General features: G+C 64.1%; 51 protein-coding genes and 1 riboswitch (1 of these 52 cut by a window edge). Of the genes, 23 read left to right on the top strand and 28 right to left on the bottom strand.

The features are described 5' to 3' along the window. Nucleotides 1–143: 143 nt before the first annotated feature. The 4 genes from PI87_RS25280 to PI87_RS25295 all read right to left on the bottom strand — a co-directional run bounded on the left by PI87_RS25280 (nt 144) and on the right by PI87_RS25295 (nt 4428). Entirely contained in the window at nt 144–1466 is a 1323-nt protein-coding gene (locus PI87_RS25280) for an MFS transporter (protein ID WP_039600500.1), read from the bottom strand. A gap of 169 nt (nt 1467–1635) precedes the next feature. Then, complete coding sequence (locus PI87_RS25285) at nt 1636–2982, bottom strand: amidase (protein WP_039600501.1); 1347 nt, start codon at nt 2980–2982, stop codon at nt 1636–1638. Nucleotides 2983–3010: 28 nt separating this feature from the next. Further along, nucleotides 3011–3688: a DUF2848 domain-containing protein gene (locus tag PI87_RS25290; protein WP_039600502.1), complete on the bottom strand. Its 678-nt coding sequence runs from the start codon at nt 3686–3688 to the stop codon at nt 3011–3013. Between the two features lie 32 nt (nt 3689–3720). Next, complete coding sequence (locus tag PI87_RS25295; RefSeq protein WP_039600503.1) at nt 3721–4428, bottom strand: GntR family transcriptional regulator; 708 nt, start codon at nt 4426–4428, stop codon at nt 3721–3723. Between the two features lie 164 nt (nt 4429–4592). Here PI87_RS25295 and PI87_RS25300 point away from each other — a divergent pair, with 164 nt between their 5' ends. From PI87_RS25300 to PI87_RS25310, 3 genes are all read left to right on the top strand, one after another. Next, complete coding sequence (locus PI87_RS25300) at nt 4593–5870, top strand: flavin-dependent oxidoreductase (protein ID WP_039600504.1); 1278 nt, start codon at nt 4593–4595, stop codon at nt 5868–5870. A gap of 44 nt (nt 5871–5914) precedes the next feature. Next, nucleotides 5915–7072, top strand: a complete 1158-nt coding sequence (locus PI87_RS25305; RefSeq protein ID WP_039600505.1) for an ABC transporter substrate-binding protein — start codon at nt 5915–5917, stop codon at nt 7070–7072. 73 nt (nt 7073–7145) lie between these two features. Then, nucleotides 7146–7658, top strand: a complete 513-nt coding sequence (locus tag PI87_RS25310) for a MarR family winged helix-turn-helix transcriptional regulator (RefSeq protein ID WP_039600561.1) — start codon at nt 7146–7148, stop codon at nt 7656–7658. Nucleotides 7659–7713: 55 nt separating this feature from the next. Here the strand turns inward: PI87_RS25310 and PI87_RS25315 are convergent, their stop codons facing one another. Further along, complete coding sequence (locus PI87_RS25315; protein WP_039600506.1) at nt 7714–8055, bottom strand: hypothetical protein; 342 nt, start codon at nt 8053–8055, stop codon at nt 7714–7716. A 340-nt stretch (nt 8056–8395) separates the two neighbouring features. Between PI87_RS25315 and PI87_RS25320 the strand changes: the two genes are divergently transcribed. The 4 genes from PI87_RS25320 to PI87_RS25335 all read left to right on the top strand — a co-directional run bounded on the left by PI87_RS25320 (nt 8396) and on the right by PI87_RS25335 (nt 13610). Next, nucleotides 8396–9616 carry an HD-GYP domain-containing protein gene (locus PI87_RS25320; protein WP_039600507.1) on the top strand — a complete coding sequence of 407 codons (1221 nt, stop codon included), beginning with the start codon at nt 8396–8398 and terminating at the stop codon, nt 9614–9616. Between the two features lie 213 nt (nt 9617–9829). After that, a complete protein-coding gene (locus PI87_RS25325) occupies nt 9830–10816 on the top strand; it encodes a DUF6685 family protein (protein ID WP_039600508.1) in 987 nt (328 codons plus the stop codon). A gap of 167 nt (nt 10817–10983) precedes the next feature. Continuing rightward, entirely contained in the window at nt 10984–11325 is a 342-nt protein-coding gene (locus PI87_RS25330; protein WP_442965522.1) for a hypothetical protein, read from the top strand. Nucleotides 11326–11402: 77 nt separating this feature from the next. Beyond that, nucleotides 11403–13610 (top strand): TonB-dependent receptor, encoded by a 2208-nt coding sequence (locus PI87_RS25335; protein WP_039600510.1) that lies wholly within the window; start codon nt 11403–11405, stop codon nt 13608–13610. A gap of 49 nt (nt 13611–13659) precedes the next feature. Here PI87_RS25335 and PI87_RS25340 read toward each other — a convergent pair whose 3' ends face one another. Together PI87_RS25340 and PI87_RS25345 are read right to left on the bottom strand one after the other, a co-directional pair. Then, the gene (locus PI87_RS25340; protein ID WP_039600511.1) at nt 13660–14307 is read right to left on the bottom strand and encodes a hypothetical protein; all 648 of its coding nucleotides are present in this window, start codon (nt 14305–14307) and stop codon (nt 13660–13662) included. A gap of 109 nt (nt 14308–14416) precedes the next feature. Next, nucleotides 14417–14611 (bottom strand): hypothetical protein, encoded by a 195-nt coding sequence (locus PI87_RS25345; protein ID WP_039600512.1) that lies wholly within the window; start codon nt 14609–14611, stop codon nt 14417–14419. A gap of 156 nt (nt 14612–14767) precedes the next feature. Here PI87_RS25345 and PI87_RS25350 point away from each other — a divergent pair, with 156 nt between their 5' ends. After that, nucleotides 14768–14977 (top strand): hypothetical protein, encoded by a 210-nt coding sequence (locus PI87_RS25350; protein ID WP_039600513.1) that lies wholly within the window; start codon nt 14768–14770, stop codon nt 14975–14977. Here PI87_RS25350 and PI87_RS25355 read toward each other — a convergent pair. Further along, the gene (locus PI87_RS25355) at nt 14974–15342 is read right to left on the bottom strand and encodes a hypothetical protein (RefSeq protein ID WP_039600514.1); all 369 of its coding nucleotides are present in this window, start codon (nt 15340–15342) and stop codon (nt 14974–14976) included. The genes PI87_RS25350 and PI87_RS25355 overlap by 4 nt on opposite strands. 194 nt (nt 15343–15536) lie before the next feature. Here PI87_RS25355 and PI87_RS25360 point away from each other — a divergent pair, with 194 nt between their 5' ends. Further along, nucleotides 15537–17000 (top strand): aminotransferase-like domain-containing protein, encoded by a 1464-nt coding sequence (locus PI87_RS25360; RefSeq protein WP_039600515.1) that lies wholly within the window; start codon nt 15537–15539, stop codon nt 16998–17000. Between the two features lie 11 nt (nt 17001–17011). Here the strand turns inward: PI87_RS25360 and PI87_RS25365 are convergent, their stop codons facing one another. The 6 genes from PI87_RS25365 to PI87_RS25390 form a co-directional block, all read right to left on the bottom strand. Continuing rightward, nucleotides 17012–17668, bottom strand: coding sequence for a PqiC family protein (locus PI87_RS25365; RefSeq protein ID WP_039600516.1), 657 nt, complete (start codon nt 17666–17668; stop codon nt 17012–17014). Continuing rightward, entirely contained in the window at nt 17665–19308 is a 1644-nt protein-coding gene (locus PI87_RS25370; protein WP_039600517.1) for a PqiB family protein, read from the bottom strand. The genes PI87_RS25365 and PI87_RS25370 overlap by 4 nt, the downstream gene beginning before the upstream one ends. Next, nucleotides 19305–20021: a paraquat-inducible protein A gene (locus PI87_RS25375; protein WP_039600518.1), complete on the bottom strand. Its 717-nt coding sequence runs from the start codon at nt 20019–20021 to the stop codon at nt 19305–19307. Before PI87_RS25375 ends, PI87_RS25370 begins: the two co-directional genes overlap by 4 nt. Beyond that, the gene (locus tag PI87_RS25380; RefSeq protein WP_039600519.1) at nt 20018–20842 is read right to left on the bottom strand and encodes a paraquat-inducible protein A; all 825 of its coding nucleotides are present in this window, start codon (nt 20840–20842) and stop codon (nt 20018–20020) included. The genes PI87_RS25375 and PI87_RS25380 overlap by 4 nt, the downstream gene beginning before the upstream one ends. A gap of 194 nt (nt 20843–21036) precedes the next feature. After that, nucleotides 21037–21909, bottom strand: a complete 873-nt coding sequence (gene fghA, locus PI87_RS25385) for an S-formylglutathione hydrolase (RefSeq protein ID WP_039600520.1) — start codon at nt 21907–21909, stop codon at nt 21037–21039. 25 nt (nt 21910–21934) lie between these two features. Further along, a complete protein-coding gene (locus PI87_RS25390; protein ID WP_039600521.1) occupies nt 21935–23041 on the bottom strand; it encodes an S-(hydroxymethyl)glutathione dehydrogenase/class III alcohol dehydrogenase in 1107 nt (368 codons plus the stop codon). 239 nt (nt 23042–23280) lie between these two features. Between PI87_RS25390 and PI87_RS25395 the strand changes: the two genes are divergently transcribed. Beyond that, on the top strand, nt 23281–25083 hold the full coding sequence (locus PI87_RS25395) for a methyl-accepting chemotaxis protein (RefSeq protein WP_039600562.1): 1803 nt from the start codon (nt 23281–23283) through the stop codon (nt 25081–25083). A gap of 7 nt (nt 25084–25090) precedes the next feature. Here the strand turns inward: PI87_RS25395 and PI87_RS25400 are convergent, their stop codons facing one another. Then, nucleotides 25091–25759, bottom strand: a complete 669-nt coding sequence (locus PI87_RS25400) for a glutathione S-transferase family protein (protein WP_039600522.1) — start codon at nt 25757–25759, stop codon at nt 25091–25093. A gap of 127 nt (nt 25760–25886) precedes the next feature. On the opposite strand from PI87_RS25400, the gene PI87_RS25405 reads away from it, so the two are divergent. Continuing rightward, the gene (locus tag PI87_RS25405; protein ID WP_039600563.1) at nt 25887–26699 is read left to right on the top strand and encodes a DUF6597 domain-containing transcriptional factor; all 813 of its coding nucleotides are present in this window, start codon (nt 25887–25889) and stop codon (nt 26697–26699) included. Nucleotides 26700–26712: 13 nt separating this feature from the next. Here PI87_RS25405 and PI87_RS25410 read toward each other — a convergent pair whose 3' ends face one another. Further along, nucleotides 26713–28470 carry a GGDEF domain-containing protein gene (locus tag PI87_RS25410; protein WP_039600564.1) on the bottom strand — a complete coding sequence of 586 codons (1758 nt, stop codon included), beginning with the start codon at nt 28468–28470 and terminating at the stop codon, nt 26713–26715. 268 nt (nt 28471–28738) lie between these two features. Between PI87_RS25410 and PI87_RS25415 the strand changes: the two genes are divergently transcribed. Beyond that, entirely contained in the window at nt 28739–29590 is an 852-nt protein-coding gene (locus PI87_RS25415) for a GntR family transcriptional regulator (protein ID WP_052321763.1), read from the top strand. On the opposite strand, the gene PI87_RS25420 is transcribed toward PI87_RS25415, so the two are convergent. Both PI87_RS25420 and PI87_RS25425 read right to left on the bottom strand, forming a co-directional pair. Beyond that, a complete protein-coding gene (locus tag PI87_RS25420) occupies nt 29587–30822 on the bottom strand; it encodes a serine hydrolase domain-containing protein (RefSeq protein WP_039600523.1) in 1236 nt (411 codons plus the stop codon). The two genes, PI87_RS25415 and PI87_RS25420, sit on opposite strands and share 4 nt — an antisense overlap. Nucleotides 30823–30977: 155 nt before the next feature. After that, on the bottom strand, nt 30978–32507 hold the full coding sequence (locus PI87_RS25425; RefSeq protein ID WP_198139628.1) for a tannase/feruloyl esterase family alpha/beta hydrolase: 1530 nt from the start codon (nt 32505–32507) through the stop codon (nt 30978–30980). 215 nt (nt 32508–32722) lie between these two features. Between PI87_RS25425 and PI87_RS25430 the strand changes: the two genes are divergently transcribed. After that, the gene (locus tag PI87_RS25430; protein ID WP_039600525.1) at nt 32723–33601 is read left to right on the top strand and encodes a LysR family transcriptional regulator; all 879 of its coding nucleotides are present in this window, start codon (nt 32723–32725) and stop codon (nt 33599–33601) included. A gap of 21 nt (nt 33602–33622) precedes the next feature. On the opposite strand, the gene PI87_RS25435 is transcribed toward PI87_RS25430, so the two are convergent. Continuing rightward, a complete protein-coding gene (locus tag PI87_RS25435; protein ID WP_039600526.1) occupies nt 33623–34693 on the bottom strand; it encodes an MBL fold metallo-hydrolase in 1071 nt (356 codons plus the stop codon). 173 nt (nt 34694–34866) lie between these two features. On the opposite strand from PI87_RS25435, the gene PI87_RS25440 reads away from it, so the two are divergent. The 3 genes from PI87_RS25440 (at nt 34867) to PI87_RS25450 (ending at nt 38166) form a co-directional block, all read left to right on the top strand. Next, a complete protein-coding gene (locus tag PI87_RS25440; protein ID WP_039600527.1) occupies nt 34867–35451 on the top strand; it encodes a TetR/AcrR family transcriptional regulator in 585 nt (194 codons plus the stop codon). 138 nt (nt 35452–35589) lie between these two features. Continuing rightward, nucleotides 35590–36642 carry an AI-2E family transporter gene (locus PI87_RS25445; RefSeq protein ID WP_039600528.1) on the top strand — a complete coding sequence of 351 codons (1053 nt, stop codon included), beginning with the start codon at nt 35590–35592 and terminating at the stop codon, nt 36640–36642. 63 nt (nt 36643–36705) lie between these two features. Next, nucleotides 36706–36779, top strand: a riboswitch (Fluoride riboswitch). Between the two features lie 76 nt (nt 36780–36855). Then, the gene (locus PI87_RS25450; protein WP_052321764.1) at nt 36856–38166 is read left to right on the top strand and encodes a voltage-gated chloride channel family protein; all 1311 of its coding nucleotides are present in this window, start codon (nt 36856–36858) and stop codon (nt 38164–38166) included. A 2-nt stretch (nt 38167–38168) separates the two neighbouring features. Here PI87_RS25450 and PI87_RS25455 read toward each other — a convergent pair whose 3' ends face one another. Beyond that, nucleotides 38169–38810 carry a GntR family transcriptional regulator gene (locus PI87_RS25455; RefSeq protein ID WP_039600567.1) on the bottom strand — a complete coding sequence of 214 codons (642 nt, stop codon included), beginning with the start codon at nt 38808–38810 and terminating at the stop codon, nt 38169–38171. Nucleotides 38811–38957: 147 nt separating this feature from the next. On the opposite strand from PI87_RS25455, the gene PI87_RS25460 reads away from it, so the two are divergent. Then, nucleotides 38958–39434 carry an OsmC family protein gene (locus tag PI87_RS25460; RefSeq protein WP_039600529.1) on the top strand — a complete coding sequence of 159 codons (477 nt, stop codon included), beginning with the start codon at nt 38958–38960 and terminating at the stop codon, nt 39432–39434. A gap of 24 nt (nt 39435–39458) precedes the next feature. Here the strand turns inward: PI87_RS25460 and PI87_RS25465 are convergent, their stop codons facing one another. Both PI87_RS25465 and PI87_RS25470 read right to left on the bottom strand, forming a co-directional pair. Further along, nucleotides 39459–40703 (bottom strand): saccharopine dehydrogenase family protein, encoded by a 1245-nt coding sequence (locus tag PI87_RS25465; RefSeq protein ID WP_039600530.1) that lies wholly within the window; start codon nt 40701–40703, stop codon nt 39459–39461. A 52-nt stretch (nt 40704–40755) separates the two neighbouring features. Continuing rightward, complete coding sequence (locus PI87_RS25470; protein ID WP_039600568.1) at nt 40756–41667, bottom strand: acetoacetate decarboxylase; 912 nt, start codon at nt 41665–41667, stop codon at nt 40756–40758. A gap of 208 nt (nt 41668–41875) precedes the next feature. On the opposite strand from PI87_RS25470, the gene PI87_RS25475 reads away from it, so the two are divergent. Then, nucleotides 41876–42808: an SDR family oxidoreductase gene (locus PI87_RS25475; protein ID WP_039600531.1), complete on the top strand. Its 933-nt coding sequence runs from the start codon at nt 41876–41878 to the stop codon at nt 42806–42808. Nucleotides 42809–43058: 250 nt separating this feature from the next. Further along, nucleotides 43059–43979, top strand: a complete 921-nt coding sequence (locus PI87_RS25480) for a recombination-associated protein RdgC (protein ID WP_039600532.1) — start codon at nt 43059–43061, stop codon at nt 43977–43979. A gap of 303 nt (nt 43980–44282) precedes the next feature. On the opposite strand, the gene PI87_RS29285 is transcribed toward PI87_RS25480, so the two are convergent. Then, nucleotides 44283–44423: a hypothetical protein gene (locus PI87_RS29285; RefSeq protein WP_157003243.1), complete on the bottom strand. Its 141-nt coding sequence runs from the start codon at nt 44421–44423 to the stop codon at nt 44283–44285. Nucleotides 44424–44727: 304 nt separating this feature from the next. Between PI87_RS29285 and PI87_RS25485 the strand changes: the two genes are divergently transcribed. Further along, nucleotides 44728–45036 carry a DUF485 domain-containing protein gene (locus tag PI87_RS25485; RefSeq protein WP_039600533.1) on the top strand — a complete coding sequence of 103 codons (309 nt, stop codon included), beginning with the start codon at nt 44728–44730 and terminating at the stop codon, nt 45034–45036. Next, entirely contained in the window at nt 45033–46763 is a 1731-nt protein-coding gene (locus PI87_RS25490; protein WP_039600534.1) for a cation acetate symporter, read from the top strand. Before PI87_RS25485 ends, PI87_RS25490 begins: the two co-directional genes overlap by 4 nt. 323 nt (nt 46764–47086) lie before the next feature. Here PI87_RS25490 and PI87_RS25495 read toward each other — a convergent pair whose 3' ends face one another. The 4 genes from PI87_RS25495 to PI87_RS25510 all read right to left on the bottom strand — a co-directional run bounded on the left by PI87_RS25495 (nt 47087) and on the right by PI87_RS25510 (nt 51440). Next, a complete protein-coding gene (locus tag PI87_RS25495) occupies nt 47087–47473 on the bottom strand; it encodes a RidA family protein (protein WP_039600535.1) in 387 nt (128 codons plus the stop codon). 31 nt (nt 47474–47504) lie between these two features. Next, complete coding sequence (locus PI87_RS25500; protein WP_039600536.1) at nt 47505–48776, bottom strand: FAD-dependent oxidoreductase; 1272 nt, start codon at nt 48774–48776, stop codon at nt 47505–47507. Nucleotides 48777–48866: 90 nt separating this feature from the next. After that, a complete protein-coding gene (locus PI87_RS25505) occupies nt 48867–50327 on the bottom strand; it encodes a M81 family metallopeptidase (protein WP_039600537.1) in 1461 nt (486 codons plus the stop codon). 120 nt (nt 50328–50447) lie between these two features. Next, nucleotides 50448–51440: an ATP-binding protein gene (locus PI87_RS25510; RefSeq protein WP_039600538.1), complete on the bottom strand. Its 993-nt coding sequence runs from the start codon at nt 51438–51440 to the stop codon at nt 50448–50450. 353 nt (nt 51441–51793) lie between these two features. On the opposite strand from PI87_RS25510, the gene PI87_RS25515 reads away from it, so the two are divergent. Together PI87_RS25515 and PI87_RS25520 are read left to right on the top strand one after the other, a co-directional pair. Beyond that, nucleotides 51794–54085, top strand: a complete 2292-nt coding sequence (locus tag PI87_RS25515) for a TonB-dependent receptor (protein WP_442965524.1) — start codon at nt 51794–51796, stop codon at nt 54083–54085. Nucleotides 54086–54100: 15 nt separating this feature from the next. Next, nucleotides 54101–55732 (top strand): serine hydrolase domain-containing protein, encoded by a 1632-nt coding sequence (locus PI87_RS25520; protein ID WP_039600539.1) that lies wholly within the window; start codon nt 54101–54103, stop codon nt 55730–55732. A gap of 55 nt (nt 55733–55787) precedes the next feature. On the opposite strand, the gene PI87_RS25525 is transcribed toward PI87_RS25520, so the two are convergent. Continuing rightward, nucleotides 55788–57169: the 3' portion of a serine hydrolase domain-containing protein gene (locus tag PI87_RS25525; protein WP_052321766.1), read on the bottom strand. It continues 295 nt past the right edge of the window; the window shows 1382 of its 1677 coding nt (coding positions 296–1677); its start codon lies beyond the right edge, outside the window — the gene reads right to left on this strand; it ends in the stop codon at nt 55788–55790.

Consider the following 57169-nt stretch of genomic DNA (forward strand, 5'->3'; position numbering starts at 1 on the left):
GGAGACGGGGAAAACTCGCTTCGCTCAGACAGTTCCCCGTCTTTTTTCCGCCCGCTTACAAAAATTCAAGGCGCCATCTAGGGCAGGAACGGCCAAACCATCGTGGCGCATGTGTTTGCGCCACGATGGTTTCTACCGACGGTTTAGTGCTTGCGTGTGCCGAGGATGACCAGCACTGCCGCACCCAGCTCCAGCACTGCCACGAAATACAGGCCGGCCGACAGGTGGCCCGTGCTCGTCTTCAGCCAGCCGATCATGTACGGCGCCACGAAGCCGGCCAGGTTGCCGATCGAGTTGATGAGTGCAATGCCGCCTGCGGCTGCGGTGCCGGCCAGGAACACGGCGGGAATCGACCAGAACACCGGGAACGCGGCCAGGATGCCGATGGCCGCCACGGTCAGTGCAACCAGTGCCAGCACTGGGGTGCCCAGCGTTGCACCCGTTGCCACCAGACCTGCACTGGCGATGATGGCGGCGATGGCGCAGTGCATGCGGCGCTCGCCGGTGCGATCGGAATGCGCGCCGTTCCACACCATCGCGATCGTGCCGGCGATGAACGGAATGGCCGAGATCAAGCCGATGTGGAAGTTGCCCTGGATGCCCAACTCTTTGATGATCGACGGTGTCCAGAACGCAATGGTGGCGTTGCCGCTGACCACGCAGAAATAGATCAGCGCGCAGATCCACACGCGGGCATTGGACAGCGCTGCGCCAAACGACGCGTGCTTGGCCGGGTCGCGGTTTTCCGCATCGATGGAGCGGACGACGGCATCCTGCTCGGCGGCGGAGAGCCACTTGGCCTGGCGCGGCGTCTCAGGCAGCCAGGCCAGCACGGCAAAGCCGGCCAGTACCGAGGGAATGCCCTCCAGCAGGAACAGCCACTGCCAGTTGGCGAGGTGGCCTACGCCTTCCATGCTGCTCATGATGAAGCCCGCTACCGGGCCGCCCACCACGCCTGCAATCGCAAACGATGTCATGAACAGGCCGTTGATGCGTGCGCGGTAGGCCGACGGAAACCAGTACGTCAGATACAGCACCACGCCCGGGAAGAAGCCTGCTTCAAAAATACCCAGCAGGAAGCGCAGCGCATAGAACGAGGCGGGCGTCTTCACATAGATCATCGCCATCGAGGCCAGGCCCCAGAGGATGGTGATGCGCGCCAGCGTCTTGCGTGCGCCGATCTTCTCCAGCAGCAGGTTGCTCGGCACTTCGAAGAGGAAGTAACCGATGAAGAAGATGCCCGCGCCCAGGCCGTACACCGCCTCGCTGAACTGCAGGTCTTGCAGCATCGACAGCTTGGCAAAGCCGACGTTGACGCGGTCGATCCACGCGAGGATGAACAGGAAGACGAGGAACGGCACCAGACGCCATGTGATGCGGCGATAGGTGGCGTCCAGCGCGGCGCCTTGGGGTGGGCTGCTGGCCGGGTCCGTCGGGTTAGCCGGCAGGGCTTGGGTTTGCGACATGGTTTCCTCCAATAGCGGGTGAGGGCGCCTGCGCTTCGTTGTGCCGCTTTGTTGCACAAAACGCAGGCGTGAGTTGGGCCCGGCGCGTCTGAAGCGCGCCTTTTTAAAGCGTGACTAAGAGAACCGCAGGGGTGGCCCGGACGCCTGCGGCGAAGTTCTGGTTAGGCGATCAACGCAGCGCAGCCTCCACCGCCCGGCTGACGCGCAGGATGCGCGCATCGTCATTGGCGAGACCGCACAGCGACAGGCCGACCGGCAGCTCACCGGTGGCGTGGACGGGCAGCGTCAGTGCGCAGCCGTCCAGGAAATTGATGACGCTCGGGTTGCGCAGCGTCAGTGCGTTGGTGCGGAAGAACTGCGCGTCGTCGGCTTCGAGCGGCGCCACTTCCGGCGGCACGATGGCCACCGTGGGCATCAACCACGCGTCGAAGTTGCCCAGGCGTTTGCGTGCGACGGCGATCATGCGCGCGCGCGCGTCCAGCACGTCGATGTAGGCGGCGGCACCCATCTGTTCACCACGGCGGATGCGCGCGGCAACGCGCTGGTCGTACTGCGCCTCCGCACGTGCCAGCACCGGACGGTGCCATGCCCACGCTTCGGCCGCTGTGAGGCCGCCACCGCCGTTGATTTCGGGCAGTTGCAGCAACTCGGGAAAGTCGAAGCGCACGATATGCGCACCGGCACGTTCGAGCCGTTCCACGGCACGGCTGAAGGCCTTGGCGACGGTGTCGTCGAGGTCCGCACCCACATAGTCCTGCGTGATGCCGAAGCGCAGGCCGGCCAGCGGCACGGCGTCCGTGTCGAGCGTCTCGCCGCTCAGGATGGCATCGACGATGGCGCAGCAATCCACCGAGTTGGCCAGCGGCCCACCCGAATCGAGCGAGGTGGACAGCGGCACGCCGCCCGTCATCGGTACGCGGCGCGCGGTGGGTTTGAAGCCGGTTAGATTGCAGAAGGCCGACGGAATGCGGATCGAGCCGCCCGTGTCGGTGCCCAGCGCCGCGACTGCCATGCCGCCCGCCACCGTGACTGCGCCACCCGAGGTGGAGCCGCCCGCTGCGCGCGTGCCATCTGCTGGCGTGCGCGGCGTGCCATAGTGCGGGTTCAGGCCCAGGCCGGAGAATGCGAATTCGCTCATGTTGGTGCGGCCGAGCAGCACCGCGCCGGCTGCGCGCAGGCGTGCCACCGCAGCGGCATCGGCAGTGGCGGGCGGCTGATGCGCCAGCGCGCGCGAGCCCGCGGCCGTCACCTGGCCCGCCACGTCAAACAGATCCTTGATCGATACCGGCAGACCCGCCAGCAGCGACGGCATGTTGCCCGCCGCGCGTGCAGCATCGGCGGCGCGTGCCATGGTGAGCGCGGCCTGCGCGTCGATGCTCACATAGGCGGCGCCACCAGCCGCGCGATGCGCTTCAGCGTGCTCCAGGGCGGTTTCCGTCAGCGCAACGCTGGTGGTGCGGCCGCTGGCCAGTTCAGCAGCCAGGGCGCGGATCATGTTCGGGCGGGGCATCATCATGCAGAGGGTCTCCGGTTGGTCGTGCGCTTCAGCCCTCAACGGGCAGCGTGTCGACAGCATACTGATGGCGCAGCTCGGTGCCCGATACCGGGTCGATGAGGGCCATGTCGAAGGCTTCACCAAAACCGAGTTCGCCGATGATGGGCTGCGTGCCGCAGAACATGGCGGTGCCCACCGGTAGCGTATCGGCGCCGGTGTAGCGGCGGATCAGGTCGCGCGGGTCGAGCATGCGCGTGACGCCGCCTTCCTGATACAGCGCGGTCTGGCCGTCGCGGGTGCGCCAGGTTTTCATCTGCAGGCTGTCCCAGTGGTCGGCCAGTGCCTCGAAGCGCCACACGTCGCGGCTCACGGGCTTGGCACACATCTGCTTGGAGACGGTCACGCCATAGGCTTCGACCTTGCGATCGGTGTGGTCCGAGCCGATGCCGACCAGCAGGCCCATCGGCGTGGAATACAGCACGAACTCGGCTTCGCCCGACGAATCGGCGCCGGGAATCTCCACGCGCGCATCCGTGGTCAGCAGCGCGTGCGATACGCGGTAGAAGCACGGCACACGCGCCGGGCGCGCCACGCCAATCGCTTCGAGTTCAGCGATGTGATGTTCGACGGCTTCGGCATCGCGGCCGGTCCAGCCGGCAATGACAAGGTGGTCCACGGTTACGTCGATGGGGCCGTGGCCGATCAGGTTCAGGTGCAGCGTGGTCATGCGGAATCCGGGAAGAACGAATGAAGGGGGGATCAGAGCGTGCGGATGATCGTGCGGCGGAACTCGTCGATATGCTCGCGGATGGCTTCGCGCGCGGCGGGTACGTCGCGCCGTTCCAGCGCATCCAGCACGGCGAGGTGTTCGTCGTACACGTTCTGCAGGTGTTGCGGCTCCGACAGCGAGAGGAACCAGAAGCGCGCCTGCTTTTCGTGCAGGCCGCGCAGCAGCTCGGCTAGCACGCGGTTGCGCGAGGCGGCCGAGATGGCGAGGTGGAACTTGAGATCCAGCGCGGCCAGCGCGGCGATGTCACGGTGCTCGATCAACGCGGGCGACGCATCGACGATGGCACGCATGGCTTCAAAGTCGGCCGGGTGAGCGCGCTCGGCAGCGAGCGTCACGCACAGGATCTCGTTGGTGGCGCGCACCTCGATCATGTCGAGCACGTCGTTGAGCGACAGCGGCGTCACCAGCACGCCCTTGCGTGGCAGGATCTGCACGAGCCCTTCGACCTCCAGGCGATGCAACGCCTGATGGATCGGCGTGCGGCCAAGGCCCAGCAGGGAGGTGAGCTGCGCCTCGTTGAGCGGCTCGCCGGGGCGGAATTCACACGCCATGATGCGGCGCTTGATCTCGCCGTAGGCGAGTTCACGCAGGGCGGCGCCCTTGGGGGCATGCGCGGCGGGTTCGGCGGCGAATGGTGCGGGCACTTCAGCGGTAACGAGCTTGATCGGGCGCGACATGCGGCGGTCTCGGATTTCGTAAAAGTCGAGTGATGGTATTGTGATATATCACTGAGCGTCAAGGCATCTGCACGCCACATTGGCCTAGGGATTGCCCTGATCTGGCATGCTCTGGTTGGCTTCGAAATTTGTTATAGACTGCAACAAATTTTACGGAGACAGCCATGAAGATCGCCATCATCGGCGCGGGCATCGGCGGGCTGACGCTCGCATTGATGGCGGAGCGTCAGGGCTTCGAGGTCGAGGTGTGGGAGGCGGTGCAGACACTGCGTCCGCTGGGCGTGGGTATCAACCTGCTGCCGCATGCGGCGCGCCAGTTGTGCGAACTGGGGCTGGAAGACACGCTCGGTGCGCTGGCGATTCGCACTTCCGCACTGGCTTACTACAACCGCTTCGGCCAGCCGATCTGGCACGAGCCGCGCGGGCTGGCGGCGGGCTATGACTGGCCGCAGTTCTCTATCCATCGCGGCGAGTTTCAGATGGCATTGGCCGATGCTGTGGTCGAGCGATTGGGGTGCGATGCGATTCATCTGGGCCACAGCTTCGAGGCCGTTCAATCGACCGGCGAAGACGGTGGTCCGGTGCGCTTCACGCTACGCGACCGTGCCAATGACACCATCGTCGAATCGTCGGCCGACGTGTTGATCGGCGCGGACGGTATCCACTCGGCTGTGCGCCGACAGTTCTATCTGACCGGCGATGCACCGCGTTTTTCTGGCCGCATGCTGTGGCGCGCCGTCACCGAGGCCGAGCCGTACCTTGATGGCCGCACCATGTTCATGGCCGGCCACCAAGACCAGAAGTTCGTCGCCTATCCGATCTCCGAACCGCTGCGCCAGCAGGGCCGCTCGCGCATCAACTGGATTGCCGAGCTGCGCGTGCCCGACGAGGCGCCGCCGCGCAGCGACTGGAACCGCGAGGTCGACCCCGCCATCTTCCGCAGTGCCTTCGCGGACTGGAAATGGGATTGGATCGACATTCCCACACTCATTGACGGCGCGCAGGCCGTGTACGAATTCCCGCTGGTCGATAAGGACCCACTGCCGCGCTGGACCTTCGGTCGCGTCACGCTGCTTGGCGATGCGGCGCACCCGATGTACCCGATCGGCTCGAACGGCAGCGCGCAGGCGATTCTCGATGCGCGTGCGCTCATCGACTGTCTGCTCACCGCGCGCGACCCCGGCATCGCCCTGCGCGAATACGAAGCCGACCGCCTGCCGCGCACCGCCGGCATCGTGCTACGCAACCGGCTCAACGGCCCCGAGCAGGTTATGCAGCTCGCGCACGAGCGCGCACCACAAGGCTTCGCCCGCATCGACGATGTGATTCCACGCACTGAGCTGGAAGGGATTGCGATGCGCTATAAAAAACTGGCCGGCTTCGATCCGCAATCGTTGCGTGATCAACCGCCGATGCCGGCACGCTCGAGCGTGCCCGCCTGAGCCAACGCAACCGGACCACTGGAAGAGAAGAGGAGAGGGGACTCATGATCATCCGTCGCACCATTTGCGCCACCGCCGCGCTTTTGCTCGTCACCGCCGCCCATGCCGAGATCGTCGTGGGCGTGAGCCTGTCGACCACGGGGCCGTCGGCGTCGCTCGGCATCACGCAAAAGAATTCGCTGGCGTTCTATCCGGATGCCATCGGCGGCGAGAAGCTGCGGCTGGTGCTGGTGGATGACGCCTCCGACCCGAGTACCGGCGCACGCATGGCGCGCAAGCTGGTGACAGAGGACCACGTAGACCTGATCGTCGGTTCGTCTGCCGTGGCGCCGTCGATTGCGATTGCCGAAGTCGCCACCGAATCGCAGACGCCGCAGCTGTCGCTCGCACCCGTGGAGCTGAAACCGGGCAAGGGCGATTGGACCTACCGCTTGGCGCAGCCAATCTCGCTGATGGCCGAGGCGATTGCCGCGCGCATGGCATCGAGCGGCGTCAAGACCGTCGGCTTCATCGGTTTTGCCGATGCGTACGGCGAGAGCTGGCTGAAGGACTTCACCGCCGCTGCCACGCCGCGCGGCCTGAAGGTGGTGGATGTGGAGCGCTATGCGCGCGCCGATACCAACGTGACAGGGCAGGTCGCCAAGCTGATCAGTTTCAAGCCCGATGCGGTGCTTGTGGCGGGGGCGGGCACAGGCGCTGCGTTGCCGCACACCTCGCTGCGCGACCGTGGCTATGCCGGGCCGATCTACCAGACGCACGGCGCTGCCACCAAGGACCTGATCCGCATCGGCGGCAAGGCAGTCGACGGCGCTATCCTGCCCGCCGGGCCGGTGATCGTGGCCGAGCAGTTGCCAGACAGCCATCCGAGCAAGAAAACGGCGCTGGAGTATGTGACGCGCTACGAGAAGATGTACGGCCCCGACTCGCGCACGCAATTTGGCGCCCACACCTGGGATGCGCTGCAGGTGCTCCAACGCATCGTGCCGGTGGCGCTCAAGACGGCCAAGCCGGGCACACCGGCGTTCCGCCGGGCGCTCAAGAGCGCGCTGGAGACCGAACGGGACATCGTCGTCTCGCACGGCGTGCTGAACTACACGGCGGCCGACCATTTCGGCTTTGATGCGCGAGGCCGCGTACTGCTGACCATCGATCACGGCAAGTGGAAACTGCTGCCCGCCGATCAAGCTGTCGTGAAGAACTGAAGTTCTTCTCAGTTCATGGCTGACGGGCGCCTTGCCAACGATAATCGACGGGATCCGCATGCCTGATATCGCCATGTCGCGCCAGCCCAAAGCCGAAGACTTGTACCCCGCCGTTGCCGAATCCGGTCACTTCAATCCGCACATTGCGGACGTGGAGTATGGCGCGCTCGACGGGCTGGTCGGCTATGCAGTGCGGCGCGCGCAGCTGCATATCTACGAAGACTTTGTGCGTTCGCTGCAGGCGTGGAACATCACGCCGCCGCGCTTCTCGGCCATGACCGTGATCGCGCACAACCCCAACCTCAAGCTGACCGAGCTGGCCAGCATCCTGGGCGTGGCGCGCTCCGGTGCGGTGCTGCTGGTCGATACGCTGGAAGACATGGGCATGGTCGAGCGCCAGCCGTCGCCGACGGACCGCCGCGCTTTCCGGCTGGTGCTGACGGCCAAGGGCGCCACCACGCTTGACGAGATTACGCGTGCGGTCACTGCGCACGATGCCCGCGTCACGGCGCATATGTCCATGGAGGAGAAGCGACACCTTCTGGCGTTGCTCAACAAGCTGGCATCGGGGCCGGACGGCGGCTGAATGAAAACGGCCCGGGGTTTGAACCGCTCCCGGGCCGCTGTATCTTTGGACTGGCTTAGCGCTTGTCCGCGTCGATCGCCTTTTGCCAGAGGTCCTTGTCGGGCGGGTAGAGCGAATCGAAGTGTTCGCGCAGTGTGCAGATTTCCTGGACAACCTCGAACGGAAAGCCCTGGCGACCGCCGCGGTCGTCCATCTGCAGGCTGTCGAGGTAGCGTCGGCAGCCGATGAAATCGACCCACTTGGCGGCGATGGTGTTGATGATGCGCGGGAACTTGCGGCCCAGCTCGATCGGCCGGACATCTTCCGGCAAGGACGCAAGCCAGCGGATGGCTTCGCGGTTGAGCGCGAAGTCATCAGGGGTTTCCTGCTTGCGTTGGGACACGGGATCGTGAGTCATGTCGAGTGCACTTCCATGAGACTTAGTGTACGCCGCCCCAGGTCCGATCGACAGCCCGACGGGCGAGGGTCTTGACGCACCATGCGTTTGATTCGACCGCTGCGGCTGCCGGCGTTCCGCCGAAGGTCCCGATTCGAGGCGTGTTGCGCGCCGCCTGATCCACTTTCACCCTCAAGTTTTGTGCAAGGCTGCCGATAAGCCAAGCGCGGATTGGTTCGTTGGTGGCCCCGAGCATCCACCTGGGTCGTAGACCCGAGCGGCCAAAACGGCGTCAGTGTCGGCTGACGTACCGCATCCCTATTTCAATCAAAACCGGACTTCGAGCCGAGGCAGGCAGGGTATGAAGCGAATCGATGCGAACCAATTGCGTGTCGGTATGTTTGTGATGAAGCTGGGCGGGTCCTGGCTGAAACATCCGTTCTGGCGTACGCAGTTTCAGTTGTCGCACCAGGGTCAGATCGACGACATCCTCAAGGCAGGTATTACCGAGATCTGGATCGATCCGGAGCGCGGTGAGGACGTTGTCGCTCAGGGCCTGATGCCCACGCCGGCACCCGTTGCCGCGCCTGAGCCCGAGCCGCTCACGCGCGAGACCGTGCGCGCTCGCCCGCCCGTGACACCTACGTCGCTCAAGGAAGAGTGGCAACACGCCCAGAAGCTGATGCAGAACGGCAAGGCGACGCTCGGCCACATGTTTGCCGAGGCCCGCATGGGCCGGGCACTGGAGACCGACAAGGCGCTGCTGCTGGTGGACGACGTGTCCAACTCGCTGGCGCGCAACTCCTATGCGCTGATCGCCCTGGCCCGCCTGAAGAACAAGGACGACTACACCTACCTGCATTCGTTTGCCGTCTGCGCGCTGATGGTGGCACTGGCCCGCACGCTGGGCCTGCCCGAAGACGAGATCCGCGAATGCGGCCTGGGTGGCCTGGTGCACGACATCGGTAAATCGGCCATGCCGCGCACGCTGCTCGACAAGAGCACGGCGCTCACCAAAGATGAGCTGGCACTGCTGCAGACCCACGCCGTGGGTGGTCACCACCTGCTGGTGGGCACCGGCCAGTTCAGCGAAATTGCCCGCGAGATCTGCCTGCACCATCACGAACGCATCGACGGCAGCGGCTACCCCGACGCGCAGAAGACCGAAGGGATCAGCCTGTGGGCCAAGATGGGCGCCATCTGCGACGTGTATGACACGTTGACGTCGAGCAGCCCGTACCACCATGCGTGGTCGCCTGCGCAGGCGCTCAAGTACATGATGGCCCGTACCGACACGCAGTTCGATCGCACCGTGTTCCAGGCTTTCACGCGCAGCGTGGGCATCTACCCGGTTGGCACGCTGGTCAAGCTGCGCACCAACCGGCTGGGCGTGGTCGTTAACCAGAACGAAGCGTCGGCGCTCAAGCCGGACATCGTGGTGTTCTATTCCGGCAATACCAAGACGCGCGTGCGCCCCGAGCGCATCAGCCTGGGCAAGTCGGATGATTCCATCGTCACCGTGGAAGATGCCGCCACCTGGGGTTTGTCGGACGAGGAAGTCTCCGACATGTGCCTGGTTTGAAGCAGAAGCGCCGCCAAAGTGCGGCGCTGTGCATTTGGCAAGCCCCTTCGGTTTTTGTGTCTTTTTCTTAACACGGACTTCAATAAACTTCATGTCGCACCCCTCTAAAGTGGGGTACCGTTGAGTCGTTGATTTTTACGTTGTTGACCGATTGCCACAAAGAGCAACGGCAGCAACCTTTCAAACAAACGATTCGGTCTTCCGGGGGGTGACATGAACGTTTCCAACATGCTGCGGGCGGCTTCCGATTGGGTGATCCAGTCGCGCGCCTTCAATGTCACGCAATCGGTTGCGCACCATCGCACCGAGAGCGATGCACTGTCGCACTGGAAGCTCGACATCTGGCACAAGAGCGTGCCGTTCCTGTTCGAGGGCGGGCTGGCCGAGCCTGCGCATCAGCTGTTTCCCAAGCATCTGGCACATGCCGACTGGGTGGACGATCTCCACCACCATCTGAGCCAGTTGGTGGGCGTGCGCCGTGAGCACTGCCAGATCGACATTCGTGCGGTGACGGGGCTGGCGCAGTCGCCGTGCTCGGTGCACTCCTTCCCGAGCATGCTGGTGTTTGCGCACCAGCATTGCCGCCGTATTCCGCACAGCACCGATGCCGACTTTGCCGCCAACAAGCGCCACGTGTTCCGTTATGCGGACCAGACCAACGTGTTCCGCGCCTACGACTTTGCCGGCGGTGAACTCTTCTTCATGAATGAGTGGGGCGCGCACCATTTTGCTGCGCTGGCGCTCCAGGCACGCACGCAGAACCGCGCGCTACTGGTTGATGCCGAGGTGCGTCATGCACGCTCCGCGCTGGGCCTGCGCCGGCTGCTGGACGGCTTCCACGTGATCGCCGCGCGCCGCCAGGGGCAGCAGCGTTATGGCACGCGTTTGTCGGAAGCGCTTGCAAGCCACCAGGTGCCGCATCGCTGGATGCATGGCCGCCGTGAGACCGAGGGTTTTGAGCTGTGCTTCCTGCCCAAGTCCGACCGCTTTGCCAACTGCGTGGGCGAGCAACTGGTGCGCGACGGCTGGTTTGACTACGGCACCTGGCTGGCCAACCTGCACGACGCCACAGAGGTGGGTGCGCCCGCCCAGCGTGCCGAGGCTGCCCGCAAGGCCCGTCCGAACTGGAAGCGCGTGCCCGTGCCGAGCCTGGGTGTGCCGACGGGCTTTGTGCCGGGTTTCGCGCACACGCGCGTGTAATACGGGGACGGTAGGGTCATGGGTTGACCCTCCCTCCACCCGATGGATTGCCGAATCGGGCGGCCGGTGTCAGAATTCGCAACTTAGTTGCATTGGGCGCTCAGTCACCTGAAAGATTGCGCGCCGGCATCTGCTCCTCAAACGTGCGCGCTTTCCGCTCCTCCTTCTTGCACCTGCGCTGGCTGTCTTGCCTGCTGGTCGTGCTGCTGCTGTTTGGTCAGCAGGGCGCGCTGCGGCATGCGCTGTCGCATTGGAACGAGGAGGCACCTGCTGAGCTGAGCGTTACGGCCAAGCCTGCTGGCACCGAGCGCGGTAGTCAGCCCGCGCAGGAGCACGCCGCCTGCTTGCAGTGCGCGGCCTTTGCTGCGCTTGCGGCTGCGTTGCCGATGGTGCTGGTGCTGCGCCTGCGCAGCACGCGGCGCTGGCACTTCCCGCATATTGGCTTTCGCGCCGCGGCACCGGTCTTTCCGGTGGCCGTCTGTTCGCGCGATCCACCGTTCGGCCTTTGATTCTCGACTTGCCTGCCGGCTCGCGTCTTGACGCGCGCGCCGCCGTTTGACGCATTCGTTCGATTCAAAGGTCTTTCATGATTCCGTTCCAGCCCCGCAAGCTGGTGGTGGCGCTTGCCACCGTGCTGCCATCCGTCGCCTCCGTTTCCGCACTGGCCCAGGAGGCCTCCACGCCGGCCACGCCGACACCTCCGGCTGCTGCTCCGGCCACCCCCGCCAAGTCGGCAGCGCCGGCCGCAACCAACGTGCACGACCTCAGCGAAACCCGCGTTACCGCCAAGCGCCTGGACGCCGCACGTAATGCGCTGTCGCCCGACACCGGCAGCTCGGTCTACAAGTTCGACACCGACGACATCGCTCGCCTGCCGCTGGGCGATGCCACGCCGCTAAACCAGGTGCTGCTGCAAGCGCCGGGCGTGGTGCAGGATTCGTATGGCCAACTGCACGTGCGGGGGGACCACTCCAACCTGCAGTACCGCATCAACGGCGTGATCGTCCCCGAGCCGATCAGCGGCTTCGGGCAGATGCTCGACACGCGCTTTGCCAACCAGATCAACGTGCTGACCGGGGCGCTGCCGGCGCAGTACGGCTATCGCACCGCCGGCATTGTGGACATCACCACCAAGGGCGCATCCACCGATGAGGATGGCGAGCCCAAGGCCTTCGGTGGCGAGATCGGTACCGTGCTCGGCAGCAACGCCACGCACGAGGTCAACGCGCAGATCCACGGCACGAAGGACCGCTTCAGCTATTACCTCTCGGGCGTGTTTGCGGAGAACAACCTCGGCATCGAGAACCCCACGGGTAACCGCAACGCGACGCACGACCACACCACGCAGAACAAGTCGTTCGGCATGCTCTCGTACCTGCTCGACAACGACAGCCGCGTGAGCTTCATGTTTGGTTCGTCCAACGGCCGCTTCCAGATTCCGACGCGCCCTGGGCTCGATCCGAAGTTCACGCTGGATGGCGTGGTGCCGCCGGCGTCGGAAGCGCTCAACGCCAACCAGCGCGAGAAGACCGACTTCCAGATCCTGACGTATCAGCAGAAGGTGTCGCCCAAGCTGGACTACCAGGTGTCGGTGTTCCGCCGCTCCAGCCGCATCGACTACATGCCCGATCCGATCGGGGATCTGGTCTACAACGGCGTGGCGGCTGACCTCACGCGCCGCAACGAGGCCTATGGCCTGCAGGGCGACGCGAGCTACAAGCTCAATGACAAGCACACGCTGCGTGCCGGCGTGTTCGTGCAGCGCGAGCGCTTCGGCACTGACAACACCTCCAGCGTGTTCCCCGCCGACAGCAGCGGTGCGCAGACCAGCGGCACGCCGTTCACCATCGTCGATAACCACAGCGGCACGGGCACGACGATGGGCGTCTACCTGCAGGATGAGTGGAAGCCGACCGACAAGCTGACCGTCAACTACGGTGCGCGCTACGACCACGTCAACACCATCGTCAGCGAGCAGCAGTTGAGCCCGCGTGTGGGCCTGACCTATGACCTGACGCCACGCACCCGCGTGCATGCCGGCTACGCGCGCTACTTCACGCCGCCGCCGACCGAGAAGTTCGATGCCACGTCGGTGCAGGCCTTCTCCGGCACGACCAATGCGCTGCCATCGGATGCCAATACGGCGGTCAAGTCGGAGCGCTCGAACTACTTTGATCTGGGTGTCTCGCACCAGATCACGCCGCACCTCACGCTGGGTCTGGATGCGTACTACCGCGATGTGCGTCATCTGCAGGACGAAGGGCAGTTCGGCAATGCGCTGCTGTATTCGGCGTTCAACTACGACCGCGGCCGCATCTACGGTCTGGAAGGCAGCGCCAACTATCGCAACGGCAACCTGGGTGCATATCTGAACGTGGCGGTGTCGCGCGCGCAGGGCAAGGGCATCGAGACGGGGCAGTTCAACTTCGGTGCGGATGAGCTGGCCTACATCAACAGCCACTGGGTCAATCTGGACCACGACCAGCGCCTGACCGCTTCGGCCGGCGTGTCATATCTGTACTCGGGCACGACCTACACCAGCGATGTGCTGTTCGGCACGGGCCTGCGCAACGGCTTTGCCAACACCGACCACCTGCCGGCCTACTGGCAGATGAACCTGGGTGCCGCGCGTGACTTCAACCTGCCGATGCTCGGCAAGTTCAAGACGCGCCTGACCGTACTGAATATTTTCGACCGCAGCTACCAGTTGCGCGATGGCACCGGCATCGGTGTGGGCGCGCCGCAGTTTGCGCCGCGTCGTACGTTCCTGCTGTCGGTGAGCAAGCCGTTCTAAGCGGTACGGGCCAGCGCGTTAGGCTGGCCCGTCATTTCCATCACATCCATCACATCGGCGGGACCATCCCGTCCTTGCCGACCAGTACGCGCTGCGCAGTCAGCGTGCCTTGTGCATCGGTGCGCACGAACATCACCACGTGCGCACCAGCCTTCAGTGCATCGCGCCGCCCTGGCGCAAAGGTGACGATCGGCACATCCGACGGCACTACGATGCGTTGCTCCCCATCCTTGTACTTGACCGACAGCGTGCGGCCCTGCGTGCCCGATACGCTCGTCACGGCGCCAGCCTGTTCGACCGTGCCGTTGGTCATGGTGCTGTTCGGGCCCAGGTCATACGGGCGGTGGCCATCACCCGTGCCGCGCATGGCTTCGGGAAACACGTGCACCTCCAGCGCGCGCAAGGTGCCGTCGGGTTGCTTCACAGCGGCCGTGCCGATATAGCTGCCGGCCTTGATGGCAGACGGCTCGATCGGCGCGACTTCGGTGACGGTCAGGTCGGTGGGCAGGGTGACGGTGGCCTTGTTGCCGGCGTTGTCCGCCACGTCGATGGCGTTACCGTGCGTGGCGACGATGGTCGCGCGTACGCGGGCGGGCGGTGCGTTGTCGGCGGCAAAACTGGTTTGAGCGGATAGCGAGGCAACGGCGGCGAGGGCCAGTGCGGCGAAGGTGCCGGCGGCGGGTGACAGGCGTGGCATGGCAGTTTCCAGTGGGAGGGCCCTAAGCGTGGGCGGGGTTGGACGCGAGTCCGAGCGCCAGTGTAGGGCGCAGGCAGCGCATGCGCTGGCGGTACTTGATTACAAATGGTTAGCCGCGTCGCTGGCCAGGCACGCCCTTGCCCTTGTTGGTTGGGCGGCTGCGACGCATGTTCTCTGACCAATCGGTTCCGCCGGTGGGGGAGCGCAGCGGCACGTGGCGTTCGCCATGCGGCGCGTGTGCGGGTGTGTTGCCGGGATCGGCGGGGCGATGCTCCGCGTGGTCGTCGTGGTTGGGGTGTGCCATCTCGAGTCTCCGCTGCGTGCTGCGCTTGCGGCGCGATATCCACGGTGCAGCAAGGCGGATGCCTGCACGGCAAAGCGGTGCTTGCCGTGCCTGGGTGGTACGCCGGTTGCGTCGCTTTGTGTGAGGCAACACACCATGCCGAGCAGGAGTCCGACCATGCAGCCGCAGAAGCATTCTTCGCAATACAAGCCCGGCGCCGAGCGTCAGGCGCGCGACGACCGAGTCGATCGCGTCAAACCGAATCGCCCCGTTTTGCCCAGCGAAAGCGCCGTCGGCGAGGAAGACCCGGGCGATTTCGAAAGCGCATCGATCCGCCGGGAGGATGGGCGGCGCACCCCCGACCCCTCACCGCTGCGTGAGCGCTAGGCCCGGCCACGTTGCGTCTGAGAGCGCCCGCCGAGCAACGTAAGCCCGCGACGCAGCGCTGTGAGCAGCGGCCACCGGTACGTTGGTTCAGCCGGAACAAGCACGCGTAGTTGCGCGCCGCCCGGCCGGTCTGCGTACATGCCCCACCAACCGGAGGTCTCCAGCGTATAGGCATGGCCTTCCGTGAAGGTTTGGCGGATCCGGTGCGCCTCGCCGGCCAGCCAGCGCGGCGGGTATTCCAACGTGATGCTGCCTGCCAGGACCACCACGACGGTGCCGGTGGGCAACCATTCGAGGCGGGATTCACCGCGCAGCAAGGCGGGCCATTCGGTGTAGGGGGAGGTGTCGGGGGCGCTTGCGGTCATGTCGATCTCCTGTGCATGACTGCAGCGTAAGGACGCGCACCCAGCCACAACAGACACAGAAAGCGCTGCCTGCACCACAACAGCGACCGCATTGTGCCGATCTGTTACGGTACAGTTTTGCGTTGTCTGTATCTGTTGCGGTGAGGACCGTGCCTGCATGATCTGCAGGAGACTCTCACCGTCGCCCGCCTGTCATGACCGTCACCGAGTTGACCTCTTCGCCCGCGCAGCCTCTGTATCGGATGCTGGCTGATCACTACCTCGGCGCCATCCGCAGCGGAGTGCTGACGCCGGGCGAGCGCATGCCGTCGGTGCGCGCGCTCATGCGCACGCACGGGGTGAGCCTCTCAACGGCGTTGCAGGTGTGCCGGCATCTTGAGGCCGAGGGCTGGCTGGAAGCGCGCGAGCGCTCGGGCTATTTCGTGCGGCAGCCGCGCCGCGCCTTGCTTGCACCGGTGAAGGAGCCGGAGTTGGCCACGCCGGACCCGGCCGCCTATGTTGGCGTGCATGCGCGCGTATCGGCCATCGTGGCGCGTGGCCAGCAGGCCAATGTGCGTGTTGATCTATCCGGGGCAAGTGGGGCGCCGGCGCTGTATCCGTCGGCGGCGCTTAACCGGATCACTACGCAGGTGGTGCGCCAGCATCCGTTCCTGCTCACGCAGGCCGTCACGCCCAATGGGCATCCTGACCTCCAGATCGCCGTGGCGCGTCGCGCGCTCGACATGGGGATGCAGATCGTGCCGGAGGAGGTGGTTGTCACGCACGGCTGCATTGAAGCCGTGAACCTCGCGTTGCGTGCGGTGGCGCAGCCCGGCGATACGGTGGCAGTGGAATCCCCGACGTACTACGGCTTGCTGCAAGTGCTGGAAAGCCTGGGCATGCGTGCGGTGGAGATCCCCACCAGCCCGCGCACCGGCATGTCGCTGGAAGCGCTGGAGATGGCGGTGCAGGCGTACGACAACATCCGCGCGGTGGTGGTGGTGCCCAACCTGCAGAACCCACTGGGCAGCATCATGCCCGACGCTGCCAAGCGGCGCATGGTGACCTTTTGCGAGGCACACAATATCGCCCTGATCGAAGACGACACCTACAGCCCGCTGGCCGACAGCAACACGCCGCTCAAGGCCATCAAGGCGTGGGACCGCACGGGCAACGTGATCTATTGCGCGTCGCTGAGCAAGACGGTGGCACCCGGCCTGCGCCTGGGCTGGATGACGGCAGGGCGCTGGCAAGAGCGCGTGCAGATGCTGAAGTTTGCGCAGTCGCGGCCGAACGATTCGCTGATGCAGGTGGTGGCTGGGCGCTTTATCGCCTCGGGGGCGTATGACCGCCATATCCGCACACTGCGTCAGACATTGCGAGAGCAGCGCGAGCGGATGGCGGAGTCGATTGCGGAGTGCTTCCCGGCCGGCACGCGGTTGTCGGTGCCGTCGGGTGGGTTGGCGATGTGGGTGGAGCTGCCGACCAACGTGTCGTCAGTGGCCTTGTTTGATGCGGCGCTCAAGCACAGCATCCGCATTGCACCGGGGACGATGTTCTCGAACCTCAACCGCTTCGATCACTTCTTCCGCATCTGCTTCGGGCTGCCGCCTTCGGCCAATCTGGAAGCCGCATTGGCCACGCTGGGCGAGCTGACGCGGCAACTGACCGAAGCGTAATCACCGGCCGATCATCGGCACCAGGCTGGCATGGCCGCGTGCGACTCCAGACTCCGCACGCTCTGCGCAATCTGCTGCGACCATTGCTGCACCAGTTGCTGTGTCGACGACACCACGGCATCGACACCGGCGCCCGCCGGCACCGTCAACGTGTTCTGGCAGGTGAGGGCGGTGGCGGCAGCCGAGCCCTGCGCCTGCGTTGCCCCATCGGCCATCCCGCGCGTCACACGCCACGTCACCAGCGCCGTCACGTTCTGGCCGGGGCGCGCATCGTAGCTGCGCATGTCCGCAGCAATGCGATAGAGCGGCACGCCCGCAGGCGCCACGCCACTAACCACATCCACCGCTGATAGCGTACCCGCCAGATTGGCGGACAGTGCATCGCGCAGCTCCGAGCCGAACGGCGCGGCCCAGCGCTGCTGTTCGAGCGCCTGCACCTCACTGTCAGACGTGCGCAGCACGATCTGCGGCTTGTCCAGGCGATCGGGCACACGCACGCCCGTCAGGCGGAAGGCGCGCTGGAAGCGTGCGTCAGGCGCGGGTGCTTCGCTGCGCAGCGACAGCGTATGCAACGTCGGCACGGGCGAGGCGCATGCCGCCACCAGTGCGGCGGCAACAACAGCTCCGGCCAGTCGAAGGGAAGAAGACAGCATCGACGTCTGCATCATTGCGCATCCTTTGCCTTGCCCCGGATCAGCGCTTCGGGGTGGGTTTGCAGGTAATCGGTCAGTACGCGCACCGAGGCGGCGGCCTTGGCCACCTGTTCCAGCGTGTCGCGCGCGTTGTGCTGCAGGGGCGCGTCTTCAGAGAAGGTCTGGCGTGCGGTCTCGAGCGTGCGGCGTGCTTCGGCCAGCGTTTCCTTCATCTGCGGGGCCAGATCGGTATTGACCGTCTTGGCCAGTTGCTCGGTCTGCTTGAGCGTGGCGTCCAGCGTGCCCAGCGCGCGATGCAGGTCCTGGCCGATCTGCTCGAACGGCACCTTGTTGAGCTTCTTCGCAATGCCCGCGAGCTGCGCTTCGATGTCGTCGGTCGGGTTGTCGGCGGTCGGGAAGACATAAGCGCCGTCACGATCGCGCTGGCCGAAGCGCGGCGGTGTCTTCTCGCGGTCGGCCGGGTCGATGAAGTCGAGTTCCACGAACTGCTGGCCAGTCAGCAGGCTGCCGCTCTTCAACCGTGCTCGCATGCCGTTCTGGATGAGCGTATCGAACTGTGTGCGGACATCTTCAGCGGCGTGCTGCAGATTGTCGTCGCGGATGTCCATGCCGAAGCGCGTCGGATAGATCACGGCCGTGACCGGCAGCACGAACTCCTTGCGCTTGCGGCTGTAGTGGATGCCGATCGACTTGATTTCGCCCACGTTGATGCCCTTGAACTCCATCGGCGCACCCACCGTCAGGCCGCGCAGCGAGCGGTGGAAGTACATCACCACGGTCTGCGAGATGTGCTCGGGGTCCTTGAGCGCCGTGGCTTCGTTGCGTACGAGCTGGTACTCGGTGTTGGACGCAGCGGGCGCGTGGTCAGCCTCTTCGGGGGTCTGGAAGGCAATGCCGCCCAGCGCGACCGCCAGCAGCGATTGCGTGTCGAGCTTCAGGCCGTTGGCGTCGAGCTTCAGATCGATGCCGCTGGCGTTCCAGAAGCGTGTGCCTCGCGCGACAAATTTGTCGAATGGTGCGTTCACGAACGCATGCAGCGTCACGCCCTTGCCATCGGTGTCGATGTCGTAGGCGGTGATCTGCCCCACGCGCACGCGGCGGAAGTACACCGGTGAACCGATATCGAGTGAGCCAAGGTCAGGCGCATGGAGCGTGAACTGCTTGCCCGGGGTGTCGGCGTAGATGGCGGGCGGGATATCCAGGCCCTTGAAGGCGGATTTCTTGTCGTGCGAGCGTCCGCCGTCCACGCCGATATAGGCGCCCGAGAGCAGCGTGCCCAGCCCCGAAACATTGCCGGCGGCCACGCGCGGCCGTACCACCCAGAAGCGAGTGTCGGCCACAGCAAAGGCCTTGCCGTCATGGGTGAGTTCGATCAGGGCGACGGCGCCGGAGCGGTCATCCGTCAGCCCGACGGATTTCACGACGCCAATGTCGACGCTCTTGTATTTCACGCGCGTCTTGCCCGCTTCGATGCCCTCGGCCGAACTGAATGTGACCGTGATCTGTGCACCGCGTGCCAGGATCACGCGTGCCATGAGTGTGCCGCCCACCACAAGCGCAACGATGGGCACCAGCCAGATCAGCGAAGGCAGCCAGCGCTTGCGTTTCATGCGGCGCGGGGGCGGGACGTTGTCGGGTTGTACAGGTTCGGTCATGCGTCGGTCTCATCGGGATCGGGCTCGTCGACGGCGTCCCAGATCAGGCGGGGGTCAAAACAGCGGGCGGCGAACATGGTCAGCACCACCACGGCGGCAAACGGCCCGACACCGGGGCCAGGCTTGATGACGGCCAGCGTGGACAGGTGCACCAGCCCTGCCAGCAACGCCACCACGAATACATCGAGCATCGACCAGCGGCCGACCGCTTCGACAATCACATACAGCCGCGTGCGAAAGCGCGGGTTCCAGCGCCAGCGCTGCTGCACCGACAGGCACAGCACCGCCAGGATGCCCAGCTTGGCCAGCGGCACAAAGAAGCTGGCAATGAACACGATGATGGCCAGATGCCACGAGCCTGACGTCCACAAGTAGACGATGCCGCTCATGATGGTGTCCTGCTGCGTGCCGACCAGCGTGTCCGTAATCATGACGGGCAACATGTTGGCCGGCAGGTACATGGCCATGGCTGCGATCAGCAGTGCCCAGCAGCGCATCAGACTCTCGGGTTTGCGCGCGTGCATGGGTGACAGGCAACGCGGGCAGACCGGCGCGGCAGCGTGCTCGGGCGCATCGTCGTGCGTGAGCGCCGCGTGGGCGGCGGTTTGCGCGCCGGGCATGCGCGCGAGCAGGCCGCAACGCTCGCACGTGACGAGACCGTGTGCGGCAGCCCGGATTGGGCGAGCGGGTGGCGTGTGGGCGGCGGTGCTCATGCGCGTCCCTCGCCATCGGGTGCTTCGCCTGGGCGGGCTGCGGCATCCATGCCGGTGGGCGCATCGACTTGTGTGCCAGGCTGGAGCGTCATGCCGATCTCGCGCCAGAACGGGCGCAGGTCGATCGACAGCGCAATCGTCATGAACACCGTCAGCGCGCCGAACGCCCACAGGCCAGCATCGGCCTGCAGCGACACCATGTGCGCTACCTTGATGAGCGCCACCACCACGCCCAGCATGAAGATCTCGATCATCGCCCAGGGCCGGATTAACGCCGCCGCGCGCAGTGCCAGCGCCGCCCGCGGATGCTGCCGCCCGCGCAGGCGCGCAAACAGCAGCGGTGCCAGCACGCTCAGGTACAGCAGCGGAAACAGCAGCGTGGTCAGGCCCACCAGCACGGCCGCGAACACCATGTCGTAGTTGTACAGCGCTTCAACGGCGCCCCACAGCGTGGTGGTGTTGCGGTTGCCGCCGCCGTTCAGCTCGGCAATCGGGAAGGCGTTGGCAACGAAGTAAACGATCAACCCGGTCACGATCAACGGCAGCAGCACGGACAGCCGCTCGCTCTGGTTGCGATACAGCTTGACGCCGCAACGCGTGCAGCGCGCTTCCTCATCCAGCGCGATGACCTCGTGGCGATGCAGGGTGTCGCAGTGCTCGCAGGCGATCCACGCGTCGGGATCGCCGGGCAGCGGCTGTGCGACCGGGGCGGCAGGTGTGGTGGAAGCGGCGCCCGATGCGTCGTCCGGCGCCAGCCCGGGCAGGGCCGCGCGCCACGACTGCGGCAGCGGGAAAGGGAATTTCACGTCGAACAACTCCATCGTCTGGCCGGCGAGCGGGCCGTTACGTAACTCTTGCGCCACATGGCAAGGCGCAGCCCCATGCCGGATCAGGGTGGGGGCGATTATACATACAGGGTTGAATGTATAGGCGCCCGCACCTTGGGTTCGCATTTTGACGGTGGGGGCGATGCAAGAATCCCGCCATCAACATTGTTTGAAGGTTGTCTTCTTGATTAACCGCCGGCACCCAGTTGGGCGGCGTGATGCATCAGGTGGTCTTCGATCAAGGTTGCGATGAAGTAGTAGCCGTGGTCGTAGCCGGGGTGGCGGCGCAGTTGCAGCGGTTGTCCGGCGGTGGCGCACGCGGCGGCAAAGTCGTCGGGGTAGAGCTGTTCGGCGAGGAATTTGTCGGCCTCGCCCTGATCGATGAGGATGCCGCCGGGGAACGGACTCTGCGCCTGCTGCATCAGCAGTGTGGCGTCGTGTGCCGCCCATGCAGCGCGGTCGTCACCGAGGTAGCCCGTGAACGCCTTGATGCCCCACGGGCACACAGACGGATGCGCAATGGGCGCGAATGCCGAGACCGAGGCAAAGCGCTCCCGGTGGCGCAGCGCCAGCGTCAACGCACCATGGCCGCCCATCGAATGCCCGAAGATGCCGACGCGCCCCGAGGCCACCGGGAAGGCAACCCGCGCGATGTGATGCAGCTCGTCGGCGATGTAGCTCTCCATGCGGTAGTGCTGGCGCCACGGCGCCTGCGTCGCGTCTAGGTAGAAGCCGGCACCGACGCCGAAGTCCCAGCTATCCGTCTCACCCGGGACGTTGGCGCCGCGCGGGCTGGTGTCGGGCGCGATCAGGATGAGGCCCGCGCGTGCGGCCACGCGCTGGGCGCCGGCCTTGATGGCGAAGGTCTCTTCTGTGCACGTCAGGCCGGCCAGATAGAACAGCGCGGGGCAACGGGTGCCCGCCAGCGCCTGCGGTGGCAGGAAGACCGAAAAGCGCATCGGCAGTCCAATGGCCGACGAGGCATGCCGATAGAAGCGCTGCACGCCGCCAAAGCAGGCGTGCTCGGAAATCAGCTCAAGTGTGGGCACCGGAATGGTCATCGCGTGGCTCCTCAACGTTCCGGGCTCAATACAGCACGACCGAACGGATCGACTCGCCGCGCTTCATCAGGTCAAAGCCCTCATTGATGCGCTCCAGTGGCAGCGTGTGCGTGATGAGATCATCGATGTTGAGCTTGCCTTCCATGTACCAGTCGACAATCTTCGGCACATCGGTGCGGCCGCGCGCGCCACCGAAGGCGGAGCCTTTCCACTCACGCCCGGTGACGAGCTGGAACGGGCGCGTGCTGATCTCCGCCCCGGCCTCGGCCACGCCGATGATGATGGACTGCCCCCAGCCCTTGTGCGTGCACTCCAGCGCCTGGCGCATGACCTGCGTGTTGCCGATGCATTCGAACGAGTAGTCCGCGCCGCCATCGGTGAGCTGGATGATGTGGTCGACCACGTTGCCGACGTCCTTCGGGTTGATGAAGTGCGTCATGCCGAATTTGCGCGCCATGGCTTCACGCGCGGGGTTCAGGTCCACGCCGATGATCTTGTCGGCGCCGACCATCTTGGCGCCCTGGATCACGTTCAGGCCGATGCCCCCCAGGCCGAACACCACCACGTTGGCACCGGCTTCCACCTTGGCCGTGTACACCACCGCGCCCACGCCCGTGGTGACGCCGCAGCCGATGTAGCAGACCTTGTCGAACGGTGCATCCGGGCGGATCTTCGCCAGCGCAATCTCCGGCACCACGATGTGGTTCGCAAACGTGGAGGTGCCCATGTAGTGGAACAGCGGCTTGCCGTCGAGCGAGAAGCGCGACGTGCCGTCCGGCATCAGGCCCTTGCCCTGTGTGGCGCGAATCGCCTGGCACAGGTTGGTCTTGCGCGACAGGCAGAACTTGCACTGGCGGCATTCCGGCGTGTAAAGGGGGATCACGTGGTCGCCGGCCTTGAGCGAACTCACGCCCGCACCCACTTCCAGCACCACGCCCGCGCCTTCGTGGCCCAGGATGGCCGGGAAGATGCCTTCCGGGTCGGCACCCGAGAGCGTGTAGTAATCGGTATGGCAGATGCCGGTGGCTTTGATCTCGACCAGCACCTCGCCGGCGCGCGGGCCTTGCAGGTCGACTTCTTCCACGGTGAGCGGGGCACCGGCTTTCCAGGCGATGGCGGCTTTGGTTTTCATGCGCATTCCTTTTTTCGAAGTGGAGCCTGCCCGACGTGGGCGGCTGGGGCAGCGTAAAGATCGGCGATTGTAGAGGGTTGCCTGCCATGGCAACGTGACATCTCGATCACGAGACGCACATCAGACTTCAGATTTCCTTACGGAAGCCGTTTCTTGTGCGACGGCAGGGCCGACAGGGCCGTGTGCCGCATGCCTTACATGGTGGAACCCCCGCCATGGGCTTCGTAGGAAACCATACTGTGCTTGCATCCATTCGTACCCGAATTTTGCTGACCTGCGTTGCCATCGTGGTCGGCGCATTGACGTTCGCTGGTGGCCTCAACTATCTCGTCACCCGCTCGTATAACGAAGAATCGACCCGCCTGAGCCTGCAGGCCATCGTGCGCGGCCGCACCTCCACCATTGATGAGTGGGTTGCCGTCAAGACGCAGATGATCGCGTCGCTGCAAGACATCGCGCTCAGCACCGATCCGGTTCCGCTGTTCAAGGCCGTGCACCAGGCCGGTGGCTTCATCAACATCTATGTCGGTTACCCCGACAAGACGTACAAATTCTCCAACCCGGAAGGCATTCCGCCCACCTACGACCCGACCGCGCGCCCCTGGTACAAGCAGGCCGTGGACGCCGGCAAGCCGGTGGTGACGCCGCCGTACGTGAGCGCCAGCACAGGCCAGCTCGTGGTGACGTTCGCGGTGCCCATCCTGCAGGGTGGCGCCCTCAAGGGTGTGATCGGCGGTGACGTGGCGATGGATAGCGTGATCGCCAACGTGAAGGCCATCCACCCGACGCCGGCCAGCTACGGCTTCCTCGTCAACGCAGCGGGCAAGATCGTCGCGCATGCGAATGACAAGCTGACGCTCAAGCCTGCGACCGACCTGTCTGCTGGGCTGAGCGAAAGCGCGCTGACCGCATTGGCGCAAACCGACAAGCTGACGGAAGTCACCATCGAGGGCATCCCCAAGCTGCTGTGGCGCCAGAGTGTGAAGGGCACCGACTGGGGCCTGATCGTGGCGCTGGACAAGTCCGATGCCACGGCCGGCATGCGCTCGCTGGTGATGACGTCGATTGGCGCGCTGGTGGCGGTGGCCATCGTCGCCGCGCTGATCGTCGGTGCCATGACCGCGCGTGCATTCCGCCGCCTGTCGCTGATTCGCGATGCGATGGACGACATCGGCTCGGGCAGCGGTGACCTCACCAAGCGCCTGCCGTCGGATGGCGAAGACGAAGTCGCGCAGATCGCCCGCTCGTTCAACGCGTTTGCCGACAAGCTGACGGCGGTGATGCAGCAGATTCGCCTGGGTAGCGACTCGGTGCGCTCGGCCGCGCAAGAAATTGCTGCCGGCAATGCAGACCTGTCGCAACGTACGGAAGAGCAGGCCAGCTCGCTGGAAGAAACCGCGTCGAGCATGGAAGAACTCACCTCGATCGTGAAGCAGAACGCCGACAACGCGCGTCAGGCCAGCACGCTGGCGGTGACGGCATCGGACGTGGCCACGCGCGGCGGCAGCGTGGTCGGCCAGGTCGTGCAGACCATGGGCGGCATCAACGAGAGCAGCAAGAAGATTGCCGACATCATCGGCGTGATCGAAAGCATCGCCTTCCAGACCAACATCCTGGCGCTGAACGCCGCGGTGGAAGCTGCGCGTGCCGGTGAGCAAGGTCGCGGCTTTGCCGTGGTGGCGAGCGAAGTGCGCAGCCTCGCGCAGCGTTCAGCGGGGGCGGCCAAGGAAATCAAGGCGCTGATCAGCGACTCGGTGGACCGTGTGAGCAACGGCACGGCGCTGGTCGATCAGGCGGGCGTGACGATGGCCGAGATCGTGGATGCAGTGAAGCGCGTGACCGACATCATGGGCGAGATCTCGTCCGCGTCGGAAGAGCAGAGCAGCGGTATCGAACAGGTCAATCAGGCCGTCAACCAGATGGACCAGGTGACGCAGCAGAACGCCGCGCTGGTGGAGCAGGCGGCGGCCGCTGCGGAATCGCTGGAGGAACAGGCCCACAACCTCAACGAGGCCGTGGGGCAGTTCCGTCTTTCGCACTGAGCCTGACTCAGGCTCCCGGGGCGGCTGCGCTGGTGGCCGCCTTGGCTTCATCCTGTTGTGCCGCCAGCGCCAAATCGGCCGCCTGCGCCCGTTGCATGGCCGGGCGCGCCATGACGCGGTCAATGTAGGCGCGCACCACCGGTGTTTCCGGCATCAGCTTGAACATCGTGATCCAGTTCAGGGCGGCGCCCCACAGCACGTCGGCGGCCGTGAAGCGTTCACCCAGCAGGTAAGGCCCCTTGGCAAGCTGCGCGTTGATCGTGTTGATGACGGTGTCGAAATCGCCATAGGGCGACGTCGAGTACGCCGCAGGCGAGCGGCCCATCGAACGATCGACGACGGCCGGCTCAAAGCACGCGCCATAGAACGCCATCCAGCGCAGGTACGGCCCGCGCAATGGGTCGCCTACTGCCGGTGACAGACCGGCCTCCGGATACAGCTCCGCCGCATACATGTAGACCGCCGCCTGCTCGGTGACGACCACGTCGCCGTGGCACAGCGTTGGCACCTTGCCCAGCGGGTTGATGGCAAGAAACTCGGGGGTGTGATGCTGACCCGTGCTCAGGTCGAACGTACGCAGTTCATAGTCGGCGCCCAGTTCTTCGAGCAGCATGCGCGCGCCTCGCGAGCGGCTGCGCGGCGAGTGATAGAGGATCAGGTGGCGGTCTTGCGACATCGTTGTCTCCGGTGTGTGGCGGGTGCGTGATGCAGAGACTGCCACTGTAGGCTGACGGCGCCCCCGCGTCTTGGAAAAATCCGCTGTGGCGGTGCATCATCGCGGCATCGCTTCTGATGCCGCTTCCATGTCCGACCTGCGTGATGTTGCCGACAGCCCCAAGGGCGTGGTCGATCCGCTGGCCTTCCGCCAGCGCTTCCGCTTGAACCGCTACCAGCCGAGTGCTGCGCTTGCGGGTGTGCTCGATCACCACTGGATCGTTGAATGGGATTTGCGTGGTCAGCCGCCGTTTACGCAGCGCACGCTGCCGTATCCGTGTGTGAACGTGGTCTTCGACCGGCGGCAGACGGGCATCTTTGGTGTGGTGTCGGGCGCGTTCGAGACCACGCTGGCCGAGGCGGGCCGCGTGATCGGCCTGCGCTTTCGCCCCGGTGCCTTTCGCGCGTTCTTCGGCAAGCCCGTGCACCTGCTGACCGACAAGGTGTTACCCGTATCGATGCTGTTCGATTGCGATGATGCGCAGGCCGAAGAGATTGTGCTCGGCGCGCAGGATGATGCGGGCATGGTGGCGGCCGCAGAAACGCTGCTGCTGCGCGTGCTGCCGCCGCCGGACCCGCAGGTTGAGCGCATCCACACCATTCTGCAGATGCTGCAGCAGGACGCGGGTTTGACCCAGGTGCGTGATCTTGCCGAACGCGCGGCCCTGAGCGAGCGCACGCTGCAGCAAGTGTTTGCTGAGTACGTGGGCGTGACGCCCAAGTGGGTGATCCGCCGATACCGGCTGCATGAAGCGGCCGATCAGCTTGCCAATGGCACGGACGTTGATCTGGCTGAACTTGCGCATGCGCTGGGCTATTTCGACCAGGCGCACTTCACGCGCGATTTCCGTCGTCTGATCGGCAAGGCACCGGCGGAGTACCGGCGCACCAATCAACCCTAGTGAATCACGTGCCTCAGTCCGCCGCTACCGACAGATCGTGTGGAGGCAGTGGCGGGTCGGTCATCACGCGGTTGCGCCCGGCCAGCTTGCCTTCATACAGCAGGCGGTCTGCACGCTTGAGCAGCGACTCCAGCGTCGGATGGTCCGCCGTCCGCGCCACGGCCACGCCAAAGCTGGCCGTCATGCGGCAGGGCATGTCGGTGCCGGTTGGCACTGTTGCCTCCGCAATGCGCTTGCGCAGGCGCTCGGCCACACCGTGTGCCTGCTCCAGGCTGTCTGCCCACACCATCACCGCAAACTCTTCGCCGCCAATGCGCGCCACCAGGTCGGCCGCAGGGCCGTCGGTGCGGCACAGGCGCGCCACGGTGCGCAGTGCCTCGTCGCCGATTGCGTGGCCGTAGGTGTCGTTGATGCGCTTGAAGTGGTCAACGTCAAACATCACCAGGGCGATGAGCGGCGCCTTGGGTTCGGGCGCCTTGCACATCGCGATCGACCGATCTTCAAAGGCGCGGCGGTTGAATAGTTGGGTGAGCGGATCGGTTTCGGCCATGCGCGCGAGTTCCTGCATCAGGTGCGCGCGCTCCAGTTCAAGCCGGCGCCGCTCGATGCTGTTGATGCGCAGCACGCGAATCGCCTCGAACATCGCGCGGATCTCGCGCCGCGTGAAGCTGGTCGGGATATGCAGGCTCAGGTTGCCGCGCGCGATGGCATCGATCAGGCGCGTGGCGTTGACGAACGGCCGCACCACATCACGGCGGAACGAGACGATCATCCAGGCCAGTGCTCCCAGCACGGACAGCACCGCCGCCGCCGAGCCCAACAGCACCCAGAGCATGGCGCGCCGGTGCTCGCGAATATCGTTCTCGGCCAGATGCAGCACGCTGTCGCGGAAATCGGTGATGGCGCGCATGGTCGGCACATAGCGCTCGGCGAACTGTCCGGTGGTGACGTCCGCCCCGCCGGGCTGGCCGGTGGCGGCGCGCACGGCTTCGAGATAGCGCAGGCCGTCGCCAAAGTACTGCGTGTGCAGCGTGTCCATGGCGTGCTGGTCCAGCCCGGACCCTCGGGTGAGGCGCGTTTCGATCATGACCCGAAGCTGATCGATACGGCCATGCGTGCGAGCAATGGCGAGCTGCTCATCCAGCGTGAGCTTGCGGCGCATGGCCAGTGCGCTGGTGAAGCGCGAGCCGAGTTGGCCGGCGTATTCGCGCAGGTCGGCAGCCAGCCGGGCCAGTGTCAGGCAGTTGAGCACGTCGGGATCGCCGCGCGTGATGTTGGCCGTGCGTGCATTGACCACCGGCATGAACTCGGGGATCACGCCCATCATGCGGTCCACCGCATCCGCCAGTGCGCCGTTGCCGCGCGATTGCAGGGGCTGAGTGACGAGATCGTCGACGTTCCGGCGGGCGCTGGACAGGTCGGCCTGCGCCTGGCGTGCGGCATCGGCGTCGGCAAGGCAGCCGGGGCAGCGATCCGGTTGCAGCGTGGCAAGCAGCGCGGCGAAGTGCTCGTCGCTGGTCGCGCGCATGCGTTGCAGGGCGGCCGTGCGCTCCGCCGGCAGCGGCAGGTCTTCGCCCAGCACGCCGTTGGTGGGGCCGCGCTCGGCCGAGACCTTCTCCATTGTCAACAGCACGGCGCGCAGCGCCTGGAAGCTGCGCGCGGCGTCATCTGCCCGGCCATAGGCAAACCACGCGTAGCCGAGCAGCCAGCACGACAGCGAGAGCACCGGGATGAGGACGATGGCGACACTGGCGCCGAAGCGCCTGTCCATCGACGTTTCAGAGGACATGAGCGGGAGCGGTGGCGTCTTGGCGGGCAAATCGGCAAGGGTGGCAGCGCGGCGGATGTGCGCGAGGCTCACCCAGCCTAACGGCAAGACGGAGGGCATCTTTACGTTGCCATTGAACGCGCGCCCGGCACGCAGACTGCAAACAAATGAAAAAGGATTCTTGCGAATCCTTTAAGGCGGAGCGGGGCCGTTCTCCATGACATGCCAAGAGTAGAATGTTGGAATGTATGGGGTGACCAGGAGCCTGTGAGTGAATCCGTTGCTGAACGCAGAACGCAAGGGGGTCGCCCTGTATACCCAGTTGGCCAGCCTGCTTCGGGGGCGGATCTTGCAGGGGGATTGGAAGCGCGGCGATCAGTTGCCCTCCATCCCAGAGCTATGCGCCTTCTATGGTGTCGGCACGATTACGGTGCGGCAGGCGTTGGCGGAACTGAGCGCCGAAGGCTTGGTGAACAGCGCGCGGGGCCGCGGTACCTTTGTCACGGCAGATATTGTTTCGCCCGCAGACAACGAAGACTTGCGTCAGGCCATCAATGACCCGCTGAGTCTTGCACCGGGTCAGACCATCCGGTTGCTCCTGCGCGAGCCTGCACAAGCGCTGCCCGCAGCATTGAAGACCGGCCAGCCCGAACACGCGGCCTACATGCGGGTCCGCACCGTGCATCTCCATGACGGCGAGCCCTATGGTGTGATGGATACCTACGTCGCCCGGGAAACCTACGACCGGCTTCCCAAGGGCAGCGATGCGCAGCGCAAGATCGGCTACCTGGTGCGCAAGTACAACCGCATCCCGCTTGCCAAGGTGCGCCAGGAGATCACCGTGGCCTATGCGGACCAGGAGGTCGCGGGCCTGTTGAGCGCAGAGCGCGCGGACTACAGCATGGCCGACCCGCTGGTGCGCGCCCGGCGCTGGTGGACGGACGACGCCGGCTGCGTGATCCATGCCGGTCTCTATCTCTATCGCGCAGACAAATTCGTGCTCGACATGACGCACGACCTTGCTGGTGACGACCGCAGTGCGGATCTGATTCCGGTGACAGGCAGCAGCACCCGCCCGCCGAGAGCGGGTGCGCAGCAAGGGCGATCCGGAACGAAGGCTTAAGCGCGTCCGCCCTCGAGCATGGCGCCGTAGATCCAGTGCCGCAGGTCGCGGCGCACCTTGTAGGTGGTGGAAGGCAGGAGCTGCGTCATGAAGATCACGATCAGGTCTTCGGCCGGGTCGATCCAGAACGACGTACTGGCGCCGCCGCCCCAGAAATAATCCCCCACGCTGCCGGGCATCATCGTGCTGGCCACGTCTTGCGTGACGGCAAAGCCTAGGCCGAACCCGAGCCCTGGATAGACCGCCTCGCTGAACGTGGAGCGCGACATCTGATCGAGCGTCTTGCCGCCCGGCAAGTGGTTGAGCGTCATCAGTTCGATGGTCTTGGGGCTGAGGATCTGGCGCCCGTCGATCGTGCCGCCATTGAGCAGCATCCTGCAGAAGCGCAGGTAGTCGTGCGCGGTCGATACCAGCCCGCTGCCGCCTGACGCCAGCGCGGGCGCCTGGAGGAACGCGCTCGTGGCCGGATCGTCTTGCAGATGCAGGCCGCCGGTGGGCGTGGGGCGATAGCAGGCGCAGAGGCGCTCGGCCTTGTCGTCCGGCACGAAGAAGCCTGTGTCCGGCATGCGGATCGGATCGAAGAGGGCAGCCTTCAGGTAATCAGCAAAGGACTGCCCGGAGATCTGCTCGATCAGGTAACCCAGCACGTGGGTTGCCACGGAGTAGTTCCACTCCTCGCCGGGCGAATAGTCGAGCGGCAACTGGCTCAGGCTTTCGATCATGCCGTTCAGACCAGTCGGGTTGTTGGGCTCGCCGATGGCCAGTTCGCGGTAGGCCGCGTCGACATTGGTGCGGGCCTGGAAGAAATACGACAGGCCGGCGGTATGGCGCAGCAGGTCCACGATCAGCATCTCGCGACCAACCGGACGCGTGTGGAAGCCGCCAAGGCTGCGCGCACCTGCCACGGCAACGCCAAGTTGCTTCCATGCCGGGATGAAGCGCGAGACCGGATCATCCAGCGCCACCAGCCCTTGCTCGACCAGCGTCATGAACGCCACGCTCGTGATCGGCTTGGTCATCGAATAGATGCGGAAGATGGCGTCGTCACGCATGGGTTTGCCGCGCTCCAGATCCATCGATCCCACCACGTTCGTATGCGCGACCTCGCCGCGGCGATAGACCAGTGTGACTGCGCCGGGCAGATGCCCCGACGCCACGTATCGCGCATTCAACGCCGCGTCGAACGCCTTCAGACGCTGCGACGACAACCCCACCTGTTCCGCCATTGCCATACTCGATCCCCCAAAAAGGGATGCCGGCCTCGGGGTGCCGGCATTCGTTTCGCACAGGCTGACCAACGCATGGTAGCCGCTAAACATTCTAAAAATAGGATGTTAGCACTTTAGCGAGATGAGAGGCAGGATTTGCTGACGGAAGGGTGATCGCATCAAGGTTTGCCGCAGGCAAAGTTGCCGGCGTCGTCGATCGAGCCGCTGCCCTTGTATGTCGCCACCTGCGGATACGCACACAGCGGGCGCGTACGGCCGCCGCCGGCCTGGACCATCTCGGCCGTTGCCAGTCCGCCCACCTTGTCCGTCGTCTTGGTGCGGATGGCGACGATGTGCTCCGGTGCCTGACCGTGCTCGACCCAGCGCTCCAGCGCGCCAATGGCATCGAACGTATTCGGGCCGACGCCGCCCCGGCAGTGGCCCATGCCCGGCGCCAGGAACAGCCGTGCAAAGGACGGCGTGTCGCGCACCGTTTCAGTGACAGCTGTGTAGTAGTGGATCGTGTCGTAGGCGTTGCCGATCGGGTCTGCCAGGCCGTGGTACACGATCAGCTTGCCGCCGCGCTGCTTGAATGCGTTGAGGTCAGGGCTGGTGCTGTCGACCGTGGCGCCGATGCGGTCGTTGACGGCAGCCATGTCGTGATCCCAGTCGAAGTCGCGCCAGTCCCACTTCGGATCGTTGAACACCCAGTCGCGAAAGAACGCATTGCGGAACGGCTTTGGCCCTTCGATGGCATAGCCCCAGCCGCCCAGATAGCCGAACTCGCTGCCGACGGGCCAACCCGGATAGATCTGCGCGCCCGTGCGCGGGTTTTTTGCACCGGCGTACATGCGCTTGAGCGTGTCGACCTGCGCACTGGTCAGGCAGTCGGGGCCGTCCACGTTGTTCTTGCATTGGAGGACGGACGGATCAAACCGGCATTGTTGTGGATTGCTGATCAGACCGTCGGCCAATCCATCCTGCGCATCACACGCGGCAATGGCCGCGCGGTTGATGAGCGGCAGCTTGGCGGGCGCGATGTAGCCGGCCGGGCTCTTCAGGTTCTGCGTGGCCATCCACAGGAAGCCGGCGTTGAGCGCGCTGCGGTTGTTGCCGGGCGCGCCGGCGATGATGCCGTCGAAGTCATCGGGATAGCGCTGTGCCGCTGCCAGCCCCTGGCCGCCACCGGTCGAGCAGCCGAAGTAATAGGCGTGCGAGGCATCGCGCTGCTCGTATGTCTTGACGAGGCCGCGTGCCGCCACGGCCATGGCATGCACGGAGCGATACGCCCAATCGGCAATCTTCTCGGGGTGGCCGGTGCCCCAGTCGAGGGTTTCTTTGCGGTAGCCGGCGGTGTCGTGATGTCCGCTGTCGGACGAGGCCACGGCATAGCCGCGGCGCAGCGCGGGCTCCAGTTCGTCGTAGCGGATGTCGCCGACATAGCCGCCGTTGCCGACCACCATCAGCTTGCCGTTCCAGGTATCGGCCGGCGGCATCCACAGCTCGAAGCCGATGTCGGAATCTGCGCTGGGTCGCAGTTGACCCTGCACGCGGCAGAACGTTGGCAATGACGGGATGATCTTGGTGTCCGGCAGCGTCAGCAGGCCTGCCGGCACCATGTGCGCGGCGTTGATCTGCAGGCCGGCTTGCGTAGTGCTTTCCAACGATTCGCACGCGGTGGCCGCCAGCGCGCTGTGGGACAGCAGCATGAATGCCGCGGGCATGGCCCACCGCATGAACCCCTTGCCTCCGGGAAACCCTGTCATGGAATGTCTCGCTCTCGATCGATGTTGTTTGTGAACAGGCCCAGCTCGACGGCTGTGCCTCGCGCATTCTTGATGAGCAGCGACTACAAGAAAACTGAATTCGATCTTATCGATACTAAAATGAATTTTTAGTATTCAGTCGCGCATCAGGAGCCGTCATGAGCACCATCCGCTTTTTCAAGACGCTGATTGCAGTGGCCGATTGCGGCTCGTTTGCCGCAGCGGCGGATCGCGTTGCGCTGACGCCCGCCGCAGTGGGCGCGCAGATGAAGGCATTGGAAGATGAACTCAAGCGCCCGCTGTTTGATCGCTCCAGGCGAGGTGTGGTCTTCACGCCTGCCGGCGCCGCGCTGGTGCCGCGCGCACGCCGCCTGGTGCAGGACTACGAAGCACTGGTCACGGGCGACCATGCCGATGGCGACATCGCCGGCACGGTGACGATCGGCGCGATTCTCTCGGCCATGGGCGCGCTGGCCATCAGCGTGGTGGAGTTGAAGCGCCGGTATCCCGCACTCGACCTGCGCATCGTGTACGGGCGCCAGGCCGAGTTGCAATCGATGGTGCTGGAAGGTGCCATCGACGCGGCCATCATTGTCGAGACGCCGAGCCCGAGACCCACGCAAGCCGCATGGAAGCGCCTGTATGCAGAGCCGCTGATGCTCGTTGCCAGCAGCAAGGTCGCGTCACGCAACGCCGAGCCGGCCCAGTTGCTGCGCTCGCAGCCGTTCATTCGCTTTGAGCGCTCCAGCATCACAGGCGCCAAGATCGACCGTATCCTGCGCCGCTATGCGGTACAGCCCAACGAGATTGTCGAGATGAATTCGCTGTCGTCCATCGTGGATCTGATCCGGCAGGGCGCCGGGGTGTCCATCGTGCCGGTGCTGCGCAACTTCGACTGGGAGCACGACAAGGCGCTGCGGCTGCTGCCCGTTCCCGGCAAGCGCCTGGAGCGGAATGTCGGCTGGTTGGAGTGCTCGGCGCGCCCGCACATCATGGCGATTGTGCGTGAGCAGTTTCTGCGGACGATTGACCGTTGAGCAACAGCGCGCGTGCGTAGCTCAGGTGGCCGCAGACGGCGCTGCGGCCAATGGCGACGCTTCAGGCCGGGCGCGCCACCAGGCCGGCGTAGGACCTGGCTGCACCATGTCGAGTCGCGCACCAATGGTCGGCGTCAGCACTTCCACCGCGCGGGCACGCGCCGCAGCGGCGATGCGCTCAAACGGTTCCTGCCAGGCATGAAACGCCAGGTCGAACGTACCGTTGTGGATCGGCACGAGCTTGCGCCCGCGCAAATCCAGGTGCGCCTGCACGGTCTGCTCCGGCAGCATGTGCACGTAGGCCCAGCGAGGGTCGTAGGCGCCGGTTTCCATCAGGGTCAGATCAAACGGCCCGAAGCGCTCGCCGATGGTCTTGAAGCCCGGGAAGTAGCCGGTGTCGCCGCTGAAGAAGACGCGCAGGTCATCGTCGATCATCACCCACGACGCCCACAGCGTGCGGTTGCCATCAAACGGTGTGCGACCCGAAAAGTGTTGTGCGGGTGTGGCGGTGAATTGCAGGCCGCCCACCGTGGTCGACTCCCACCAGTTGAGCTGTCGCACCTTGCTGGCGTCGATGCCCCACGCGATGAGCCGATCGCCCACGCCCAGGGGCGTGAGGAAGTGCTTCACCTTGGGCGCGAGCGTGCGGACGGTCGCGCGATCCAGATGGTCGTAATGGTCGTGCGAGAGGATGACCGCCTCGATGTCCGGCAGGTCTGCCAGCGCGATGGGCGGCGCGTGGAAGCGCTTGGGGCCGAGCCACTGCACCGGTGAGGCGCGCTCCGCAAACACGGGATCGGTCAGCCAGAAGACACCGCGCAGCTTGAGCAGCACCGTGGAGTGGCCAAGGCGGAACAGCGAGCGATCGGGCGCCGCAAGCAGTGCTTCACGCGTCAACGCATGGATTGGCACCGGCTGCTCCGGCACGGTACCCGCCGGCTTGTTGAAGAAGGCCCACAGCAAGCGCAGTCCTGCCCAGAAACCGCTCTTGGGGCGGCTGACCGCGTTGTGGAATGTGTCCTTCGCGCCGGGCACTGCCGATGGTTGGGGGGCGGTAACAGGCGAAGGCGAAGCGGCTGGGGGCACAGACATGGGGAGAACTCCGACAGCAAGGGGCAAGCGGATCAGGCATGGGCTTCAGGCCCAGGCTGACGCGTCCTCCGCAGCAATCCTGTCTTGCGCCGCCAAGTGGGAGGACATAACATGAGGCGGCCTCCGTTTAATATGCGGAGGCTTCCTCCGTTTGTCAAGCGAGACACGATTCAGTGGCCGAGAAGATCACAAACCGAAAACCCAGAGCCGATGCCGAACGCAACCGCCAACGTCTGCTGGACGTGGCCAAGGTTGCGTTTGCAGAGAAGGGCGTTTCTGCCAGCCTGGAAGACATTGCGCGCGAAGCGGGCTTGGGGATCGGCACGCTGTACCGGCACTTCCCGACGCGCGAGGCGCTGATCGACGAGATCTACCGGGATGAAGGCAACCGGCTGGTGGAGGCCGCGCTGCAGTTGTCCGCCGAACGCGCGCCATTGGAGGCCATTCAGGCCTGGCTGCTCCTGTTCATCGGCTATCTGGCCAACAAGCAGATTCACGCCGACGTACTCAACTGCATGGCCGGCGGTGAGAGCGACGCATGCAACTTGTCCGCCGACGCGATCGTCGAGGCACTGACCTTGCTGATACAGCGTGCAAAAGAGGCGGGCGAGATCCATCATCCGATCGAGCCGCTTGAACTGCTGTGCGCGATTGCGGGCGTGGCCACGTTCGGGGTCGACACCGACTGGGAAGCCGGTGCGAAACGCCTGGTCGCGTTGATGGTCTCGGGGCTGCGCAGCCCATCGGGGCCCCAGTAGCTGCACCTTTGCGTGCGCTGGCGGCAGCACCCGCAATCGCTATGACAACGGCACCGGCGCGGGCATACTCCGGTTCAACTCACTTGGCTCTGGTTTTGTCCGGGGTCTTCAGACTTCACCTTCACGCGAAGACGCACCATGGATAGCGGACACGACCGCCAGTATTTTTTCTACCTCCTGCTGTTCGCCGTCACCATCGGGCTCTGCTGGATACTCTCGCCGTTCTATGGGGCGGTGTTCTGGGGTGTCATCCTGGCGATTCTGTTCCAGCCGGTGCAGCGCTGGCTGGTCGCCCGGTTCAACAAGCGGCGCAACCTGGCCGCGCTCGTCACGCTCACCCTGATCATCCTGATCGTGATCCTGCCGCTGTTGTTCGTGGCAATCACGCTCGTGCAGGAAGTGGCCTACGTCTACCAGGAAATCAAGAACGCGCAGCCCAACTACTCGCAGTACTTCCAGGAGGTCATGCACGCGTTGCCGGCGTCGATCCAGCAACTGCTGGCCAAGTATGGCTTGGCCAATCTGCCGGGCATCCAGCGCAAGCTCAGCGACGGTGCCGCGCAGATCAGCCAGTTTGCGGCAACCCAGGCGCTCACCATCGGCCAGAACACCTTCCAGTTCGTCGTCAGTTTTGGTGTGATGCTGTACATGGTGTTCTTCCTGCTGCGCGATGGCGGCGAGATCGGCCGTCGCGTGCGCCGCGCGCTGCCGCTCGACGAAGAACACAAGAACCTGCTGTTGGCAAAGTTCACCACCGTCGTGCGCGCAACCGTGAAGGGCAACATTGCGGTGGCGCTGGTGCAGGGCGCGCTTGGCGGCTTCATCTTCTGGGTCGTGGGCATCGAGGGTGTGGTGCTGTGGGGCGCGCTGATGGCTTTTCTGTCGCTGCTGCCCGCGATTGGCGCGAGCATTGTCTGGGTGCCGGCCGCGCTGTACTTCCTGGCGACGGGCGAGTTGGGGAAATGCGCGATCCTCGTGGTGTTCTGCGTTGGCGTGATCGGGCTCGTTGACAACCTGCTGCGCCCGATCCTCGTCGGCAAGGACACGAAGATGCCTGACTGGGTGGTGCTGATCTCAACGCTCGGCGGGATGGCGCTGTTCGGCATCACCGGCTTCGTGATCGGGCCGCTCGTTGCCGCGCTGTTCATGGCGAGCTGGGACATCTTTGCGCGCGCCGGACAGGCGGAATGACGTAGCAGGCGGCGCCGTGATTTGCATCACGCTCACGGCCGCGCCAATTTCAGGCACAATTCGCCATCTTGTGGAGATGGCATTCCTCCCTTAACCGCCGGCGCTACCAATGGCCAGCTGATGATGCCTACAAGTTCCTGGACAAGGAAGTTGTAGGCACACGTTCATACGACATCCTGTCGTCCAGGTTTGCGTTCTACGAATCTGGTCATCATGAAGAAAACGATCACACGCTCCGAGCCGCTGCTGATGCTGGCGTATCTGCTGCGCTGGCTCTCTTTGGGGGCGCTCGTCGGCATGCTTGCGGGGCTGGGCTCTGCGGTGCTGCTGCTGGCGCTGGACTGGGCGACCGACACGCGCACCGCGCACCCGTGGCTGCTCTGGTTGCTGCCGGTGGCCGGCCTTGTCGTCGGCCTGCTGTATCACTACATGGGCCGTTCCGTGGAGGGTGGCAACAACCTCCTCATTGACGAGATTCACGACCCGAAGCGCGTGGTGCCAAAGCGCATGGCGCCGCTGATCCTGCTCGGTACCGTTGTCACGCACCTCTTTGGAGGCTCGGCTGGGCGTGAGGGGACTGCCGTTCAGATGGGCGGCAGCTTTGCCGACTATCTGACACGGCTCTTCAAGCTGGACCCGGGCGACCGCCGCATCTTGCTGATGGCCGGCATCAGTGCCGGTTTTGCATCGGTGTTCGGCACGCCGCTGGCCGGCGCCGTGTTTGGTCTGGAAGTGCTGGCCATTGGGCGCCTGCGCTATGACGCGATCCTGCCGTGCTTTATCGCAGCCATCGTTGGTGACTTGGTGCCGCCCCTGCTGGGCGTGCATCACACGCCGTACGCGATTCCGTTTGTGCCGCATCTCACACCGGTGGTGATCGGCATGGTGGTGCTGGCCGGTATCGTCTTCGGCCTGGCGGGCAAGACGTTTGCAGCGCTGACGCACAAGCTCGGGCGCCTGCTGAAGCACCGCATTCCGTTTGGTCCGCTGCGCCCGGTGCTGGGCGGCTGCGTGGTGGTGGCCGGTGCCATGGCGCTGGGGACTGACAAGTACCTCGGGCTGGGCATTCCTGTCATCGTCGACGCGTTCCACAACCCGCTGCCGGCCTACGACTTTGCCGGCAAGGCGGCCTTTACCATCGTGACACTGGCCTCAGGTTTCAAGGGTGGTGAGGTGACGCCGCTGTTCTATATCGGCGCCACGCTGGGCAATGCACTCGGCTATGTGCTGCCATTGCCGTTCCCGCTGCTGGCAGGTCTAGGGTTCGTTGCGGTGTTTGCGGGTGCTGCCAACACGCCAATTGCATCGACCCTGATGGCGATGGAGCTGTTCGGTCCAGAAGTCGGCACCTTCGCCGGCATTGCGTGTGTGGTGAGCTACCTCTTCTCGGGCCACGCAGGCATCTATCACGCACAGCGCATCGGCCATGCGAAGCGCCCATCCGAACAGGAGAGGCTGCGTTTGCCTGATCCGCAGGTGACCGGGCAGACATCTGCGGAATCCGCCGAGCGCTCGCAGCCCTGATATCAATCGCTCTCGACGAGCCGCATCACGATGGCCCTGGCCGAGTTGAGATGCGCGACCGTCATGGAGCGTGCGCCGCGTGCGTTGCGTTCGCGGCATGCCTGGAGGATGTTCTCGTGCTCGCCCTGGAATGAGGGGGTGTCCGCGAGCAAGGTGTCCTGCAGCCGCTCATAGCGTTCAACCTGGCCACGCAGCTCTGCGATCGCCCTGAGCTGGCGTTCATTGCCGCAGCACGAATACAGCAGTGCATGGAATTCACGGTTGAGCTCGCCTTGTCGCGCCGTTGAGCTTGCGTCGCCAAGCAGTCGGTGGACCAGCTCGGCGCGTGCCAGCGTCTCGTCATCGAGCTGCTTCACGCTCTGGTAGATCGCATCCCCTTCGAGCAGGGCCCGCAGGTCGTAGATCTCTTTCACGTCTGCCGCCGTCAGCATGCGCACGACAGCGCCGCGGTTTCTGAAAATCTCCAATAACCCTTCACGCTCCAGTTGCTGAAGGGCTTCGCGCATGGGAATGCGGCTCACGCCGAAGCGGTCAGCCAGATCCCGCTCGACCAGCCGCTCGCCGCCGGTCAGTTCACCGTTGACGATCATCTCCCGCAACGATGCAGCCACCGAGTCTGCCGTGGAATCGAATTTGGTTTCCATCATCTAGCATTCGTTCATTTGGAATAATGGTATACCAAAATGAAGATCTCGTGCCAGAATGCGACCCGCAGGTCAGTGCGGCGGGTGAGGTCCAGCGCGGCTGGTCCACCGCTACCGTTCAACGTTTCGATATCGATAGGGAGCACCATGGCATACGGCGAGCACAACTACCGCGTTTCCGTGCAGTGGATCGGCAACAAGGGCACCGGCACATCGGGATACCGCATGTACGGCCGCGATCATGTAATTCGTGCCGGCACCAAGCCGGAGATCTCCGGTTCGTCTGATGCGGCGTTTCTTGGGGACGCAGCGCGCTGGAGTCCGGAAGACTTGCTACTGGCTTCCGTGTCGGCCTGCCACAAGCTCTGGTATCTGCATGTGTGTGCTGATGCCGGCATCCGTGTTCTCGACTATGTCGACCATGCCGAAGGCACGATGGTCGATCGCCCTGAAGGTGGGCGATTCACTGAAGCTGTCTTGCGTCCGCGGGTTGTGATTCGTGCGGGCGATGATCAAGCATTGGCCGCCGCGTTGCATCACAAGGCCCACGAGCAATGCTACGTGGCGAACTCGGTCAATTTCCCGGTGCGTTGTGAACCGACCATCGAGTCCGCAGGCGCGTGAGGGGTCGAGCTTTCCTGCACGAGGTCAGAGCCGCTCGAAGCGTAGGCCCGCATGGTGGGTCAGGCGTTCGATGAAGCGTTCGTCGAACATCGTGGCCGGCGTCCAGAAGCCGCCAGCACGCCCCGTCTTGGCGCCGTCCTTGACGTGGTCCAGCGCGAGGCTGGCGGCTGCCTGGCCCAGCATCTTGCCGGTGGAGCCGTAGCCCGGATCGCGGTCTCCGGTGACTTTCACGCGCAAGGTCTTCCCGTCGTCGGTGCGGGCGAAGAAGCGGAGGTCGTAGCGGCCGGCCAACTGCGCTGCGGGGCTGGGGCCTTCGCCGGGTTTGGGCAGCAGGAAACGCTCCATCAGAAGGCGGGTGGGCTTGATGACAATGCCCACCATGAACGCGCCCAGGCCCGCCACCATGGTTACCGCTTTCAAGCGGCCGTTGAAGCCGGCCCCGGTGATCACGGCTTCGTCATAGGTGAACTGGTTGCCATAGGCGTTACCGGACAGGGCGTTGGAGCGATGCACCACGCGCTCGTTGATGGCCGCCATGACAAAGGGCGCGATCCATGCGTCGAAATCGGTATCGAACACCGCGCCTCTCGCAGAATGCTGGCGCGCCGTGAAGCCGTGGCCCGTGGGGCAAAGGGCGTAGGGGTTGGCCAGTTCCTTGCGCAACGCAGGGTTTGCTGCTGCCTCCTGCACCACGTTGATGAGGCTGGCCACGGTGCCGCCTGACGCGCCGCCTTTGAGTGTCTTGACGCGCATCTTCACGTGGGTGGCGGGCGTGCCCCATTGCTGCATCGCTTGCTGTTGCAGGAAATAGACGCCCATGTCCGACGGCACTGAGTCGAAGCCGCAGCAATGCACGATGCGTGCGCCTGATTGCTGTGCGGTCGACTCGTACTTTTCGACCATGCGTTTGATCCACTGGGTCTCGCCGGTGAGGTCGCAGTAGTCTGTGCCGCTCTCCGCGCAGACCTTGACGAGTGGCTCGCCATACAGCGCGTAGGGGCCAACGGTGGACACCACCACGCGGGTCCGTGCGCACAGTGCGCGCAACTGGGTTTCGTTGGCCGCGTCCGCCACGATGATGGGCAGGGTGGCTCCCGCCGTGCCCAGCGAGCGCTTGAGGTCATTGAGCTTGGCTTCGGACCGGCCCGCAATGGCCCAGCGCAGGGTTTCGGCACCGCCCGAGAAGTGTTCGGCCAGGTAGCGGGTCAGAATCTGGCCAACAAAGCTGGTGGCGCCAAACACGACGAGGTCATAGTCCGGGGCGGTCATGGAGTCTTCCTTCCAGGGGCGAATGAGAGCGCCTGCATGAAGGCCTTCTCCCTCATATCGCGGATTGATCGAACGCCTTCAGCGGCGTTGGCAGATTCAGAACCAGCTGGGCGTCTTTCACGACGTCCAGGCGAAGCATGGTGGACGCTCCCAGCCCATCAAGCAACTGGCTCAGCGGGCCGCCATTGCGTACCAGCCTGACGCCTCGCGGAAACAGGCACTGTGCGAACGATAGCGTGTTGCTCTGTACCGAGCTTTGATGCCATTCACCGTCGACCTTGTTGATCATGGTCGCCGTCCCCATGCGGGACTGGGGCAGGACGTTGCGCAAGGCAGGAAGCGGCGCGTGCAAGGTCAGATCGGGCTTGCCGCCGGGCGCGGCGATGCTGGCCTTCACCGTCTCTCCAATGTTCATGTTGATGTCGGCGCGCCACTTCGGCAACTGATAGCCATGCACGCCGCGCACGCGGGCAATTTCCGTGGTGACGGGCAGCGCCAGCACATGTGCGACGAAGCCGCGGCGCCGCATGGCATCGAGCAGTTCCAGCGCATGCGACCCGCGCGCGCCGGGCCGGCGGATCACCACCGCAACGGACACCTCATCGTACGGGTCGTTATCGCACACCGCATAGGAGAAGAAGGTCAGCGCGACGAGCCCGTAGCCCGGGAATGCCCGCAGCGGCTCGAGCGGCTCAGGCAGCGTCGCCCTCAGCCGGGAGAGCGGCGCCAGAAACAGCAGTTGAATGCTGCTGGAACGGTAGTAGAAGTTGGGTGCCCAAGTGGGGCCGACGCGCGACGCCGCCAGGCGCTTGGGAATCCGGCGGAAGAAGTCGATGTTTCCTGCAGCGGGGTCCTGTGCCACTTCATCCAGGTTCGGGTTCATCCGGTAGCGGTCGTAGTAGCCGCCCGCCAGCACTTCGACCTTGTGCGGCCCGAACTCGACCTGTGTAAACCGTGTATCCATGTTCATCGACCTGTCATCTGTGGGTTGACCCGCGAGGCACGCCCAAGGCGCGCCAACTCGCAGCCGGCAGAAGAAACTCTAAGATTGAACTTAACTTGAAGGTCAAGCAGTTCGAGGCCGGGCTCAAGATGAGATTGACCTTAAAGTTAACTTAAAAGTTAGTCTCCTGCTCACAGACACGAGAGACAACCTCTCAAAGGTGGACGGAATGCAGACGATATTGGGAGCGAATGGCCAGATCGCCATGGAATTGGCGCGGGAGCTGCATCGCAACTACACGGGCGATGTGCGGCTTGTCAGTCGCACGCCGCGCAAGGTGAACGACACCGACAACCTAGTGTCGGCCAACCTGCTCGATGCAAAGCAGACGGCCGAAGCGGTCCAGGGAAGCAGCGTCGTGTATTTCACTGCTGGCCTGCCGCCGGATACGCAACTGTGGGAAACGCAGTTTCCCGTGATGCTGAGAAACGCGCTGGACGCGAGTCGGGCTGCGGGCGCCAGGTTCGCCTATTTCGACAACACCTACATGTATCCGCAGGACGCCCGGCTGCAGACCGAGGCAACGCCCTTCGCGCCGGTGGGGCGCAAGGGCAAGGTGCGTGCGGCGATGGCGTCCATGGTGCTGGAGGAAATGGCGCGCGGCGAGATTCCCGTGCTGATCGGCCGGGCCCCCGAGTTCTACGGTCCGGGGAAGACGCAGAGCTTCACGAACGCACTGGTCATCGAAAGCCTTGAGGCCGGCAGGAAGCCCCGCGTGCCCGTGCGCGACGACACACGGCGCACGCTCATCTGGACACCCGACGCATGCCGCGCGTTGGCAGCGCTGGGCAACGCGCCCGATGCGTTCGGCCAGACCTGGCATCTGCCGTGCGACGACGACCGGCTGACGTACAAGCAGTTCGTCGCCATGGCCAGCCAGGTGTTTGGCCGGGATGCGTCCTACACCGTCATCGGCAAATGGGCCATGACTGCCGCCGGGCTTTTCTCCAAGCCCGTGCGCGAGATCCGCGAGCTGCTGCCGCGGTACGAGCAAGACAACCTGTTTGATTCCACCAAGTTCAAGCGCCGCTTTCCCGAGTTCAAGGTGACGACTTATCGGGAAGGGCTGGAGTTGATCCGGCGGGAGTGGGCGAGCAGTTAAGCGGCCACGTCGTCCACGATGGTTCCCGCAGTGAGCGTGTTTATTGCGTCGATCTCGAATCCTTGAGGATTTGGCTGCGCTCGGGTGAGGCTACGAGGGCCAGGAACTGCGCGGGTTGCTGGGATGCGCATCAGCGGCTGCCCGGGCGGTTTTCTCTCGACCTCACCTTGCACAGTTCCGCTTGATCGATCGGCAATGGACCCGGCAACGTCGCAGTCATTTAAAATCGCGCACTTTGCCCGGTACTCTCATGTGGTTCAAGAATCTTCAGCTTCATCGTCTTCCGGCACCCTGGGCCGTGACTCCCGACCAGCTTGAGAAGTGGCTGGCGCCCCACGCGTTTCAAGCGGGCAACAGTGTAGAGAAGCAGACCTCCGGATGGGCATCGCCACGCGATGACGGCGCGCTCGTGTATTCGACCAACCGGCAGATGCTGCTGGTGTTCCGTGCAGAAAAGAAACTGCTGCCGGCATCGGTCATCAACCAGGTGACCAAAGCCCGAGCGCTTGAAATCGAAGAGCAGCAGGGCTTCAAGGTCGGCCGGAAGCAACTGCGCGAACTCAAGGAACAGGTGACCGACGAACTGCTGCCGCGCGCGTTCAGCATACGTCGCGATACCCGTGTGTGGATCGATACGGTCAACGGCTGGCTCGTCATCGACGCAGCTTCACAGGCGCTTGCCGACGACGTTCGCGGCCTGCTTGTGAAATCGATCGATCAACTGCCGATCACCAGCGTTCGCGTGGCGCTCTCGCCGGTTGCCGCGATGACGGAGTGGCTGCTGTCTGGCGAGGCACCGGGCGGATTTACCGTCGACCAGGACGCCGAACTGCGATCGAGCGGTGAGGGTGGCGCCACGGTGCGCTACGTTGGTCACGCGCTGGAAGCAGACGACATGCGTCGGCACATTGAAGCCGGCAAACAATGCATGCGTCTTGCAATGACCTGGGATGACCGGGTCTCCTTCGTGCTGACGCCGCAACTGACGATCAAACGCGTCACGCCGCTGGACGTGATCAAGGAAGCCGAAGACCCCACCGCGAAGAACGACGACGAGCGCTTCGAGTCGGACGTCACGCTGATGGCGGGTGAGCTGGGGCGGATGTTGACCGATCTGGTCGACATCCTGGGTGGTGATCAGCACGACGCGGTGCATCACGCCGCAGCCTGAACTTTGGTGGCGGTCGGCGCTTGCCAGGCCTCGGCGCCCGTGTTTGCCGGATCGTCGCTCCAATTCCAGGTCGCAATGACCTTCGGTGACGAAGGAGCAGAGAGATCGACGGCAGCGAGCGTGGCTTGCGATGCGGGCGCTGAAGAACCTTGGATCGTCGAAATATAGGCAGTCTTGCGAGAGGTCAGAGACGTCCAACGCGTCTGTGGCGATGGCATTGATGCTCGGATTGTCGGCACCGAACAGGCTCGGGAAAACGGGGTTCGTGCGCGACGTTGCAAATGCCACCATGACGCCGAAGGCCTAGCCGACTTCCAGGCCTTCCCAACTGTTGCGCCCCGTGGGGCTTGAGACGACCTTGACCGGTGAAGGCTTTGCCGGATCACTGGCATCGATCACCGCCAAGCCCTCTAGCGGGTGATCGGCGTGGGGGCTTTGTTCCATGAGCGCTCGTGCCACTTCATATGGCTCTCTGATGTGACCCGCGAGTGGGGCGGGCATTGGCTCGATGGATGTTAGTGAGCGGCGTGATGCGCAGATATCTGCTTATTGCGGGCTGTCGAGAAATTGCGTACTGACTAACCCCAACCCAATGCGCAGTCACGGATGCCAAAGCAACGATCGATTCGGCAACGCTAGGGAAAACCATAGTGCCTGCCACGTCGCTGCCGAGGGGGCGAGTAAGAGTCGAGTCAGTTTCGCTATCCAGAATCGCCGCGCTCAATCAAGAAAGAATCAGGAGACAGCGATGCAGGATGGTTTGGTAGCAAAAATTGCGGCGCATCCGAAATATGCGCAGCTCAAGAGCCGGCGCAATGCGCTCGGCCTCTTTCTGACGGTGCTGATGCTGGTCGTGTACTACGGCTACGTCGCACTGATCGCATTCGACAAGCCGTTCCTCGCCAAGCCTGTCAGCACGGGCGTGACGAGTGTCGGCATCCCGGTCGGCATGGCGGTGATCCTCTTCACCGTTGTCATCACTGGCATCTACGTGCGCCGTGCAAACCACGAATACGATCAACTGACGCAGGACATCCTGCAGGACGTCAAGCAATGAAGAAGACGCTTTCCATGATGCTGGTGGCCCTGCTGGCCGCCGGCGCCTGCGGTGTGGCCATCGCCGCGGGTGGCGATGTCGGCGAGACCGCCAAGCAGGAAACCAATACCACGGCCATCGTGCTGTTTGCGCTGTTCGTGGCCGGCACGCTATGGATCACCAAGTGGGCGGCCAAGCGCACGCGCTCGGCGGCGGATTTCTATACGGCGGGCGGCGGCATCACCGGCTTTCAGAACGGCCTGGCCATCTCGGGCGACTACATGTCGGCGGCGTCTTTCCTGGGCATTTCCGCTGCGGTGATGACCTCGGGCTACGACGGTCTGATCTACTCGATCGGCTTTCTGGTCGGCTGGCCGATCATCACGTTCCTGATGGCCGAGCGGCTGCGCAACCTCGGCAAGTTCACCTTTGCCGATGTGGCCGGCTACCGCTTTGAGCAAGGCCCGATCCGCAGCTTTGCCGCCATCGGCACGCTGGTGGTGGTGGCCTTCTACCTGATCGCGCAGATGGTGGGCGCGGGGCAGCTCATCAAGCTGCTGTTCGGGTTGGACTACTGGGTGGCGGTGGTCATCGTCGGCGCACTGATGATGGTCTACGTGCTGTTTGGCGGCATGACCGCAACGACGTGGGTGCAGATCATCAAGGCGTGCATGCTGCTGGCCGGCGTGACGTTCATGGCGATCATGGTGCTGGCGCAGTACGGCTTCAGCCCGGAAGCGCTGTTCGCCAAGGCAGTGGAGGTGAAGACCGCCATTGCGACGAACGCCGGCAAAGCGCCTGATGACGCTGCCAAGATCGGCTTGTCTGTCATGGCACCGGGCGGCTTCATCAAGGACCCGATCTCGGCCATCTCGTTCGGCATGGCGCTGATGTTCGGCACCGCCGGGCTGCCGCACATCCTGATGCGCTTCTTCACGGTGCCGGATGCCAAGGAAGCGCGCAAGTCAGTGCTGTGGGCGACCACCTGGATCGGCTACTTCTACATCCTGATCTTCATCATCGGCTTTGGTGCGATCACGCTGGTGCTGACCAATCCGGAGCTGTCCGACGTTGCCAAGGGCGTGATCAAGGGCGGTGCGGGCACGGCCAACATGGCGGCCGTGCTGGTCGCCAAGACGGTGGGCGGTGACGTGTTCTACGGCTTCATCTCGGCGGTGGCGTTTGCCACGATTCTGGCGGTGGTGGCAGGGCTCACGCTGTCCGGCGCCTCGGCGGTGTCGCACGATCTGTACGCTACGGTCTTCAAGCACGGCAAGGCCAACAGCGCCGACGAACTGAAGGTGTCGCGTATCACGACGCTGGTGCTGGGTGTGGTTGCCGTGGCGCTGGGCATCGCCTTCGAAAAGCAGAACATCGCGTTCATGGTGTCGCTGGCGTTTGCGGTGGCGGCCTCGGCCAACTTCCCGGTGTTGTTCCTCTCGATGCTGTGGAAGGGCTGCACCACGCGTGGCGCGGTCATCGGCGGGTTCCTGGGGCTGGTTTCGTCGGTGGGCCTGACGATCGTGTCGCCGTCGGTGTGGGAGGCCACGCTCGGCTATCCGAAGGGCTCGGCATGGTTCCCGTACACGTCGCCGGCGCTGTTCTCGATGACGATCGGCTTCGTGGGCGTGTGGCTGTTCTCGGTGCTCGACACCAGCGCGCGTGCCAAGGCTGAGAAGTCGTCGTTCGACGCGCAGCAGGTGCGTTCGGAAACCGGGCTTGGCGCAGCTGGCGCTTCGGGCCACTGAGCGGCTTCAGCTATACCAACCGGAAGCGGGCGACCTGTTGCGTCGCCCGCAATCCAAAGCGCGGGAGCGGCCAGTCAGTGCCGCTTTCGTCCGCTTCAAGATGCATCCCGACCAGCAAGACCGTCTCGCCAATCGTGCCAAGGGCGCTTGCAATGACCCCGGTAGGCCTCTGTTCGAGCGGAGCCTGAGGGGAATGGGGCCGTGCTCCAGCTTGTGGCCGAGAACGACCCGCATTCAGATAGCGTCTCGATGGTGTCAACGCTGAAATGCAGGGGTATTTTTCGCTGCGCGCTGCTTGCGCACGGTAATGCTGAATTGACTTGCTACGGACTCACGCTGTCATCGATGGCCAGCACCTCAATTTCTACGGCGACGCCAAACACCAGCTTGGCCGCTACCAGACTCCGTGCGGGGAGGGCACCTTCTTGAAAGTAGCGCATGTAAATCTGGTTAAACGCCGCAAAGTTCGCGAGATCGCTCAACCAGACTGTGGTTTTGACTACGCGGTGCAGAGAGCTTCCCAGGCCTTCAAGCGTGGCGGAAATGCTTTGCAGGACAGCGTGTGTCTGTTCTTCGATCGTGCCGCCATGCGGCTTGTGATCGGCATCCAAGGGAATTTGCCCGGACAGCCACAAGAAGCCGCCAGCACGTACTGCCCTTGAGAAAGGCAGGCCAGGGGATGCAGGCAAGTAAGCAGGAGAGGTCGTCATCGAAGTGGATTGCGTTAAGGTGAGAGGAAGGTCAAGCGTGTTGTTGGCGCCGGCCAAGAAGCCGATAGCGATCCCAGCGATAGGGCGATGGATCCAACACAGGTTGTCGGTTGCTGATGAGGTCGGCCACGGTGCGCGCCGAGCCGCAAGCCATCGTCCAGCCCATCGCGCCGTGCCCGCAGTTCAGCCAAAGGTTGGCGTGGCGGGTGGCGCCAAGGAACGGCAGGTTGTCGGGCGTCATGGGGCGATAGCCGACCCACCGGCTGGGTTGTACGCGGCTCAGACGCGCGCAGATGTTCGCGGCAAAGCCTTCCAGGGCTGCCATACGCATGGCGATGCGTTGTGCACTGGGTTTTCCGATGTCGGCGAAACCCGTGAACCGAACGGCCTCGGGTGCAAACGATGCCCATGCGATCTTGTGGGGGATCGAGACGGCGCCCACGCGAGGTGACGCATCGTGGACACCTGTGTATGAGATCGAGTAACCCGTGACGGGGTAGATGGGCAGGTCGTACCCCAGGGGCGCCAGCAGTTGGCGCGATGCCAGACCTGTTGCGATCACCACGGCGTCCGCCTGCAGGCAACCACGTTCCGTTTCGACACCGACGATGCGATCGCCGCGCGTTTTCAACGTGCGTACCGTCTCGGAAAACCGCACCACCGCACCAAGGCGCGCTGCCTCTGCCAACGCGGTATGTGCGTAGCGCGCAGCATCGCCCGTGCCGTCCATTGGGCAGTAGATGGCGTTTGCAAACTGCGCCGACGCAGTGCGCAGCATGGGCTCAATGTCCACCAACCGTGTGGTGTCGACCGTCTCAAACGGTTCACCGGCCGCAGCGAGCAGTTCTGCATCGTGCTGGCCGGGTTGCGCCTCGTTCCCGTACAGATACAGAATGCCGGCCTGCCGACCGCCATACGCTTGCGGCGGTACCAGCGGATCGCCAAACTGCAAGTCGCGCGAGTACGCAGCGAGTGCCAGCGCGGCCCGGGAGTTGTCCAGCCACCGCTCCAGCGACCCTTCGCGCGCGAACAGCCACGCCCATCGCAGGAGCGCAGGCTTCCACGGGGCGCAGATGCCCAGGCCATCGTTGGAGCGCAATAGGGAGCGCAGTGCTACACGGGTGATTCCAGGCTCTGCCCAACTGAAACTGTGTCCTGGTGAAATCAGGCCTGCGTTGGCGAAACTGGCACCTGTCGCAGCGGCATCTGCGCGCTCGACGAGCTGCACGTGATGACCATCGCGTGCCAGGGTCAACGCGGTGACGGTGCCCGAGATTCCGGCACCCACGACGACAATGTTCATGGATCTGACTGCCCGACGTATTTGACGTATTCGACGCACTGGGAGGCGCGGCCGTTTGATGGCCGCAGACGTTCTTGCGCGGATGCGGACTTATGACGCGAAGGGGTTCGACACGCGGGGCCAATAGTTGAGATCGCGACGCTGATAGTTCAGGTCTGCAAAGCTCGGCGTAACAGCGCCCGGCACCGCGATATGGAAGATCGCCTTGGCGCGCGGGGCGAACTCCGCTTGGAAGTGCTGGGTTGACTTGACGACAACCAGCCGCTTGCTTGCAAAATCGATCCCCAGGCCCGTGAATGCGTCGATGCCCACCACCTGGTTGCGTACGGAGGCCAGAACGATATCGACACCATGGTCGGCCTCAAGCCAAACCGCTCGCCCAAACGGAATGGCCATCCCCGAAATGCTTTGCGTATGTTGGTCGGACAGCGCACGCACCGTAACGCGCAGATCCAACGGGTCTGCTGAGGCCACGCCGCATTTGCCACCCAGGCGCAGGTCGAAGGTTGCGCCCACGCCGGCGTCGTGACAGATCTGGATTGCACCGAGATCCCAGAAGCATCCGATGGCGACGTTTGCAATCCGTCGCTCGATGATCCGACGCAGGATGATCGTGTTGTCTCCCGGCGCCCCGCCTCCCGGATTGTCCGCAACATCGCCAATCACGACGGGGCCGCTGCCGACCTCCAGGGCACGGTCCAGCCCGGTATCGACGTCGAGCCATGCAGGACGTGTGGCTTCGCGCAAGGCCCAGAATTCGTGGCCAAGCTGCGTGGCCAGCGCCGTAGCAGCGGTGAGGTTGTTGTCGGTCACCACCCAGAACTTTGCGCCGGCTTCCGGAACATCGCCCCACGGGAACCCATGCCCGAATGACACAGACAACACGCCGTCGTGTCCTTCAAGCGATTTCATGCGCCGGACGAACCCAGCCATGGGTTCACTCGTGGTGTGCCACGCCCCAACCATGCGGCAGTCGTACACACCTGTCGTGGGGCGGATCTTGCCTGCCGCAGTGTCGAGCAGCAGTTGATAGGCTTCGCGCAAACGATCGATGGAGTCGGTGTGCGGATATTCCTTGTAAGCGATCAGGATGTCTGCTGAGCGTCGCATGCGCTCCGTGAAGTGGCAGTGCGGATCGAGCGTGGCGGCAATCGGCACTTCGGGGCCGACAATGGCGCGCACCCGGGACAGCAGATCGCCTTCGCAGTCATCGTATCCCTCGGCCACCATCGCGCCGTGCAGCAGCAGAAGCACGCCGTCCAGCGGCTGTGCTGTTTCGATCTTGTCGAGGATCTCGTCTCGCAACGATTCATAGACCGCGCGAATCGTGGGGCCGGAGGGTTGCGCTTCCGCACAGATGCCCTCGACGATCTCATGCCCATCGCGCTCTGCAAGGCGTCGCGCTTCCGCAAGTGCGAACCCCATGCCCTGCGGGGCCAGCAGGCTCGCGTCGCCGTGGAAGATGCCCGATTCCTCAAAGCCGCCCCAGCCGGTGGGGCAGGGCGCGAACGTATTCGTTTCGGTCGAAAGCTGCGCGGTGAATATCTTCATCGTGAGTCCTACGGGAAGGCGTGGAGATCGGAACCTCACTGTAGGCGCGCGCTGTTTCTGGTTTGTGAGCACTCTGTATCGCGTTCGACACGGGAGTGCAGCCGCATGCAATATGTCAGGCTACCGTCGCGGCAGTTTCACCGTCGCCACTAAACCGCCCGCCGGATCGTTGTGTAGCTCAAGTGATCCGTTATGTCGCTTGACGATGTCGCACGCGATTGCCAATCCAAGGCCCGTGCCGCCGGTGTCCTTGTTGCGTGAACTTTCGAGCCGGTAGAACGGTTCGAGCACGCGTGCCAACTGTGCCTCGGGAATGCCCGGGCCACGGTCGGCCACATCAATGCATACGAACGATGGTCCATCGGTCAGGCGGATATGCGCTTCGTCACCGTATCGGATGGCGTTGGTCACCAGATTCGTCAGGCATCGCTTCAAACCAAGCGGCTGTGCGGTGACCGCCCGTATCTCACCGCTGACGGTGACGCGCTGCCCGCGTTCAGCGGCATCCTCCGCAATCGCATCCACCAGCGCGTTGATATCGACCGGGCTGGAGGCTTCAACGACTTCAGCGTTTCGCAAGAACGACAACGTGGCGTCCAGCAACTGCGTCATCTCGTCGATGTCACTTTGGAGTCGGTCATTCAACTCCCGGTCTTCAAGCGTGCGAAGGCGTAACCGCATGCGCGTCAACGGGGTGCGCAAATCATGCGAGACGGCTGCAAGGAATCGATTCCGCTCACTCAGCTGGCGCCGTATTGCGGCTTGCATCGAGTTGAACACCCGGGCCGCCTGTCGCGCTTCGATCGGACCGGCTTCCCGGATGGGCGGTGCGTCAATGTTGTTCGCCAATTCGGCAGCCCCATGGGCCAGCGAACGAAAGGGTGCCGCGAGCATGCGCGCGCCGATCCAGGCCGAGATCAATAGTGGTACCAACTGGATGATCACGGCCAGAAACACCTGTAGCGGAACGCTCATGCCCGGAGGCGGCTTGAACGCTGCGTCGCTGTAGAGCCGCCACACGGCGAGGCTGGCGCCGACCTGCGTCATCAGCACCATCGTCAGCATCACGAACAGCAAACGATAGAACGCGGAATCAAATGATGGCTTGGGCATATGCGTCCTATGGGGGTATGTCGAATACGGGTAAACGTAGTGGGATTATCGCGCTCGACTGTATCGACTTTGTTTGTATTCCATTTCAATGTTGAAACATTGAATGCTGAAGACGACGTCGCGCCTTCGCGTGTTTCAAGCGCGATACAAAGTACACACGAAACAGAAATGCCATGCACTTACCGTTGCCGATGAGTTGCGAAGTGGAGCAGTGCTTTGAACACCGCTATCAGAAAGCGGAAAACTCGGAGGAGACGACAGTGAAAATGAATAATCGAAGGACACGTAGAGCGGAGGCAACCGCGTCGCAATTTCGCCAGCGTGGGCGATACATGACGTGGTTTGCCGGACCCGTGCTTGGCTTGGCTTCCCTCTATGTGCACGCACAAGCGGTGCAACCTTCACAAGACATGGTGCAGGTTGCGGCGCCCGATGCCGCGGCAGATACGACATCGGGAGGGAAGCCTGCAAACGCACCGAGCACGGCTGAGAAGCCTGCGCAGGCAGCCGAGACTTCTGTGTCGCAGGGTAAGGAAGGCGCCACGCTCAACACGGTCGTGGTGACCGCAACGCGCCGCCGGGAGCCCGCACGGGAAGTCCCGATGCAGATCAACGTGGTCTCGGCTGAAGAGCTACAGAAGGGTGGCGCGAAGACGATGTCCGACTTCCTATCTTCGGAACCCGGCGTGGATCTGAACACGGCGGGTGGAAGCGGCTCTGGGCAAATCAGTATGCGCGGCGTCACGACGGGTGAGCAGACCGGGCCGACCGTCGGTGTGTATGTTGATGACGTGGCATTTGGCGGAAGCACCGTGTTCTCCCAGGGCGCGACGTTCGCGCTGGACATGAGCCTGCTTGACCTCAATCACATCGAGATTCTGCGTGGCCCCCAAGGAACGCTGTACGGCGCGGGCGCGATGGGTGGTCTGCTCAAGTACGTGACCAATGAGCCGGATTCCAGCGAATTCTCGGGCCAGGCTTCTGCGGGCCTTTCCGTCACAAAGCACGGTGGCGTGAACAACTCGGCCAACGCTGTGTTGAACCTTCCGTTGAAGACGGACGTTGCAGCAGCACGGATCTCGATGTTCAGTCAGCACGATGCGGGTTATGTCGATGCGGTGGGGCCGCAGGCGGGTTCACGTATTGACCGCGGCGACACCTATGGCGCGCGCGCATCGTTCCTGCTCACGCCCACGAATCAGTTGACGCTGCGTCTGACCGCCTTGACGCAGAACATCAACCGCAATGCACCGAACTACGTTGCCTATGGCAAGAATGGGCAACCTGTAGACGGCGATCTGACAACGCGGCTTTTTGCGGCAGAGCCCTTTCATCAGAACGTCCAACTCTATTCCGCCGGGATTGAGTACGAGTTCGGCTGGGCGCGCGCGAATTCGATCACGTCATACCAGTCGATGCGATCGGATGCACCGCAGGACTTGTCGGTGGTGTACGTTCCGCTGCTCAACGGCCTGGGGTTCAACGTGAGCTCTGCTGCCGCAAAAAACGTGGCGACGACGAACAAGTTCACGCAGGAGTTTCGTCTGACCTCGCCGGGCAACCGGACGCTGGAATGGCTTGCCGGTGTGTTCTACACGCGTGAGCGCAGCCAAGCGAGCCAGGGGATCATCACGACCCTGCCCGACGGAACCGTCGGCCCCAACTTGACTGCGCTTGAAGCCCCAAGCACCTACAGCGAGTACGCGGCCTATGGGGATCTCACTTATCACCTGACCCCGCGCCTGACGTTGACCGGTGGCCTGCGTGTTGCACACAACACGCAGGAGTACCAGCAGACCACGTTTGGCGTGCTTGCCGGACCGACGCAGACCATTTCCGCCCCCTCTTCCGATACGAGCAAGACGTACATGCTCACGGCGAGCTATGCGCTGACGAAAGACAGCAATGTCTACGTGCGCGCGGCCAGTGGGTATCGCCCCGGTGGGCCCAATGCGCTTCTGGTCGACCCGGTTACGGGGCTGCCTTCGGCCGGCAATCCCACGTTCCGCCCTGACACGCTGTGGACCTACGAGGCCGGCTACAAGGCCGACCTTCTGGACAAGCGCATGTCGGTTGCGATGACGGTGTACGACATCCAGTGGAAGAACATCCAGCAGTTCGGCGCGGTCAATGGCGTCAACCAGGTGCTCAACGCCGGTGATGCGCGGATTCGAGGCTTGGAGCTTTCCAGCGCGTTCCGTCCGAATCGCCACTGGAACCTCGGGCTCAGCGTCTCGCTCATCGACGCAAAACTGACCACGGGCAATGCCAGCACCGGCACCAATGCGGGCGATCCGCTTCCGAACTCGGCCCGGGTTGCCGCCACGCTATCGGCCAACTACCTCTTCGCGGTGAATGGCTACCCCGCCTACGCAGGTGTCAGCCAGCGGTTTGTCGGCAGTCGCCATGCCGGCTTTGGAAGCAATACAGGGCGCCCGGACTACCCCTTGCCGGGCTATGCGATGACGGATCTGCAGGCGGGGCTCGACTTCAAGAAGTTCAGCCTCGCTTTTTACGTACGCAACCTGTTCGACCGTCGTGCCTTGCTTGCGGCAGGTACGTCCCTGGTTCCGATGGGTGGCCCCGCGCTGGTCAGCGTGGCACAGCCGCGCACGATCGGCGCAACGCTGACGGTTCCCTTCTAACGCACATCACTTGGCATGACACACGATCGATTGGATATCAGGAAGCAACTCGACGCGTTGCTGGAGCCGTACAACAAGGCGGACGCGCCGGGCCTCGTGGTCGGCGTCGCATTGCGAGGGACTGCGCTTTACCGGCGTGGCTTCGGGCTGGCCAGCATTGAGCACGGCACCATCAACACACCCGCAACACGCATGCGGATCGGCTCGACGAGCAAGCACTTCACGTGTCTCGCCGCGTTGCTCCTGGCAGAGGAGGGCAAACTGGACGTCGATGCGGGTATCCGCACGTATATCCCGGAGCTGCCGGTCCTCGCTGGTGATCCCACGCTACGCCAGTTGATGACACACACTGGCGGCTACCGCTGTTACCTGGACCTGTGGGTGTTGACGCAGGGCGTGGTGACCATGCCTCGGGGCGCGTCGTTGGCGGCGGAGATCCGCCAGCGCGACGTCAATTTCCGCCCCGGAGAGCGGATGATCTACTGCAACGGTGGCTACCACCTCTTGTCGCTCGCCATTGAGCGCGTCAGCGGTATGCCGTTCGAGACCTTCCTGTCGGAACGCATCTTCCGTGTGATGGGAATGGTCGATACCGAGGCCGTCGCCGACGATATGCAGATTCGGCCTCGCATGGCCACCCAACACGTACCGGATGGTAAGGGCGGCTTCATTCGCGGCCTGTTTCCGTCGTGGGAAGTGCGGGGCGAAGGTGGCATCGTGTCAACCATCGACGACATGCTGCGCTGGACGGCGCATTTGCGAATGCCAGACAAGCTCGGCACGCAAGAAGCGTGGCGGCAGATGCTGACCAAACCGCATTACTCCAGCGGCGCCGAGGGGGTGTATGCGCTTGGGCTCATGCGTACCCCGCATCGCAATGTTGAACTGCTGCACCATGCCGGTGGCGTGTTCGGTGGCTCATGCCAGATGTTGACCGTGGTGGCGCACGGGCTCGACGTGGTGGTGCTCACCAATGGCGCCCCTGTGGACCCGGTTGCGCTGGCGACGCAAATTGTCGACGTTGTCCTGGGTGACGAGGTACTCGGTGCACCGCAAGCCGCGCCACTGGCCACCAACGGTCATGAATCGCTGCTGGGCCGATACTTCTCACGCGCCGATCGCACGTACTGCGAGATTGTCGATCGGGATGGGCACCTTGCTGCCGTGATCCACAACCAGAAACACCCGGCGCTGCCGCTGATCGAGACCCCGGAAGGTTTGCGCGTTGAGGACGGTAGTGGTGGAACGTTGATGATCCGGCCCGGCACAACGTCGGTCGGTCGCATGACGACGATCGAATTCATCGACTGCGGCCATGCATCGCTGCTGGACAGGCTGCCAGATGAGGCGCCGCCCATTTCCGACGCCTTCGCGGGCATGGAGGGTGCCTACTTCAGCGGTGATGCAGCAGGGCATGCCGGACTGACCCTTTCGAACGGCGCTGTGTCGATGCGGCTTGAAGGCACGATGGGTGGCGTCAACTACCGGCTTGTGCCCGTGAGCGAAGATGTCTTCCTGTTCGAGCCGGCAGATGCACAAGGTTTCTCCACCGGTGTGCTGACCGTCGATCGTGTCAATGGGCGGGTTTCCCGCTTCTGGCTGGATACCTCGCGCACACGCGGCCTCGCCTTCTCGCGAGAAATATAAGAGCGGGCGGAGCGGCAGCGATGCCGCTCCGTTTTTCGATGTTGGCCGGCTTCTCTCAGAGGCAGGGATCGGGGTATCGGGGCGAGCTGCCAACTGACCGCGTGAATGCGACACGCCGGCTTCGTTGGGTATCAATGCGGAAACTGGTTGTCTCTTGCCGGGCTGGATCGTGCGATAGCGTAACGATGCCGTCGATGAATCCCAGGGGAGCAATGGGGGCCATACCAAAGACGTTGTCTACGATGGGCGTCAGCCGGTAATCACAACCGCCAGCTGAGCCCTGCATACGGAGCATCAACGCATGATGGTCGGCCGGATCGGGTTCGATGATGGCGCGGGCGTTGGCATCGTGACTCTCGTAGATGCCGCACACCGCAGCGGCGATCTGGGGCGTCATCAGCGGCGATTCAGCGATACGTTCGAATGTCTCGGCATGGCCGCAATGGGCGATCCGAAGATGATCGAGGTCATCGGGCACGTTGTGTGTTCCCCAGTGCACGGAAAACGCACCGTCAGAGCCGGCTTCGATGGCGACGTCATTGGTGGGGCTCCCTTCAATGGGATAAAGCGGCAGGGGCTTCCCCGCGCAGAGCCAACCACCCAGCGCCAATGCACCGTCGCGATCCTCCAATGCATACACCGCGTCGCTATCCAATGAGCGATAGAAGCCAAGTCGTGCCACATGCGCCGACGCACGCGCCGGTACCGGAGGCCCGTCACCGCTCAATACATCGGCGAGGACGACGTCGACGATGCGATGGGCAAGATCGATTGGGGCGCTGAGCGCGCCGTTGCTGAGGACCACCACGTCAAGCCCGTGTTCGGCGGAAAACAGCATGTGGCTGGTGCCTCCAATCACGCCGCCCGAATGATGTGTGAGTTCAACACCGCGATAGTTGGTTTGCTTGAGGCCCAGGGCGTAGTTGCTGCGCTGTCCGCTGGAGAACACGGGCATCTCCAGCATCTGCGCCCACGTGGCATCGGTGCCGATGATCTTTTCTTCACCATGCAGGTGCGCAGTCCATCGCAGCATGTCATCGACCGTCGAAACGATGCCGCCTTCACCCAGGATCTCTCTTGATGGAAAGATGCCGCGCTGGTGCCCGCCTTTGCCATCGGGCGCGTGAAAGCTGGCGATCCCCGGCACAACGGCCATGTCGCTGTCGATGGAAGCCGTCTGGTGCATGCCCATCGGGGCAAAGATCCGCGCATCCAGGAACGCGGCAAACGGCATGCCGCTGACGCGTTCAATGGCGAGCGACAACACGTGATACCCGCCATTCGAATACATCATGCGCTCGCCCGGGCGGAAGTTCTCATCGCGTTGCCGGGTCTGCGCGGCGAGCGTTGCGCCGCGCGGTGGGATGGCCAGGCCTTGCGTCAGCAAAGCGAGATCGAGCGCGCACCGTTGCCCACCGCGATGCGACATCAACTGAC

The sequence above is a fragment of the Ralstonia sp. A12 genome (assembly GCF_000801955.1).
Lineage (GTDB): Bacteria > Pseudomonadota > Gammaproteobacteria > Burkholderiales > Burkholderiaceae > Ralstonia.

Coding starts and splice junctions, on each gene's coding strand:
- PI87_RS25280 (WP_039600500.1), bottom strand. CDS start 1,466: ATGTCGCAAACCCAAGCCCTGCCGGCTAACCCGACGGACCCGGCCAGC.
- PI87_RS25435 (WP_039600526.1), bottom strand. CDS start 34,693: ATGTCTGTGCCCCCAGCCGCTTCGCCTTCGCCTGTTACCGCCCCCCAA.
- PI87_RS25340 (WP_039600511.1), bottom strand. CDS start 14,307: ATGCCACGCCTGTCACCCGCCGCCGGCACCTTCGCCGCACTGGCCCTC.
- PI87_RS25490 (WP_039600534.1), top strand. CDS start 45,033: ATGAAGAAGACGCTTTCCATGATGCTGGTGGCCCTGCTGGCCGCCGGC.
- PI87_RS25375 (WP_039600518.1), bottom strand. CDS start 20,021: ATGAGCACCGCCGCCCACACGCCACCCGCTCGCCCAATCCGGGCTGCC.
- PI87_RS25485 (WP_039600533.1), top strand. CDS start 44,728: ATGCAGGATGGTTTGGTAGCAAAAATTGCGGCGCATCCGAAATATGCG.
- PI87_RS25290 (WP_039600502.1), bottom strand. CDS start 3,688: ATGACCACGCTGCACCTGAACCTGATCGGCCACGGCCCCATCGACGTA.
- PI87_RS25460 (WP_039600529.1), top strand. CDS start 38,958: ATGGCATACGGCGAGCACAACTACCGCGTTTCCGTGCAGTGGATCGGC.
- PI87_RS25315 (WP_039600506.1), bottom strand. CDS start 8,055: ATGACTCACGATCCCGTGTCCCAACGCAAGCAGGAAACCCCTGATGAC.
- PI87_RS25450 (WP_052321764.1), top strand. CDS start 36,856: ATGAAGAAAACGATCACACGCTCCGAGCCGCTGCTGATGCTGGCGTAT.
- PI87_RS29285 (WP_157003243.1), bottom strand. CDS start 44,423: ATGGAACAAAGCCCCCACGCCGATCACCCGCTAGAGGGCTTGGCGGTG.
- PI87_RS25320 (WP_039600507.1), top strand. CDS start 8,396: ATGAAGCGAATCGATGCGAACCAATTGCGTGTCGGTATGTTTGTGATG.
- PI87_RS25310 (WP_039600561.1), top strand. CDS start 7,146: ATGTCGCGCCAGCCCAAAGCCGAAGACTTGTACCCCGCCGTTGCCGAA.
- PI87_RS25465 (WP_039600530.1), bottom strand. CDS start 40,703: ATGACCGCCCCGGACTATGACCTCGTCGTGTTTGGCGCCACCAGCTTT.
- fghA (WP_039600520.1), bottom strand. CDS start 21,909: ATGACCATTCCGGTGCCCACACTTGAGCTGATTTCCGAGCACGCCTGC.
- PI87_RS25350 (WP_039600513.1), top strand. CDS start 14,768: ATGCAGCCGCAGAAGCATTCTTCGCAATACAAGCCCGGCGCCGAGCGT.
- PI87_RS25410 (WP_039600564.1), bottom strand. CDS start 28,470: ATGGACAGGCGCTTCGGCGCCAGTGTCGCCATCGTCCTCATCCCGGTG.
- PI87_RS25480 (WP_039600532.1), top strand. CDS start 43,059: ATGTGGTTCAAGAATCTTCAGCTTCATCGTCTTCCGGCACCCTGGGCC.
- PI87_RS25325 (WP_039600508.1), top strand. CDS start 9,830: ATGAACGTTTCCAACATGCTGCGGGCGGCTTCCGATTGGGTGATCCAG.
- PI87_RS25300 (WP_039600504.1), top strand. CDS start 4,593: ATGAAGATCGCCATCATCGGCGCGGGCATCGGCGGGCTGACGCTCGCA.
- PI87_RS25425 (WP_198139628.1), bottom strand. CDS start 32,507: ATGCTGCTGTCCCACAGCGCGCTGGCGGCCACCGCGTGCGAATCGTTG.
- PI87_RS25400 (WP_039600522.1), bottom strand. CDS start 25,759: ATGTCGCAAGACCGCCACCTGATCCTCTATCACTCGCCGCGCAGCCGC.
- PI87_RS25475 (WP_039600531.1), top strand. CDS start 41,876: ATGCAGACGATATTGGGAGCGAATGGCCAGATCGCCATGGAATTGGCG.
- PI87_RS25470 (WP_039600568.1), bottom strand. CDS start 41,667: ATGGATACACGGTTTACACAGGTCGAGTTCGGGCCGCACAAGGTCGAA.
- PI87_RS25345 (WP_039600512.1), bottom strand. CDS start 14,611: ATGGCACACCCCAACCACGACGACCACGCGGAGCATCGCCCCGCCGAT.
- PI87_RS25360 (WP_039600515.1), top strand. CDS start 15,537: ATGACCGTCACCGAGTTGACCTCTTCGCCCGCGCAGCCTCTGTATCGG.
- PI87_RS25335 (WP_039600510.1), top strand. CDS start 11,403: ATGATTCCGTTCCAGCCCCGCAAGCTGGTGGTGGCGCTTGCCACCGTG.
- PI87_RS25420 (WP_039600523.1), bottom strand. CDS start 30,822: ATGGCAATGGCGGAACAGGTGGGGTTGTCGTCGCAGCGTCTGAAGGCG.
- PI87_RS25390 (WP_039600521.1), bottom strand. CDS start 23,041: ATGAAAACCAAAGCCGCCATCGCCTGGAAAGCCGGTGCCCCGCTCACC.
- PI87_RS25295 (WP_039600503.1), bottom strand. CDS start 4,428: ATGTCGCGCCCGATCAAGCTCGTTACCGCTGAAGTGCCCGCACCATTC.
- PI87_RS25380 (WP_039600519.1), bottom strand. CDS start 20,842: ATGGAGTTGTTCGACGTGAAATTCCCTTTCCCGCTGCCGCAGTCGTGG.
- PI87_RS25285 (WP_039600501.1), bottom strand. CDS start 2,982: ATGATGATGCCCCGCCCGAACATGATCCGCGCCCTGGCTGCTGAACTG.
- PI87_RS25305 (WP_039600505.1), top strand. CDS start 5,915: ATGATCATCCGTCGCACCATTTGCGCCACCGCCGCGCTTTTGCTCGTC.
- PI87_RS25445 (WP_039600528.1), top strand. CDS start 35,590: ATGGATAGCGGACACGACCGCCAGTATTTTTTCTACCTCCTGCTGTTC.
- PI87_RS25355 (WP_039600514.1), bottom strand. CDS start 15,342: ATGACCGCAAGCGCCCCCGACACCTCCCCCTACACCGAATGGCCCGCC.
- PI87_RS25405 (WP_039600563.1), top strand. CDS start 25,887: ATGTCCGACCTGCGTGATGTTGCCGACAGCCCCAAGGGCGTGGTCGAT.
- PI87_RS25455 (WP_039600567.1), bottom strand. CDS start 38,810: ATGGAAACCAAATTCGATTCCACGGCAGACTCGGTGGCTGCATCGTTG.
- PI87_RS25520 (WP_039600539.1), top strand. CDS start 54,101: ATGACACACGATCGATTGGATATCAGGAAGCAACTCGACGCGTTGCTG.
- PI87_RS25370 (WP_039600517.1), bottom strand. CDS start 19,308: ATGACCGAACCTGTACAACCCGACAACGTCCCGCCCCCGCGCCGCATG.
- PI87_RS25510 (WP_039600538.1), bottom strand. CDS start 51,440: ATGCCCAAGCCATCATTTGATTCCGCGTTCTATCGTTTGCTGTTCGTG.
- PI87_RS25365 (WP_039600516.1), bottom strand. CDS start 17,668: ATGATGCAGACGTCGATGCTGTCTTCTTCCCTTCGACTGGCCGGAGCT.
- PI87_RS25505 (WP_039600537.1), bottom strand. CDS start 50,327: ATGAAGATATTCACCGCGCAGCTTTCGACCGAAACGAATACGTTCGCG.
- PI87_RS25430 (WP_039600525.1), top strand. CDS start 32,723: ATGAGCACCATCCGCTTTTTCAAGACGCTGATTGCAGTGGCCGATTGC.
- PI87_RS25495 (WP_039600535.1), bottom strand. CDS start 47,473: ATGACGACCTCTCCTGCTTACTTGCCTGCATCCCCTGGCCTGCCTTTC.
- PI87_RS25500 (WP_039600536.1), bottom strand. CDS start 48,776: ATGAACATTGTCGTCGTGGGTGCCGGAATCTCGGGCACCGTCACCGCG.